Below are 57,671 nucleotides of genomic sequence, written 5' to 3'. Positions count from 1 at the left end.
TTTTTCCTCTTAATACTATGGTAGTGTAGTATATTTGGTTTGATATTATGATAGAAGGGAGCCGATATGTCAGATGCAGAAGCATTTTACTGCCTAATGGTCGGATCCCGTTCCTTTTCTGATTACGAGTTTTTCGTAACGAAATGCGATCACCTCTTAAGGAACTGGAAGAACATCATCATTGTTTCTGGTGGCGCATACGGTACGGATGCCTTGGCAAAACGATATGCAGCGGATCGGCATTATGCCTACAAAGAGTTTCCCGCTGATTGGGACACTTATGGAAAACGTGCAGGTTACATTCGGAACCGTTTGATGCATGAGTATATTTCGAAGCATGTAAATCGCGGTGTCATTGCCTTTTGGGATGGAAAGAGCCGCGGAACGCTTCAAAGCTTTTCACTTGCTGAATCTTATTCCAATCCGTTGAGAATCATCCACGTTCCGGTACCATAGATCAGCGGTTCCATTATCTTCAAGATTATGGTATTATGGTATCATAAGGAGAATGTAGACAATGGATAAAAAACAAATATGTTCGAAGTTTGCGAGGGAGATCTGTACGATTTTGCAGATTGAGATGCCCGCGATCCGCTTTGTGTCAATCGACCGACTACGGACTGATACGCAAATTGCCGCTTTGACACCTGATGGCGTACTGATCAGAAATGACATAGGTGTGACGCCTGAATTGTTCTTCGCGATAGCGCATGAGCTTCGTCATGCGTATCAGCTGGAAAACGATCGGAGTTTGCACGATTACCATACAAGCGATCAGTTGGATATTGACGAGTATAACGCCCAGCCGCTCGAGGTTGATGCAAATGCGTTCGCGGCTGTGATCATGGCGGAGTTTTTCGGAATTTCCCGTCAATTTTTAAATATGCCTGAGAGTGTTCGCCAATTGGTTGGCAAGCGTAAACGGCAGATTCAAAACGAACTAATGGACGGGAAGGATTTCTAAACGTAGTACTACGGTATTATGCTATACTAGTAGCTGTAAGCGATCCACAAGAGAAAGGAAATGTAATGGGATGCTTTATGGGCGGAGAGGGAACTGTCAAGATTGACTGGGCCCGCTACAATGATATTCTTCGGAAACTTGGCTTCGATGGGTCATTTCGGGAGCTGATGTGTAGCCATGGTTTTGAGCCGACTTTTGAGGGCGATAGCCTTGTGGGATTGTATCTGCCATACGAAAAACATCCTCTCGCTACGGAGGATTTGCTTGTAGACCTGAAGCCGTATGTAGAGTCTGGCAGCTGGTTTCGATGGGAGTATGAGGACGGTACGGTTGAAATTGAGGATTTCGACAATCCGGAGCATCTTGCAAGGGCATTTGCCGATGATGCGGTCGAGCCTGCAAATACCAATCCGAGTTTTGTATATGCGACTCTGGAAGCATCGAAAAGGCTGGGCGTTGGTATTGCTCAACCGCTTGACGAATCAGGAAACGCGGCCGATCCGTTGGTCTTTATCGGTCTAACCGATTTCGGGTTTTCTTGGAAAGGCACCTATAGCGAGCTTGCCGATCGTTTAGGAAAAGGCGTTGCCTAGGGTTTTAGAGTATAGGGGAAACCGTCCGAATTGAGCGGTTTCCCCTATTTCGAGGTTTTGAAAAATCCGTATCGGCAAATCCGATACTTTTTAATGAGTCCGCTATCGCGGACAGGGGGCGAGTTTCCGACAAATCCAACAGCGCTACGAGCCTCACCCAGGGACTCTCCGCGCCATTGAAATTGTCGAAAACTCGCCGACTTACTCCGAAAGAGCCCAGCCGACGGCTCACGCTTCGCGTGACCGCGGAATAAAGCAATAGAGACTGGAGGAACATAAAGAAGATCGATCATGGATCGTGTTGCCTATCGAAGCCGCCAAACCCTCTGGTCTCCATTATGGGAAGGGTAAGGCGGTTCCGTTTCTTTCATAGATGGTCATCGAGTTGTTAGCAGACAAGCTGAGCGTCTAATATTTAGAGCAGTAGTACCGTGATATTGTGGTATACTTTAAACACGTTAAGCGCAGAGAAAGGAACTGATATGTTTACCGAAAATACAGTCTGGAAAGCCGTGGAGCGGCTGCTCAACGCCAATGTCGCCCTCGACTGCGACGGATTAAGTCCGTACGTATCCGGTTACGTCAACGGATACAATGATGCTTTAGTCAATTTGCTCAACGCGCTGAATATTGAGCATGATTTTCACCATTTTGATTAGGCTTCTGTTGCGGGACGATCGGAACGGTCGTCCCATTTCTAAGTAAGTGCTGCTGTAATTGGATTTAGCAATCGATGGCCGGTGCTCTTTTTATGGCGCGAGCCGATACTACTGTACTATGGTATACTATACCTACGCGTAAACAAGAAAGGATGTAGTGATGGGAACGAATTTTGCGGTCGCGCCCGGTGAGTATCTACAGGAGTGGATCGATGGCAACGGAATGTCCATTGGGGAGTTTGCGGTAGAGCTGGGCGTTTCTGTTGCCGAGATTGAAGATCTTCTGACGGGAAAGGAAGCCATCGGGAGGGAAATCGCCTGTCAGCTCGAACGGGTCACCTCTATTCCATCTGACAGCTGGATCCGGTTCGAGCTGAAATATCGTGAGGACCTGAAACGGATGTCCGTCGGATCAGAGGAATCCTGCACTTCCTCTATTCATGACGAGCTTGCGAGTCTTTTCAGGCAAGGAGGTCGGTCATGGGTGCCGGTTTATCTACTGATGAGGGACGTGTCGGAAAACGAGCTGTATAAACCGGAATACAGTTCATTTTCCGCTTGGCTTAAAGACGAGGCGGCACGATGCGGCGTAACGGAGACCTTGTTGTGGCAGCGCAAAAGTGCCGGCGATTTCTATCATGAGTGGTCTAGCGGAAAAACAGGTGTACCGAGTCTCGAAGATGGAAAACATCTGTCTGAGCTAAATCTTAACCTCGTGCGCAAGATTGCAAAAATCGATCCTTCCCGTGGCGACGAGTTGATGTATGAAATGATCGAAGCCGGTTTAAGCACGAAGATGCTCCGAAGTGAATGGCGGGCAGTCAGGAGCCATGAGGACGGCAAGGGCATCGTCGATGCTACGAAAACGTGTTATGCCGATGCAGTTGGAAGAAAGATTTCATGCTCCGATTCGGAGACTTTCGAAGAAATCGTTAATATCCTGCGATCCACAGGATATGAGGTTTGCGGCGTTTAGCGAAAGGAAAGGAAGGTTGATATGGCCAATTGGATTAAAGCCATATATTTCGTAGTTATTTTGGCTTGGGTGATTTACGTGTTGAGTGACGATGCGGTGAAGTACAAGTCATTCCCAAGGCGATTCGGTCTGTCTGTCGCCCTGACTGTCATCATAGGATTGGCCGGCTTTGCTTTATGGCATGCAGCTGTTCCTACGAGTATCAAATTGCTCAGCGAAGATTCCGAGGTCGCTGAGAGCCATTCCCTGGCTTCGCTCAAGACCGGATCTCACCTCGACGGCAAGGCGGCGCTCTCCTTCGGCTACCTCACGGAACAGGATGAGTACGTCGTGATGATGAGACAGGATGATGGAGGCTATCGTAGAAAGAGCTACCCTGCCGATGGAACGGTGGTGTATGAGGATGCGGAAGCCGATGATGCGAGAGTCGAAGTAGTCGATCAATATGTGGTCATCCGTGAAACCCACGAGTTTCCTATAGTAGGTGAGTGGACACGTGATCGGCGAAAGTTCTTAAAGTGCGAGATACGTATCCATGTCCCCGCGGGAAGCATCGCACAGGGCGAATATGACATTTCCTAGCTGTTTGCAAATGCAGCAGAGTCCGTAAAATAAAGATTTTGAATGGCGATCGGTGACGGTCGCCATTTTTGTTTAAACTATTTTTTATTCTCGTTGGTCATACTACGGTATTGTGGTACGATAGCCTTACGTTAGGCGGTTTACAGAAAGGGTTATTCCATGTCCGATAAGTGCATTTTTTTGGAAACCATGTTCGATGACTTCACCCCAGATTCCGTGAGTCGTGAGGAGCTGATTTCTATCCTGCTCGACGATCTCATGGTTGTCGCTAGGGATAACCTGTCGATCGAGTATCTTGAGAACGGCGGGGATGCGGAGGAAGCGCTCAAGTTGTTCAGTGTCGAGATGCGCAAAAACCTTGAGGAGCGGATCATCGCGTAATTAGATGTCAAGTGTCCGGCGCTAAAGTATCTGGTGTCTGGCGCTTGATAGATTGGAGTAAAGAGACAGCATGGCACAGAAGACTTTTTTCGCTGTCAAGGATTTAGATGGCGATGGGAAGCACTATTGCGCGGTTGCTTTTGAGAGCAAGTTAGCGCGGGAAGCTTTCTGCGAGCTGAATGGATATGAACCGGTTTTGGTCAAGTGGGCGATCGATAATCTTGCTGTGAGTGTCTACAACGATATCCGACACTACCCGAATATCATCGTAGACAACTCCTTGCGCAAACCGATCGGGTTTGTTCTCGAAGACGGTTCGATTAGCTAGGATGCGGCGCGGTAGGGTGAAGTTGGTGCGTTTCACTACGTACATATTTGACCTAGCTTGTGAAGGGGAAGCAGAAATGCATCCCCTTTTTTTAGAAATCAATCAGCGACCGCAGGGAGCGGATCATAGGTGCCGTCAGGCACCGCATGAATAGCGTATTGTAAGCAAATCGCCGTTCGCATCGCTTGCTCGTGACGTTCAAGGTTTGTTGCGGAGAGTTATCAAGTATGATTTTCAACTTTTTCTGCAATAGTACTAGGATACTATGGTATACTAACCTTACGTTAAGCGAACGGGAGAAAGGAACCCATGATGAACGGTAAGCATCGCGCCCCGAGAACGTATACGCATATTGAGAAGATCCGCATCATGAATGACGTTATCGTATTCATGTTTGGATGCATGACGCTTGTCTGCGAGATCAGAGTGGGTAGTTTCCTGTTTTTCGAGATGAATGTACTTCTACTTCTTCTGGGAACGGCCGAGATCTGCCTTGCATGTTTCATGTACTACCAGGAGTTTATGCTTCCCGAAGTTAAGGCGTGTCGCGAGCGCGAAGCAAAGCGCCGCGCCGAACGCCTTATGCGTCAGGCTGAACGCGACGTCCGTAAAGAGTGGGCCCTCTACGACAAGTAAGGCTCTGAAGAAAGAATCGATTCAAAAAGGAGTTCGGGCGAGCGGGCTCCTTTTTCGTTAACGATATATTGCACTATGGTATATTGGTACTATCCGATTATAGGAAAGGAGCTTTATGTATGGAAAGCGGTTTGTGACCGGTGATCGACAAAAAGCCTGCCTGTTTGAACAAAAGGGTTCATATATGGCGAGCATCAAGGATTCAAATGGGCAATTCAAGACGTTGCAGCTTGGAACCAATCGACCCGTGGCGTTCAAGCAGTTTTTCGCTGCCGCGTCCGCTGCCGGATACGACATGCGGTCCGTTGCCAAGGAGCAGGGAGTAGATCCGGAGGTGAAGCTGAATCGAGAGCAGCGCCGGAAGCTTGAAAAGGAAAACCGCCATATGAGCAATAAGGCAAAGAATCGAAAGCAAAGTGAAAGGCTGCCTGAAAGCGAAATGAGCGGACGGGAGGCACAAAAGCAACCTCCTGCTCCACAGGAATCTGAGGCTCTATGCGTGCTTGAACATGGGCGCTTGACAAGGCACCAGACGTCTCACGGTAGGTTTCTTTTCACCTACGCCCCGGCAGACGGCAGTGACGAGGTTGTCAAGAGTGTACGCGGTCGGCGCTCTGAGATCGTCGCCAGTTTCAATGAGTGGTACGCGGAGCAGGAAAAAGTTCATGAAGAGTCGCCCAAATGCCCCGCAAAAGTCTCATGCGGACATGAGACCGATTCTGTAAGTTCAGATGAGAAAAAGGAGAATTCCGTTATGTCTGGAAAAGAACGCAACGACACGGAAAACAAGATCAACTCGGCAGACGAGACTGTGTTTTCGATTATGGCAAACGGTCCGGAAAGTTCGAAACCGATCATGGCTTTCCGGAGTAGGGAAGATGCAGCTTATTTTCAAGAGTGCCTTCAGCAGGCGGCGGGAATAATGGGAGGGGATACCACCTACAGTATCGTAGATCTCATTTTAAAGAATTGAAGGAATTGGGGGCGGAAAGGGCAACCGCCGCTCACCCTCTGTCCTGGCAAGGCGGAGGCTTCGTATGGAACGGAAAAGAAAGCAACAGCTGTGCTGGAGACAGCCGGATTAGATTCAACCGTCCTTGATGCGGGTATAGCCGCACAGCAGCTTCAGCTGGTAAACGCGATCGTAGATGAGGATAGACAATACGCGACACGCTTGACGATCACCAGAACCGATAATGAAAATGCCAGTGAGTCGGTGATCTCGACTGTCATCTCCTGGCTAATGAAAAAAAAGGTCCTATCGAAAGAGCACTGTGATTCTTTCCGAGAGGGTACCTATTCGACACCTGATGGTTGGAATGGGACAACTGAACTTGAACAGGGAAAGACCGCCCTTGCATCAAAGCGGAACAGTGGCGTCCCGGGCTGTGCCGTGTGGGCGATGGAGCTTGATGAACAGGATCACAGGCTGATCTATGGCCGTTGGCATACGAGGATCGGTATTATCGGAAATGCCGATTCCTGTATCGTCAACATCCAATTGAGCCGTTATATCGTCAGGGGGTTCATTGGGGAGGCTGCGCCGCCGATACCGTCTACGCCGCGGATTGTGAAGATGCTTTTTAGCGATGAGGCGAATGTCGTTCGCGTTGGCTCGACTTTTTTGAACGATAAGCCGATATACCTGACTTCCGAGACATTGACGAGCAAGTTCATACCGGATCTGACCGATCCGAATCGAACTCTTTCCTTGATCTTAATCACCACCGACGAAGAATCGAAACTGCCGGTCAGGAACTTGAAAAATCTGACCAAGCAGCTTTTCGGGATGGCAGATATATATGTCCTTGACTGGCACGACCGTGCCCTTATGAACACTTATCGAGAGGCATTTCTGAAGAACACGCCGGCTTATGATTACGGCATGGAATGCTCAAGCCTGAAGATTTACTGCAAGCCGGTCGATCTCACGGTCCCAGCTGACAATGAAATGGGGATGGCTTATGCCAAGTATCTGATCGATCGATATACGCGGCACGGTGAAAACCGATTCATAAATGTCCTTCGTCAGGGGATCTGCCGTGCGAGCGACAGGGTGGCTGGGGATATCCTGAGTATCGCCGATGTCCGATGGTTAGATGGAATCGATGAGGCCAAACGCCTCAGTTCACGGATTAAGAAGCTGAAGCAGCGGGTGAAAGGCGATTCCGGTGGAAACGAAACGGTCGATTCGCTTCGCGATGAGATAAGCGGTCTTCAAAAGGATATCGCGGACTGGGAGGAAATTGCGAGCGAGCTGGAGACTTCGAATTCGGAGGCGGCTGCAAAAATCGACATGCTCACGCGCGATGCGATGCGACTTGAAAACGAGAAGAGGGCCGTCGAGCGTAAGCTCGAAATGACGGAGCTCGAGCAGCTAAACGCCAATGCGTTGAACGGCATCCGCAAGGCGCTTACGGTAGTGCCTGAAAACCTTACACAGCTGCTTGATTTGGCGAAGGTGCTCTATTCGGACAGAATCGTGATTCTTCCCGATGCCTACAGGAGCGCCAAGAAATTTGACGGCATTTTGACGGAAGAGTGGGAAATCTTGGTTGCCGTCGCGACGACGCTCTGGGATCTATGTTTTAAGGAGACGGTGAACGACAGGCTTGGTTCTGAGTTCAAGAAACGGACCGGATATGAGCTGGCTCGCGGAGAGTCTGGAACGACTTGTGCCATGCCCAACTTGATGAAGCTCCGCAAGCGGATGTACAAAGGCAATGAGATCGATATCTCGCCGCATGTCAAGGGAAGGAACATCAAGGCCGCCTTCCGGCTCCACTTCTATATCGACAGGGATGAGGAGAAGATCGTGATCGGCCACGCGGGGGAGCACATGGATACCGCAGGGACTCCACGTCGATAACCCCCCTTTCACAAGAAGGTGCAATCTGTTAATTGTCCAGATTGTACCTTCTTTTATGTTTCTGCGTAGCATTATGGTATACTAGTACCATGGTTACATGAGCACGAAGGGGATTGAGATGCCGAACGAACTGGAACTGTATCCACATAACGAAAAGGCGTATCGCAAACTACTGGATATGCTGTCTGAGACCAGGCGTGCGTGCATCATTCATCCTACCGGGACAGGCAAGGCGTTTATAGCATACCGTTATGCCTTCGATCATCCGAAGGAGCGAATCCTCTGGATGTCGCCCTCGACTTATATCGAGCAGGAGCAGGAAGCTTCCATCAGGCGCGAGCTGCCGAAGCATGAATTCAAGAACATCGAGCGCATGACGTATCAGACCGCCATGCATCGAGCGCAAAAGGGAAATCTTGATATCCATGCCGATACGGTTATTTTCGATGAGTTCCATCATACGGGGGCACCGCAGTGGTCCCGTGGTGTTGAAGGGGTTATCGAATGCAATCCCGACGCCAATCTGATCGGATTGAGCGCGACTTCGATTCGATACAGCGATAGCGGCCGAGATATGTCCGATGAACTTTTTGATGGTCATATCGCCTCATATATGTCGTTGACGGATTGCTGGGTTCTCGGCATCCTGCCTGTCCCGACGTATGTAACCGCCGGGTACAGCATCAACGGATACATTGAAGACCTCAGCGAGCGCATCGCAAAGGAAGAGAGTGCAGGCAGGCGGGCAGAGTTGCTGGCTGATTTTAACGAGTTGAGAGATTGCGCGAGCAGGGCAGCGAACCTTCCGGCCATTTTTCAAAAGTACTTTGAGGGAATAGAGAAAGTGATTGTTTTTTGCCCGAATGTCTTCGAGCTGAATGAAATCGAGAAGATGTGCCCGCGGTGGTTTTCCCGAGTAAACGGTAACGTTCATACCTATGTTGTCCATAGCTCGAATCCCTTCGGAACGAGTGAATACGATGGGTTCAAAGAGGACGATGATGAGACCGCAATCAAGCTTTTGCTTTGCGTCAACCAGCTTAACGAGGGGGTTCACATCAAGGGCGTGGATGCCGTCATTATGGTACGTCGTACCTCGTCGCCGACGATTTTCTATCAGCAGCTTGGGCGTGCATTGACCGCCGCAGGCAACTTCGAACCGTTGGTTATTGATCTGGTCGATAATTTCGAGATGATCGGGATTGAGCAGATTGTAAACATGATGTCGGAAAGCTACGCACGGCTGTCAGGTGAAAATGATCCGAAAGAGCTCATTCCGCCTTCAGCTTTCAAGGTCATCGACCATGAGAAGGACGCAAGGCATTTGGCAAAAAACCTTGAACGACGGCTCGCATTAAGATCAGAGAAACTGACAATTGATGAGAAGATAGCGCTGTGGAAGGGGCTTTAGCAGATGACTGACGGGAAAAAGGACCAGCTCAAACGGAAAAAGACTCTGGAATATGAGCTTCGCCGCCTTTATCGCGCGGGAGAGCTGACCGAGCAGCAGATTGCCGAGTTGAAGGAAGCCGGGTTTCCATTCGATACCCCTGTTCGCAGAACGGCAAAACCGGTTGTTCGAATCGACGATGGCAAGAAGTGGCCGAGCTGTAGTGCAGCGGAAGAAGAGCTTGGGATCACCCAGGGCTGGATGTCGGATGTGTGCAATATGGCCCAGAACGGCAAATGGGTCGCGATCAAAAATCAGTTCTATTGTTTTGAGTCGATGTATTCGCCGGATATGGATCTGACAGAGATTCGAGGGCTTGCCGGATGGATCGTCATATTGGAAACGGGGGAGATGTTCCCGACTACGGGCGCAGCGGCAAAGGCTGCCGGCACAAGCAGGTCGGTAGTTCTAGACCATGTGAAAAACAAGGTCAAGCCTCAGAATAAGAGGTTTTCGTATGTGAGGGATTGGGACGGGAAAGTAGGAAGAATTGTAGATTTGAATGTGCAGATGATTTGTCTTGAGACGGACACCATCTATCACAGTTATGACGAGATCTGTGCTGCAATATGGTCCGATGGATATGACTGGGCAACGCGAAAAGAGATTGTTCAGAAGGTCGGAGATGCCATACGGCATGGATGCCCTGCCTTTGATATGCATTGGGCAAACGGTGAGAACCTTGAAGAGAGAAAAGAAGCCTACATGGAGGAGAAAAGGCTGTGCGCTCGTCCGGTTATCGAGTTGACAACGATGCGCGAGTACGCAGATGTGCACGACGCACTGAAATTCGGCTCACGTTATGTCGACTGGAAGAAGATCGTTGCAATCTGTGATGCGAAGGGCGAGCCGACCAGCGAGACGACTTGCTGGAGGGGTGAACGATGGTTTTGGAAGGATGATTGGAATAAAAATATCAAACTGAAGTCCGGCGAGCGTATTAAGGACATGCAGCCGGTGATTTGCTATGAGCGTGGAAGGTGCGATTATTCGGTTTTTGATCTAACGAATTATCACGGGTTTGACCATAAGTCTTTGCTGAATTCAGGCAAGAAGGGAATCGTTTTTGACGGTCTGACTTGGAGGCTTTTGCGATACGACGTGGATTTCAAGAAAAGGCTAAAGGAAACGCCTTTAATCTGTCGAGAGACCGGGAAGACATTCGATACATTATCCGATTTGCAGGATTGGCTGGAGAGGGAGCATGAATGTTGTATGTACGATCTTCAGCGTGCGATCGAGGGCGGTTGGGAGTACAAGGGTTTTCACTTCGAATACATGGTTCCACCTTCCGTATCAGGAGAACGTTAATAGTGTTTTGTCTCAACATTAAGTCTCAACATACACCTGTTCGATCTCTCTCCTTCTGTATTCTATCGACGGCCTTACTGGTGGTTTTGAGCATTCGCTCCCTACAAGGAGAGCTGTTCATAACCGATGCGCAGTATATGGTTGCCGCCGGCCGTTGGATTATAGCCAACGGTCATCTGCCGACAACCGATCCGTTATCGATCCATTCGGAATTGACCTATATCTGCCAGCAATATCCTATCTGCATATTAGTTGCAGTTCTCTACGACACTTTTGGAGAGATGTCGGTTCGGCTGTTTTTTGCACTGTTGGACATGGTGGCGGTTCTCTTCATTTGGTACCAAACTTTTCCAAAAGCTGGAAACCGCATTCTTCACTGTGCTGTTTCATGCGTATTCGGAGCGGTAATCGTTTATAGCCTTCGGTCGACACCGCGTGCGCTCGATATCTTGTGCCTGGCTGTTTCCTGGGAGTTGATGGAGAAATATATTGAAAGCCGCGATATTAGATTTCTGTTTGGTTTTCCATTCCTAGGGATTTTTATAGCCAATCTGCACGGTGCGCTTTGGCCCTGCGCAATCATGTTGCCGCTTGCCGCTTTATTAGATAGTAAGCTGGATTCGAATGCGCGGGCCGCATTGGCTGTGACGATCTTACTTACGATCGCTTCCGCAATGTTGAATCCATACGGATTAGACGTGCTGTCGCTTCCGTTTAAGACAATAGGCACGTCGGATGTCGCCACGGTTGCCGTGCCGGAACTGAAACCGATGTTCTCCATCGTTCCGGTTGAGGCAGTGATACTCATTGTTATCTCGGTCATGCCGGTGATCTTCCATGCCAAGTGCTTGGGATTTAAAAAGACGGTATTTTCGTTCGAGACGATGATGATCTCAGGACTGCTCTTTCTATCCCTGATGACATGGCGAAACGAACTTTTGCTGCTTGGCATATTGATGATCGTCTACAGCACGTGGTGCTGGAAGCTTGAGCCAAAATGCAAGGTGAGCTCGAAGATGTTAAGCAGGATAGTCTTATTTTCAATCTCTGTGGTTGCACTTGAGTTAGGAGCGGTTCTGTTTTATAGCACGCTGTCTGCGACCGATCAAAAGTCCATCTCGCTTGAAAGGGCGTTTCAGGCAATGAGAGAGGATGGCGCCGTATCGGGGACGGCAGTCTTGACGGACATCGACCCAGGATGCCGAGCGGAGCTAAACGGGTTCAAGCCGTATCTTGATACCAGAATTGAGGTGTTCAATGGGCAGAACGGGCAGAAGAATGTGCTTGCCGAGGCAGGAAAGGCGCTTTCTTCTGGAAGCCTATCGGCTATTTGCGATGACTATGGAATGGATTACGCTGTACTGAATTACGGCATCAATGATGTCGGTATTCAAGATTTGAAGGAATCGGGATTCAAGCCAGTCTATAGCGACAATCTGACTGTCTGTTTAAAAAGAAGCACTGTCTAGGAAATCTATCAGCGACCACGGGGAGCGGATCATAGGTGCCGTAGGGCACCGCATGAAAAGCGCATCGCCATACGTCCTGCGAGTCGACTCGCCGTCGACTCGCAGGACGACTTGATAGTGCTTCGTAGATTACATGATGCAATATGTTAGTATTATGGTATAATATAAAAAGGGAGAATTCCCTAAATATCGAATTGAAAAGAAGAGGCAGGACTTTATGAATTCAGATAAACAATACGATCGCACTATGGAATTGTGGCGCAGTTACAGTATCGCTACGTCGCTTGAGTTGGCAGCGCACCTGGAAAATTTTGCAATATTATTCTCTTACAACTCAGGGAAAATCGAGAATAGAGAAATCACTTACCATGATACGCACGAGATTTTTAAGAATGGCCGTGTATGCGGTTACACAGGAGACCTGCGGACGCTTTACGAGATTAAAAATCTGAAAGACGCAAGTGAGCTGATGTACCGATGGTTCGACGAGCGTAAACCTATCTCGCTCGATTCCATTCGGGAGATGCAGTTTGAACTGACAAAAGGCACTTACGACGAGCGGCGTTGGGAACTTGGGGAAAGACCGGGGAAATTCAAGAAAAACGATTTATGGGGAGTCGGCATGCACGATGTTGCCGCTCCTGTAGATGAGATCGAGAACGACCTTCAACAGGATCTTGATGAGGTTTCCGAGTTTGGAGATAAAAATCCGCTGGTGGCAGCTGCATTTTGGCACGCGAGGTTTGAGGGCGTTCATGCTTTTGCAGATGGGAACGGCAGGACTGGCAGGGCGATGATGAATTACTATCTGCTGTTGCACAACCATCCGCCGATCGTAATCTTTGATGAAGACCGGAAAGATTATTATGCGGCGCTGGACGGTTTCGACATGACGGGCGATCTGAAACCGCTGATTGGTTTTTTGCGTCGGGAGACATGTAAGACATGGGAGAGTGCAGTGCAGAGGGAAGATCGGTCCCATCAGATGTCGCTCAAAGAGAAGAGAGATACTGTGAGTAGAAGAGTCAGTCTAGATGAGATAAATCATGACTTTAATGCTCGGTAGGCGCAGTAAATTGAGAAGAAAGGCGGATAGGCAATTCCGCTATCGGTGGAAAATTAAATAGCAGAATGACGACGCATTACGCCAACTGAAAATAGGTGGAAGGAGTATAAACAGCTCTTTCTGCCTATTTTTCTTTAAAAAAAATCGTCATTTTCACGCGTAATACTGAAGTGTTGTGGTATCTTAGTATCAGTCAATAACCAAGAGGAGAAAGGACCTCGAACATGTCTATCAACCGCGTCAACATTTCCGGTCATCTTACGCGCGATCCGGAGCTTCGTATGACTCCGAAGGGGACGCAGGTTCTCTCTTTCGGTATTGCCGTCAACGATCGCCGACTCAATCGCGAGACCAACCAGTGGGAGGACTATCCGAATTTCGTCGAGTGCACCATGTTCGGCACGCGTGCCGAGGCCGTGGGCCGTATCGTTCGAAAGGGTATGAAGGTCAGCATTGACGGCAAGCTTCGCTTTAACCAGTGGGAGACGAAGGACGGTCAGAAGCGTTCTCGCCTTACCGTCGTCGTAGATACAATCGACTTCATGAGCCAGGGGAACCAGTCTCAGAATGCTTCCGCTAACAGGCCGGCGGCACAGACTCAGCAGACGCCTGTTGTTCCGGATGTTCCCGCAGTGATGGACGTCTACGATGAGGATATCCCGTTCTAATCCTTTGCATTGCGCGTAAATAACGCGTAATAGATAAAGGAGAGAGGGTGGCGAAAGGAAAAACTTGCAACCGACGCAAGAACAAAAAGGAAAGCGCCGCCACCCTCTCATCACATCGATTATACCAACTTCAAGTTAATTAGACAGGTTTATTGCTGAATGATTGGGCAATAGGATTGTTTTGTGAATACAAGTACTATGTTGTCATCATAGTATACGCATGTTGGTATTATCGTATTGTGGAAGGAGGGATCAACCTGTGAACCAGCTGAAAGAAAATCTGATTTGGATCGCTCTAGGTATTCCGGGAATGGTGTTGATTGGCCTTGTGCTACATAGTCTCGTTCATTTCGAAACGGGCGTTCTTGTTATCACCTCGATGATTCTCGGAACGCTTTTAATGGTATTTTGTGAAGCTTTGTGCAAGGCGGCACATGATGGCGAGTTACTTTCAGAGATGGAAAAGGCTGCAACGAAATCAAATTTTGATCTTGATGGGAAAGGAAAGTTGGGAGAGGAAAATGAAGACGATTGCGATTTGTAATCACAAGGGAGGTGTCGGCAAGACCGCACTGTCCATGGCGATTGCAGAGGGGCTGCATCGTAAGGGCAAGCGCACGCTGCTCGTTGATCTTGATCAGCAGATGAACGCAACGCAACAGGCAAAAATTGACACGACGGATGAAGTGACGGTTTACGATCTTCTCACTTCGTTCGATTACACGGCGAAAGACGGAATCAAACATTTCGACGGTGGCGATATTATTCCCGGCGATGTCCTTGTTTCGAATGCCGAAAGCGATATGGCGAAACTGGATACGCGCCTTACGATGCTTGCCGATGCAATGGAGGGTATCGATGATGACTATGATTACGCAATCATTGATTGCCCGCCGTCACTTGGATTGGTGACGCGCAATGCGATGGTTGCCGCGGATGAGCTGATCGTTCCGGTAATCCCGAACCGTTCATCCCTAAAAGGATTTACCAATATCCAGAAATGCGTCAACTCGGTTCGCCGCAACAAGCGTCTGAATCCGAATCTCCGCATTGCCGGTATTGTCGTCAACATGTTTGATGGTCGCACGAGTCTTTCGCGCGGTGTGGTTAATGAGCTTCCATCGATCGCACGTGCCGCTAACACAAAGATGTTCCACACGATTATTCGAAAGTGCGAGGCTGTAAATAAAGCGCAGTCTGCTAACGTTTCGATTTTCGATTACGATCCGAACTGCAACGCGGTTGCGGACTTTACTGACTTTGTAAATGAGTATCTTGAAGGAGAGGATTACTAGAATGGCTAAGAGCAAGAAAACTTCCGACGCATTCGACATGGCTGATGATATCCGCAAGGAGGTTGCCGCCGAGTCTGTTGCCGATGCGTGCAGCACCTCTGTGCCGGCGATCTACTCTCTCGCAAAGGGAGATAACCCTCGTCGTGCGAAATACGACAAGAATGCAGACGTGATCGGCTACAACCTTCGCCTGCCTGCGAATATTCATCGTCTCTTGAAGCGCCACTGCATGGAGACGAACGAAAGTATGAATAACGTTGTGCTGGTTGCTCTTTATAGGGACATGAAGAATTGGGAGGATCTTGCTCCTTGCCCGCATTGCGGCGCTATTCTTCCTGTCGGTGCGCAGTTCTGCCCGGATTGCGGCAAGGAGATTTAGAAGTCGGGTAGGAAGAAGATGTCCTGACGATTCTGTTGAAAAAAGAGGGGAGTGGATGAAGGGTGCAAAAGCTAAGCGCCTACAATTTGGCACAAAATAATAACTGTGGATTGATTACTTGTTCCATTTGCGGTAGGTCGTATCGGATAACGGAATTCGGAACCGATGCGGATTGTCAGAGTAATAGTCCATCTGCATCGAATCCGAATTTCTGCCCGTATTGCGCATCGCCGTTTGAACGTCCTTTGACGCGAGTTAGAAATCAAGAGATTGAGGACTACATTCTGGATACGATTCGCATCGGAATGAAGTCTGATACAGTGCTTGATCCAGAAACTGTTATCGATTTCCTTTGCAACATAAGCGATGGCGGGTTCGAGCTTTACGATCCAACGTTTGAAATTTATTTCAACAGCGGAATAACTTATGGTGCGGACAATCTTGAATTGCTTCATGTCACAAAACATGAAATCGATCTGACCGTGCAGCGCGGAGGCGTTATCTTTCAAGATGTTTTGAAAGACTGGTCGATTGAACCGGACGCAACGATCCATGTCTGGCGTTTTCCTGAATCAGAAAGTGATGTAATGACTTCCGAATTCAGTCTATTTATGTTGGGGCTTCTTGCAAAAATTAAAGCAGGAACTATTTGGAAGAGTCCTTTATTTATTTTGAGCAGTCTCAGTGATCATCAGGTTTAATTTTCGCAAGCGCTTGCGAAATCCAATAACAGAAAGGATGAACTAATGGAGGAAAACGAGAAGAGGCGCAATGTCGAGCTTGCGTATCTTTCGCTTATGCTTTCAGGAAAGAAGGTCAGCGAGTGCGAGCTTGCATCCGAGGTTTTGAAGATTTCTCGCGCCAAAGGCGAGAAATCCCTTGCGATGCTCGTGCAGTCTTCTATTAAGATTACCGTCAAAGTGCTTAGCGTCGTACTTGAAGAGTCTTCAAAGCGCTATGTCATCACGTTCCGTCAAATTGGCGGAGATTCGGATGAGACGATTCGAAGTGAGCGTACTGACGGTCGACGTGGTAAGGATGTTATGCAGCTCTGGGGACGTGATCTGAAGAATCATATTTGCATTCTCTTCAAGCACAACGAGGAATCAAAGGATCCGAGCAAGAGCGGCGGATTTCGAGTTGCGCCGTTTGTAATCGATCTTGGTTTGGAAAAGAATTAAAAACAGTTTGAAGTTGAAAGAAGGAGATATCATGGCACTTCCGAATGTCACACCTGAGCAGCGTGCAAAGGCGCTTGAGAAGGCAGCGCAGGTACGCAAAGCGCGTAAAGAGCTTAAGGAGAACATTAAGTCCGGCAAAACTGATCCGGCTTCTGTTCTTAAGACTCGTAAGGACGATCCGCTCGTCAGTAAAATGAAGGTTAAGGAATTCCTTCAGACCATTCCCGGCATTGGCGGCGCGAAGGCGGATAAGATTATGCATGACGCCAACATTCCAGGCAATCGTCGTCTTGGCGGACTTGGTATTCGTCAGGTGGAAGCTTTGCTTGAATACCTTAGTTAGGGTATGCCGTTAGATTTAAAATTGATGCCTGGGTACAATTGCATCGGACATCAAAACTGTTTAGGGCTTCTCGAATGAGGAGCCCTTTTTAATCGAGATTTTCCAATGTGACGATCAAAACGATTTCTTGGTAATAGCTGATTTCACTTTATGTTTTAGTTGCTTACTATCTAAGAAATATCTTTATCGATAGTGCCGTAAAGTATGGCGAGTCTTGAAAAGGGATTGAGTAGAAGATCGCGAAGTCGAGTTCGTTTTTTAATTTGCTTGCTTTGATGACAAAAATGGAGCAGCCGGTTTTCGACAAATTCAACAGCGCTACGAATTACTCCCTTCGGATTCTCCGCGCCATTGAAATTATCGAAAACCGGAAACTGTGTTGAAAAGTTTCCAAAACATACTTAAAGACATCTTGCAATTCAAAATGTGATGAATTCAATATCATAGCGCCCAACGGGCGCGATAAATCGACGCCGCAGGCGGCGTGTGAAAATCTATTCGTTGATCGTATCGCTACTCAAATCGCGCCACCTTTCGACAGTCCAACAACGCTACGAGTCTCACTAAAGACTCTTCGCGTCATTGAAATGTCGAAAGCTGTCTATCTCAGCAGAAGCCATCACGAAAAGATCCGACGATGCCGGATGCTCCGGCCAAAACCTTCCGCGATCGGTGAGGCCTCTCACCGATTCGCTCCAGGCCTTGCCCGGAGCCCGCTGCGCGGTACTTCAAATACTCGGCATCCCTCGCATTCGCAGTACCGCTTCGCTCTCGCTACAGCGAACTCTTAACACTCGGCATCCCTCGCGTTAAAAGTTCGCTTTCGCTCACGGTCTTCACGCAGTTACGACGCCGCGAGGCCTCTCGCTTGGAATGAGGCCTCTCATTCCACGTCTACACTGCGTTTCGCCCAATCACCGTTCCGGAGATTGCAAGATGTACGTAAATCATGATAACCGGGCCCGTGGTCCCTGTTATCATGATTTACGAATCTTGCTTTTCTCCTGTCACGGAGAAAAGGGAAAGAGTGAACTGCAGCACGCTTTTTGCGTGTTGGTTTCACTCTTTCTAAGAAATTGAGCAACCATAGCAAGAGGAGACGGATGCCAATCCTCAATTTCTAGCTTACTTTTCCGGAGGCCGCTCCGGAGAAAGGAGAAAAATGGCACGAAATGAATTCGTAAAGGCTCGTGTTTCTCCTGAAGAGAAGGAGATCTATCAACAACTTTGTGAACAAGCCGGCTGTACGGAAGCAGAGTTGATTCGATCTGTGTTGATTCATCGGGAAATCTCACTCGATGATCTTGATGATGAAATGCAAGTTCTCGGTCGGAAGAAAAAGGCTCTCCATAAGCAACAGGAGAATTACAGAAGAGCACAAGCATCGCGTGAAACTGATGAAAGTGGCGAGCCCATTTCTGAAAAAAGGAGTATTCCGTTCCAAGTAATGCTCACTGCTCCAGAAAAGAAGGCAATTGAGCAACGTGCGGAGGCGCTTGGCATCTCTGTAAGCGAACTGGTTCGCCGCAGCGCAATTTACGGAAAGATCGAATCATTCAATTTCGATATCGCTGAAGTTGAAAAGCTTCATCACGAGTTATTGAAGGAAGGAACGAACCTCAATCAGCTGATGTACTTCGTGAACGCCCAAGGGCTTCCCGCGTACAATGAGAAAGCTGTTTTCCGAACGCTTGAAAAGGTTTACCAAAACGCCCGAAAGGTCGACCGGTTTATCGAGGAACTTGAAAAGCGTTATCACGTTGACTATGTTCCCCACGACTATCTGGCAGATGAACCAGACAACAGAAATCTTTAAGACGGAACGCAGCTAGATCAGTTTCGCAATTTTAAAAATGGCTTCTGAAAAAAGAAAGGAATGATTTTATATATCTGAGAACGTTCAGTTATAACTACTGCTTAAAATCGAAAGGAGATGGCAGAAGAGATTGACAGTCATTAAACAGAAAGCAGTCAGCTCGTCGCGGCACGCGAAAAACGTTCGTAAATACATCAACGGAAAAGATGCGCTTGCACGTGGCGGCTGGAATCTTCCATATAACAAATATTGGTACGCAAAAATGGCACGGACGCGAAAATCTTTTGGTCATGATAAACCGGCACGTGCCGGTGCGAAGAACACGATTATGTATCATCAGGTTCTTGCGTTTCTTCCTGAAGAGTGCAGCTGCAACGGAGGCAAGATGACTCCCGATGCATGTATGGCCTACGCGGAGCAATGGCTTGCGAAGCACTATCCGCATCAACAAGTGATTCTCGCGTTGCATGAGGAAAGCGATAAGGAGGGAAAACGATTTGCGGTCCATATGGCGATCAACCGCACGGATCTTCTGACAGGAAAACGTCTTTGGGAGGGAACGGGAGCGCAGGCGAAGCATAAGCGCGCTTCATGGGTTCGTGAAATGGACGAGGCTTGGAATCTTACTCAACTTGAAAAGGGAAAGAAAAATTCAAAGATTCGAGATCGACAGCCGCGCGATATTGAAAAGGAGATTGTCGATCGTGGAGAGTACAGTTATAAAAACAATCTGCGCGAGTTGATCCATATTGCAATCAGCGATTATCACCCGAAGAATATGGAGCAGTTCAAGAAATTACTTGCCTCATGGGGTGTAGATATTTTCATCAAGAACAATCGAGTCTATGCGACAGATCTCGATATCAAAGAGGCCGGCAACCCGAAATGCACTTTCAACCTGACTCGTCTTGACGGGCGCTTCGCGTTGAAGTCATTGCAGACGGCTTTCGAAACAGGAACTACGGAAAGTGAGAAACCGATGACATTCGAACAGCGTCGAGATGTTTATATCCAACGACTTAAGAAAGCTTACTCGGCGTGGGTTGAGCAGGCAAAGGCGAGCAAGGGCGTGGCCTATAACGCATTCCCGAAATTCGTTGCTCCGAAGTGTGACGATGACCTGCTCGAAGATCCCGCTGTACGCGATGAGCTTCTTGCCCGGCGCGGTTACGCAAAAGAGATTCGCAACCGTTATGCCAGTGCCGTGCCAGATTATGGTGAGGACAATGTTCGTGCTGCCGGTCAGGCGGGAACGCACTCTGTTCAGCAGCCGGTTATTGAAAGCGGTCGCACTCGCGAACAGAGCGATAAGAATGTCGAGCATTAAATAAAATGTTAAATTGAAACAGGAGGTAGATGCTTATGGCAAAGCCAGCTTGTGGCGCAAGGAAACCTATTAAGAATCAGGAAGGACAGGGCATGCTGGACATCGACGAGAATTCATCTGTTGAAGACGATATGTTTGAAAACGTGAAGACCGATGAGGATATGGATCACGAGATGGAAGAGGAGGAGGGTGGTTCGGCGTTCGAGGAAGAAATCGACTCTGACGAGAGCGATCAACAGGAGCAGGCAGTTATTCCAAAAAGTCAGACCCCGTTTCTAAGTGATAAAGACACTCCGGAATCTTACGGTGAGCTTATCGGATTCATGGAAAAGTTCATTGAAGATCAGAAAGCCGAGAACGATGCGTTCCGGAAGGAGGTTAAGGACTCACTGTCTTCTACTGCAACAGATTTCAAACAACGTACGGATTTGATTCTCGACGAGATGAAATCAATCCAAAGCGATATGAAGCGAGAGGCGAGCGCCACGCGTCGCGCTCAAAACAGTCTCAGTAAAATGGTTGCCAGTTTCGAGCAGGGTGATAAGTATGCTGAGACCGTGACGAAAGCTGTGACTGACGGCGCAACGCAAGCTGTTGAGGAAACCGTACAGGCGGGGACGAAAGCGATCGATGAGGTTGCAAAGAAAAGCGCCAAGTCAATCGAAAAGCTTGAACAGGCTGCCAATGCGAGAGCGAAGCGTTTCATGCGTATCACAAAGCCGGAAGTGATGGTGAACATCGCGATCTGGATTGCAGTCGCCGTTGCTTCCGCGATTATTTTGTCCTTCTGCTATGAGTTCTTTACGAAATAGCAAAAGCGTCTATAATCGTTATTGCTTCGATATCGACCTGAACTTGTGAAGCAAACGAAAAAGGGGAGACGTAGATCTCCCCTTTTTCATGTCTATATATTGTCGGTTTAGATCAGCGATCCAGACTGCCGGTGCTGTCTGCATTGAAAACTTCAGTCCTGGTTCCATTCTCGTCGAGGACGAGATCGACGATCTGGGAAATATCCCCGCCAGTGATCTTATATTGGGTAAGTACGAGATCCATCGACTGAACTTCACTGTTGCCATTATCGACATAGACGATGAGCGTTCCCTTTTTTTGTTTCACTTTCGCAATCTTGCGATCCGGGATGGAGCTGCCGGAAAGCTGGAGATGAATGTAATCGTCGCATCGTTTCCAGCCGGATCCGGAAAGGGGAGTCGCCTTGCCCTCTGAGATTTCAAAGGCCAGGGGTTTGAGTTTATCGTCTTTCGCCGCGGTCCACTCGGGTTCTTTTTTCTTGCATCCGGGAAGTGCTGTATTAACGGCAACGCAGACGGCGAGACCGATGAATTGGCGTCGGTTGAAATTGGGATTCATTGCGTTTTCCTTTTAGATTCTGTCAGTCAGCGAGCAGGAGAGCGGATCAATAGGCGCCGTAGGGCACCGCATAGGAATCAACCTGTGTATCGTCCTGTTCAGACGAATCGCTATCCGACTCGGGTTCGTCTCGATCGTTCGTCTTCTTACGCGTCTTCTTATGCTTCTTAGCGAACTGTTTGTTGCGCTTCAAAGCATCATCCAGATCCGTTTCAGAAGTCGAGCAGGAGGTTACGATTTCGTCTGCATGCTCGGAAATATACATGGCAAAAAGATCAAGGTCGATACTGGTCCAGTTATCGAACGCATTGACAACCTCTTCACCGATAAGCTCTTTACAGGAGCGAAGACCTTCACGCTTTTTCTGGGCGATTTGCGCTTGCTGCCGTTTTTTCTGTTCCTTCAGGGCGGCGATTTGGCGATCGATGTCTTCGATACTCTTTGGCATGGTACTTTCCTTTCTTTTGGATATTACAGTTCACCGAGTTCATTTTAGCGGATTGGCCCTTACCATTGCTAAAACCAATGGTTTTACAACCGTTTTGGTAAATTATAAGCTGCATAGGACGATAGTATTATGCTATAATAGTAGATATTGAAAAGAAAAGGGAGGAGCAGCATGACGAGAGAGACTAAAAGCTATGAGCTGAAGATCTATGATCAGAGCCTCATGAGATTCGAAGCTGCCTATGACGCATTCGGTAGTTTGAAACTGGAGATTACGGATATCGATTCGGCAAATGCGCATTTGCTTCCATTGAATTTAATTGTAGATCAAGATGAAAAAAGCCTTGCGAGTTGGATGGAAGGTAGAACCATTCCGAAAAACAGGGCATTTGTAGAGCAGATTCTTAGTACGGCAGGATTGACAAGGAATGATATCCTTGGAATTCTTGATGTATCCAAAGGGCTTTCCATTAACGATTCGTATTGGCTTGATGATGGGAAATCAGATGTTACCTTTGATGGAATCAATTTGTTCGACAATCGCTTTGATGAAGTATTGGGACTTGTAGCTTATACCGGGTACACGCCCTCACAAAAGCATAAAGCGGGCGTTTCAAGTGAGTGGACACTGGGAGGGCAATTTCCGAAAGCAGTTCGACGGATTAACGATAGGCTGCTGTTGTTTAAAACAGGTACAAGCGGTGCCAGAAATCTTGGCAAAGAACCTTATTCTGAATACTTTGCAGCACAAGTTGCAAAACGGATGGGAATAGATCATGTTTCCTACGATTTAGAGATGTGGAAAGGGAAACTTGCGTCTGTCTGTGGACTTATGAATGACAAAGAAATTTCTTTTGTTCCATTTTTCGTTGCTGCTGGTGATGCGAGTTTCCCGGCAGCGTTATCGATCTTAAATGAGCTTGATCCAAAGATGGCATCGAAATACAGGACAATGGTTGTTTTTGATGCCTTGATCTGCAATCGGGATCGTCACGGCGGAAATTTTGGTATCTTACGGGAAAACAGAACAGGACGGCTGTTGGGATTAGCCCCGTTGTTTGACCACAATCTGTCCTTGTTTGCGCAAGATGATGAAACAGACTATGCGGATTTCCTTGTTCGTTCAAATCGATATTACCTACCTGCAACAGCGAATATCGCTTTTAATGATATGGCTGGAATTGTTATGGGAGCGGAGCAGCATGAGCTTTTGCGCAGGATGATCGGCTTTGAGTTCCAGAATCATCCAACATATCCGCTTCCACAGGATCGGCTTGGAGCGCTGAACCACTATATTACAGAGAAAGTAAGGGAATTGCTACGGATTCCTATCGTGGATGAACATGCGCTTTGCAAAGCGATGGAAGAGAAATTCAACGAGATCCAAGCAACAACCAAAATACCGATGCTTCTTGATTCCGTTAAGATGATTCACAAGAAAGGTCTTCCACTTAGCGAGAAGGCAGAAGCAGTAAAAAGAGGATCCAAAGTATTTGAAAATACGCTGAACAAGATTATTCCGGAAGAAGACCGTTGTAGGTAAGGTGATATGGATGCCGAAAGCATTACTTTGGTGCTGAACGCTTGGATTTTGGCGTTCCGAAAGCTATTCGAGGATATTGGTCTCGACAGGGTGATTCGCAGGCGCTTGCGAAAAGCCTTGGTATTCAAATATGACAGTTTGAATCAAAATGTTCTATAAAGGGGTTGCTGGAAATATTCCAGCAACCCCTTTTCTATGAGAACCCATTCTTCTTCAGTAAAAATCGCCAAAAAAAATGCCCCATACGGGGCGCCCCAAAGGGCAGTTTGTGGCTTTGAAGCCGTATTTCGACTTACACATACCGTAAACCAAGCGGTAATTCACCACGACAATATAGCACAGCAGGAGAGCAGGCGACGCGGGAATTGAAAGTTTCTGAAGAAATTTTTGGAAGAAATTTTTTGAGCGATAGAGAATCATCAATCACAACTGGAATATTTTGGTACTGTGGTATACTGACACTACAAAAAGAAAGCCGCATACTGCCTATGTGTGGGAAAGGAAATACGCTATGAAAAAGTTGAAGCAGATGAGTGGGCCTTATTCCATCGGGTTCGAGTTAAGTTCGACGGCACATGGATTCGTTGCAACGGATCCGAACGGGAATGTTTTGTACCATGGAAAGTAACCGGTTATGGGAACCCGTGTTTTCAAGGAAGGTCAGCATGCAGCTGAGGCGCGTATGCCGCGAACTTCCCGCCGTGGAATCCAGCGCCGTCGTGGGCGTGAACATGAGATGGAGCGCGTTTTCGCACCGGTGATTTCCTCTATTGATCCGGATTTCTTTATCCGACGCCGGATGTCCTACAAGCTTGGAAAAATTCGGTTCGAGAGTGACCCGATCGGATTCAGCTATAGTCGTCTGTTCCATTCGTTCCCGACGCTTTCCCATCTGGACGTCGCCCTTATGGAATCAGATAGCGCTATGGATCCGCGTCTGATTTTCGAGTCCGTTGCGAATCATGTTGTCCGGCGCGGTCATTTTCTGCTCGAAGACCAAAATGTTTCGTCTACGAACTCTGACATCGATACGCAGGTTGCAAACTACGCGGAAGTTCTTGTGTCCTATTTTGAGGACACTCTTGACGAGCGGATCGAGCCGTCACTGGAAGCTCTTGACATCAATGGAAATGTAACGGCGCGTGAGTTGCAGAAGCGGTTCGCATCTGCCATGTGCGTGTCGGGCGATGATATTCAGAAGAAAACGGAGAAGGCTCAAATTAAAGCCATTGCAGATCTTGTCGCCGGCTATAAGGCAGATCTGACGGCGCTTGTTCCCGATGCTGAGAAACTTCCCAAAGTATCGATTTCCGATGGCGATGCGTTGGAGGAGTTCCTGTCGGATTCTTGTCCGGATTCCCTCGTTTCTGTTCTGATGGCAGCGCAGGCGCTCTACACTTCCTGGAAGCTTCAGGGGATGCTTTCTTACGCACCTGGCAAAAGCCTTTCGCACAATCAGGTTGCCCAGTATGACGTGTATGGGAAGCAGCTTCGCATGCTTAAAAATCTTGCACTCAAGTATGTCGCGAAGCAGGATGCAGACGGTAATATTGACGAGGACGGATTTAAAGATTACGTTCGGTTCTTTGGCGGTCCGAAGTGTGAGGACAGGTACCGTTACGACAAGGTTCAGGTAAAGAAGCAGGATAGCCCGAAAAAAAACATGGGCTATACCGCCTACAACCTGAATGTTCTCGGTTATGAGGAGTTTGCCAAGCGTGTAGAGCTCCTGTTCAAAGATACCGATGCCGTGAACGATCCGCAATACAAGACGATGATGGAGGCATTTGCAAATCATGCTTTCCTGCGCCGTATTCATACGGTCGACAATGCTGCGATTCCCTATCAGTTGCACGCCGAGGTTGTAAATCGAATCATCGACAACCAGGGGCGTTTCTATCCTTGGCTCATTGATGCTCGCGAGCATATTCTGAAGGTTCTGACTTCTCGAATTCCCTATTATGTCGGTCCTCTTGGCAGTACGGACCATGGTAAAGCCGGCGAAAATGGCACGCGTTTTGCATGGGTGAAACGTCTTGCTGGTCATGAGGACGCATTTGTGTCTCCCTGGAATTATGAGGATCATATTGATATCGACACGACAGCCGAGCTTTTCATCCGCCGCATGACAGGAGAGTGCTCCTATCTCGACGGCGAGGATGTTTTGGCGAAGAATTCTCTATTGTATGAGAAATATTGTTTCTTTAATGAGCTTGCGAGCCTCAGCTTTACGGAGGATGGAGATTCCTGGATGCCATTCGATGCTGGAATGCGGAAGGCTATCTATGATGCCGCTTCGGATGGAAAGACGATGACGGTGAAACGCATCGAGTCCGTGCTGCAGCGAGACTTCTTTATCGCACATCCTCATGTTCGTGGTACGTCGAATCCGAAAGCCATGTCTTCCAAGCGGTCCAATTATGCATATTTCTGCAGGCTCTTCGACGTGAAAGCGCTCAGTGCTTCCGACATGAGCATGGCGGAGGACCTGGTTCTGTGGAATACAGTGTTTGAGGATCGCGATATCCTGCGCCGAAAGATCCTGAAAACCTATGGTGACCTGCTCACGGAAAAGGCGGTTGACGATTTCTGCCATAAGCGTCTTTCCGGTTGGGGAAAGCTGTCTGAGAAGCTGCTGACCGGAATCTGGGCAGATACGGCTTCTGGCGATATGTGCGTCATGGATGTCCTTGAGCAGGGCAGGCCTTATGGTCGCTATCGTGGTTCATCTATGAACCTGATGCAGATTCTGAATGACGATGTTCTTGGTTTCAAAATGGAAATCAAGAGGCTTAACGATTCGCATATGCAGATGGCAGAAGGTTTTGATCTGAACGCACTTCCCGGTTCGCCGGCACTTCGTCGAGGCGTGAGTCAGGCGATAAAGGTGTTGGATGACATCGTTTCTGTTGCCGGTAAGGCTCCGAATCGCATTTATCTGAAGGTGACGCGAACCGCCTCGAATAGCCGAAAGGGTAAGCGAACCGCCAAGCGCTCCGATAAGATCAAGCAGGCACTCAAGGCATTGGATGCGGATGCAGCGGCGGACCTTGGTGCGGCGAAGCTGCTTCGTGAGCTTGGCATGTTCGATGAGAAGGAGATTAACGAGCGCATCTACCTGTATTTCCATCAGGCAGGAAAATGCCTTTATACGGGAAAGCCGATCGACATCACTCGGATTGCATCGAATGATTACTATGTCGATCATGTTGTACCGCTTGCTTACCGTAAAGATGAGTCACTGGATAACAAGGTGCTTGTTTATGCAGAGGCCAGTCGTTATAAGAGTGAAACTCTGCTCGTGTCTCCAGCGGTGCAGCGGAAGATGCTGCCATTTTGGAGGATGCTTCGTAACGCCGGACTTATGTCCGAGCGAAAGCTCAACGCGCTGATCCGTACTGAGATTTCCGAAGGCATGCTGAAATCGATTATCGGAAGGCAGTTCACGGAAAACAGCTGGGAGGCAAAACTGTTTACGGCTGCGATTGCGGCAAAGTATCCGGGAACGGTTGTCATTCCCGTTAAGGCTGGGGTTATCGGTGCCGTGCGTAGCCGGATCGGAATTCCAAAAAGCCTTAAAGCGAACCAGTTCTATCACGCACACGACGCTCTGCTTGCAGCCGAGGTCGGGCGCTATATGGAACTTGCGAAGCCAGCGTTCGTCCATAATCGCGTTAAGTATGAGCAGTACATGCGCAAGATCAAGCTGGTTAATGAGGAGAACAAGAAGACTCCGAAGTCACAACTTGATTTCTTTGCCGGCGGTTTCTTCTTTGACCGTGTCGACAAGGACACAGGTGAGGTTTACTGGAACAAGGATGAAGAGGTGGAGCGCATCTATCGTGCATGTGGATGGAAGAACCTTCGTGTCACATATGCCACCTTTGAAGACGGCGGCGCATTTTGGAAACAGACGATTTACTCTCCAAGGGAGAAGTCGAAACTGATTGCCACGAAGTCAGACCGTCCGGCAGAAATTTATGGTGGGTACAGCTCTCAGACGTTTGCCAATTTCTTTGTCTATGAAGTGATGAAGAAAAAGGTGAAACAGCTTCGTTTCGGTGCGGTACCGGCTGCGATCGCATCGAAATCTGATCCGGATACTTACAACGCTATGCTTGAGATGTATGCCCGCGGTTTGGCGAAAACGGCAAAAGAGAAATTCGTTCGCATCGTTCGTGCCCGTGTTCTTAAGAACACGATGATCGAGCTTTATGGCGAGCGCTTCCGGATCGCCGGTGAGAAGCAGGTGTATCCGGTGCGCCAGATGCCATTGGCGATTGATGAGATGTACCTGCTGAAGGGAGTTGAGACGATTGTAGCGGCAGGAAATGCCGGAGCATCCGCAAGGATTGATTTTGAGAAGGCCGCAGAGTCTTTGGTTGGATTCTGGGATCTGCTCCTCGAGAAACTTCCAGTCAATTACCCGAAACTGACGGTTCAGCTGAAGCTTGGTTCGTTGAAGCATCCGAAGGACATCCTTGCAGCAACGAGTGAATCCGAATTCCCAGCTATCGTGTACAAGATTGCAGAGGCTGAAATTCAGGTGATGGAACAGGCAAGCGGACTTCGGAATATGTCGGACACCAAGATTCTCGGCGGCAACACGTTTGGCGGAAGCCTGGTGTTCACCTTTAACAAGGTGCTGAACGATCCGAAGTCAAAGGCTTGTTTTATTGATACTACGCCGGCCGGTCTTCATGAGGTGAAAACGAAGATTTGGTAAAACGGCGTATATCGAGCATGCGCGGAAGATGAGGTACGAGGCGGGGTACATGGTTGTGCGGAATCAGACAACTGAACAACCGGCAAAACTCCGCCTCGATGGATACGGCACGATCCTTCTTGATGCTCACGGTGTTTTCCTGACTGATTATCAAAACCTTCGTAAAGCCCCTGGTTTCAACTACGGGGAGTGTCAGCTGTTGGACAAAGTTGAAATACTGTTCAAATTGGTGTCTTGAAGTACTTTGATACTCTGATACTATGTACATGCTCTTTGAAAAGATAAAATTGATTGGCTTCATGCGCATTAAAAGCATGGAGAAATGTGCACAGCGCATCAGGAGATATTTAAAAATATCCCAGAAAGTAAGCTCAAAACGGTGATCTTTGCAGAGTTTTTTGAAAATCTCGGCTGGTATTTGAGAGATTTTATTCAGCTTGATTTGCGTAGCGATATTCACCATTTTTCCTGTTGAGAACAGGGTTTTCTTTTATCTGTAATTAGTTAAGACCTAATTTAATGGGCACAAAACTACTGCTCGGTTTCGGAGGTACGGTAATCCAGGTAGTAGTTCACCCTTCCCTAAGTTCATCGCACCGAAGTGCGAGTTTCGGAGGTACGGTAATCCAGGTAGTAGTTCACCCTTCCCTAAGTTCATCGCACCGAAGTGCGAGTTTCGGAGGTACGGTAATCCAGGTAGTAGTTCACCCTTCCCTAAGTTCATCGCACCGAAGTGCGAGTTTCGGAGGTACGGTAATCCAGGTAGTAGTTCACCCTTCCCTAAGTTCATCGCACCGAAGTGCGAGTTTCGGAGGTACGGTAATCCAGGTAGTAGTTCACCCTTCCCTAAGTTCATCGCACCGAAGTGCGAGTTTCGGAGGTACGGTAATCCAGGTAGTAGTTCACCCTTCCCTAAGTTCATCGCACCGAAGTGCGAGTTTCGGAGGTACGGTAATCCAGGTAGTAGTTCACCCTTCCCTAAGTTCATCGCACCGAAGTGCGAGTTTCGGAGGTACGGTAATCCAGGTAGTAGTTCACCCTTCCCTAAGTTCATCGCACCGAAGTGCGAGTTTCGGAGGTACGGTAATCCAGGTAGTAGTTCACCCTTCCCTAAGTTCATCGCACCGAAGTGCGAGTTTCGGAGGTACGGTAATCCAGGTAGTAGTTCACCCTTCCCTAAGTTCATCGCACCGAAGTGCGAGTTTCGGAGGTACGGTAATCCAAGCAATAGTTCACCGGATTTGGATGAGCTTGCCGGACTCGCGCAGTTTCGGAAGTACTGTAAATCAAGTAGTAGTTCACCAATTGCTGCGCTTATGACTGGTGTCACCGAGTTTCGGAAGTACGGTAATCCAAGCGGTAGTTCACCCCGTGACTACACAATGCCGTCAGTGGGCAGTTTCGGAGATACCGTAAATCAAGCAGTAGTTCACCCTTGCAGGTAACGCGTCCGTCGGTACCGGTATTTCGGACGTACAGTAATCCAGGCAATAGTTCACCACATCTTCAGCGTCAATGCGAAGTTCACCGGTTTCGGAAGTACCTTAAATCAGGCAGTAGCTCACCCATGTTGCCCTGCCGACAGTGCTTTATTCGTTTCGGGGGTACGGTAATCCAGGTAGTAGTTCACCATCTGACTAGGCATCAGAGCTCTTTCCAATGTTTCGGAGGTACCATAAATCAAGCAGCAGTTCATTCTGACCGAGCAGATGGACATAAAAGCTCGGTTTCGGAAGTACGGTAATCCAAGTAGTAGTTCACCAACGGCGAGGCCGAGGGCGTCGTAGAGCTTGTTTCGGATGTACCGTAATCCAAGCAGTATTTCACCTTTGGATCCTGCAGTTTAAGCACGCGATTTGTTTCGGAAGTACCGTAAATCAAGCGGTAGTTCACCCGAGTTGGGCGTCAGTCGCCCCACTGCTTAGTTTCGGAGGTACCGTAAATTAAACAGTAGTTCACCTCGAGGGGAGGTAGCCGCATGGTCACGGTGTTTCGGGGGTACGGTAAACCAAGCAGTAGTTCACCTTTCTGGAGCGGTCAGCATCACATGAAACGTTTCGGAGGTACCGTAAATCAAGTAGTAGCTCACCTCACAAGCGCGCCGGAGCTCGCCAAGGTCTGTTTCGGAAGTACCGCAAACCAGGTAGTAGTTCACCTGTCCTTGCCGCCGGCTAAGCCGTCGATAAGTTTCGGAGGTACGGTAATCCAGGTAGTAGTTCACCCGAAAGGAGATGGCCGGCGTTGCCTAGTCAGTTTCGGAGGTACGGTAATCCAGGTAGTAGTTCACCAACGGCGAGGCCGAGGGCGTCGTAGAGCTTGTTTCGGAGGTACGGTAATCCAAGCAATAGTTCACCGGATTTGGATGAGCTTGCCGGACTCGCGCAGTTTCGGAAGTACTGTAAATCAAGCAGCAGTTCACCAAGCTACAGTGCCCTTGTACTGCACGCGCGGTTTCAGAGGGGCCGCAACCCAAGCAGTAGCTCACCTGCCGACGCTCTTGCCGGTAAAGGTCGACGGTTTCGGAGGTACGGTAAATCAAGCAGTAGTTCACCTCACAAGTGCGCCGGAGCTCGCCAAGGCCTGTTTCGGAAGTACCGTAATCCAAGTAGTAGTTCACCTCAAGGCCAAGGTTGAGCCCGTTAGGGATGGTTTCGGAGATACCGTAAATCAGTCAGTAGTTCACCAAGCTAGACCGTTTCATCGACGAGCTCGAGTTTCGGAGGTACCATAATCCAAGTAATAGTTCACCCATCAGCGGCACCATCATGCCCGGGCTGTGGTCTCGGAAGTACCGTAAATCAAACAGTAGTTCACCGCCTTCTCGCCGCCAAAGCCAAAGAGCTGGTTTCGGAGGTACGGTAATCCAGGTAGTAGTTCACCCATCGAGTCAAGCTTCTATGCGTACCTCCAGTTTCGGAGGTACCGTAAATCAAGCAATAGTTCACCCGAAGAAATGTCAGTCTTTCTAACCTCTGTGTTTTGGAAGTAACGTAATCCAAGTAGTAGTTCACCTTTCTGGAGCGGTCAGCATCACATGAAACGTTTCGGAGGTACCGCAAATCAAGTAGTAGTTCACCCTTAATCGATAGCGACATGACGAGGTCTGCGTTTCGGAAGTACCGTAAATCAAGTAGTAGCTCACCGGTTACCGACGGGGAGCACGAAGCGATCCGGTTTCGGAGGTACGGTAATCCAAGTAGTAGTTCACCAGCCGAAGGCGACGCGGAGTGAGGCATAGCGTTTCGGAGGTACCATAAACTAAGTAGTAGCTCACCGATGACGTCCTTACCCTTGATGCGGGAGTAGTTTCGGAGGTACGGTAAACCAAGCAGTAGTTCACCATCTACCTTTGCCGTCGCACGTACATTTAGTTTCGGAAGTACCGTAAATCAAGCAGCAGTTCACCAACGAAAAACAGGTGCCCTCCCGCATTTCGGAAATACCGTAGACTAAGTAGTAATTCACCAAGCAAATGTTTAACGAATCTCTTTTCTCCGCTTCTGAGACACCGTAAATCAAGTCGTAATGCAGAAAGAACAACGAAAAGGTCAACGTTCCGCTTGCTTTTGAAGTCCCGGAAGTTTTTGAGTCCGCATGCTACTATATATGGGTATGTAAAATAACTGGTTTTAGCTAATTGCCTGCTGTTCCGCCTCAAAGGTTCGCTTGGCCTCTTTAATACGTTGATTGCATATGTCGATGTAATCAACGGGCCGCTTCTTAAACAAAGCAACATCTTCGTTTTTCTCAATGCCGATGAAAGAACGCCCTTCCAGCACGGCTGCAACACAGAACGATCCGCTTCCGCAAGCGTTGTCGAGAACGATGTCTCCAGGATTTGTGTATGTCCTGATCAAATAACGACCGAGCTCAACCGGCTTTTGAGTAGGGTGGTATACGGCACCCTCGGATTCGGCCGTCTTAAAATAGACGATGTCAGTTGGATAACGGCTGCCGTCGCTCTTTACGTGCTTCGGGGAAAAAGCACCATAGCTTCCAGTGAGCTGATCTTTGCGAACTCCCTTGTCGTAGGCTTCACCTTCGCTCATCTGTGGATTGTAAGTAGGCTGCGCCTTATAGAAAACGCATATGTCTTCGTATTTGCGAAGTGGCTGCTTTTTCGCGTTCAAGAAGTTGGTTGCTTTTGATTTAACCCAAATAATCTTGTATTTATATATCTCAGGGGCGTGAAGCATCAGCTTCGCGGTAAAAAGCCCGCTGCTTGTCAAAACGATAGCGCCGTGCGGTTTGATGATGCGCATGTACTCGGTAAAGAGCAGGTCGAGATCGATAATCGAATCCCATTTATTCTGGGTGGTTCCGTAAGGAAGATCGCAAAGAATCATATCTATAGATTCGCCGGGAATGCCCTTCATCACCTCAAGGCAATCGCCCTCAATAATCCGGTCGCGGAAAGGCTCTAACGACCTCGTGTCCTCTGCTTTAATTACCTTCATCCGCGCTCCTTAAGTTCAGTCTTTCATTATACGTCTAGGCAAAGACGCTTCAATCCATTTGCGGACGTATGGTTAGAAGAACGTGTTCATAGGGGCGCGGGGGATCCACCGCATCGCCGCGCGCAAGTGCGTAGCGGTTACAGGGGTAATGGCGAAACGCGACCGTTTGCAAAGGTCATCCGTTTGGGTGACCTTTTTTCGGCGCCATATTCCGGTATTATGGTATAATAGCCCCATTCACTAAAGCATCAACAGAAAGGAATAGAGATGCTTTTTGACTTGTTTGGTCCTCTGCTTGGACCGCTTCTAATCGTGATCATGGTGATCGTCGTGTTCGAGTCCTGTTGGAGGAAGTGCCCGCCGGACAAGCTGATGATCGTATCTGGATTCGGGCAGACGCGCAGTGTGTCAGGAAAGGGAACGTTCGTTATCCCCGGCCTGCAGCGTGTGGACACGTTGGCGCTCGGTGCTGTGCAGGTTCAGTTGTCGACGGAGAATGAAATCCCGACACAAGATGCGATTCTTATCCATGCTTGCGCCGTCGCAAACTTCCAGATTGGACAGACTCCCGAATTGATCGAGATAGCATCGAAGAATTATCTCAATATGGATAAAGCCGAGATGACCCGTCAGGTCACCGAGGTGATGCTCGGAAAGATGCGCGAGGTTATCGGTCAGATGGACCTGAAGGAACTCATGCGTGATCGTGAGTCCTTTAACCATAAGGTATTCGAGGGGTCGCGTGACGATCTTGCGAATCTCGGTCTTGAGCTTCGCACGTTCAACGTCCAGGATTTCTCAGATTCGCAGGGGATTATCCGCTCGATGGGTGCCGACCAGGCAGCCGAGATCAAGAAGGAGGCGGAGCTTGCCCAGATCAGGGCGGAGCAGGAGGTCGCCGAGCGACAGAACCAGCTTGATTTGAAGAAGGCGGAGCTGAAGAAGACTGCCGACAAGGCTGCAGCTGAGGCAGATATGGTCAAGCAGACCGTGACGGCTGAAAAGCAGCGTGAACTCTATGTCGCACAGCAGGAGGCGCAGATCGCGGCTGAGACCAAGAAGGTCGAACTCGCCGAGCGCCAGGTTGCCGTGAAGGAGCGTGAGCTGGATGCCACGGTCCGTAAGCAGGCTGAGGCTGACCGTTATGCCGCCGAGCAGAAAGCGGATGCCGAGCTCTACACACGTACCAAGAATGCAGAGGCCGCAAAGGTCGAGGCCCAGAATAAGTCTGACGCCGATCTCTATAGTGCCCAGAAGACGGCTGAAGGCGTCTCGGCTAAAGCTAAGGCTGAGGCAGAGGCGACGCGCCTCAAGGGTGAGGCTGACGGCGCCGCTGAGAAGGCACATGGCGAGGGTGTCGCCGCCGGCATCAAGGCCCAGACGGAAGCATACAACGGTATGGAGAACGCCTATCTTCTCGCCAATCGCTACATCGATGTCATGCCGGAGGTCGCCGAGGCTGTCGCAAAGCCGCTGACAGCTGTCGACTCCATTAAGATGTATGGCGATGGCAACGCCACGAAGCTCGTCCGTGATACGACCGGCATGGTCGATCAGGTTACCAGCGGGCTCAAGGATGCAACGGGCATCGATCTTACCGAGCTGCTTAGCTCGTTCCATCAACCATTTCAGCCTCGTGAAGACAACGAGTAGTCAAAGTTAACTGCGTAGCTTTAAGCTGAATTTACCAAGGCGTCTCGTTGGAACACGGGGCGCCTTCTTTTTGACAAAACAGAAGAAGTTCAGGGCGATTGTATCGTGATACCACTATGCTATACTAATATATACGGCATGGCACAACCAAACGAGCTACAAACATCAAGCCATGCTCTTTCCGCGCCCCAGCGAGGAATATTAGATGGATATGAGAGCCACTTTTAAGGCGCTCATATCCATCTTCATTTTTTGACCGACACGATAGACCATATCCCGTTGTCGCAGATGAGAGAGCGTCTAGTCGTTTTTCCATGTCCGACAGCGATGAAAACATCCCGTACGGTCGCAAGTTCGGGTCCGGTTTTCGAGGGACACGGTACGACGGCACCGTAGCTGACGATCTTAAAAACACGCCCATCATTCCAGACGATATGTTCAGGCAAATCGTTTTGATCCATCTCGACATTCACCTCGATCGCGTTAAGATCGAACGGTTCCATTTTTGCCTGCCTTTCATGCACATCGCAAGCGCTTGCGAAAATCAATCGAGCGAACGAAGAGAGCGGATCATAGGCGTGCCTGCACGCCGCACAGATGGCGTTTCGCTAAATCGTCCAGAAATTCTCCCCGTCATACGTCTCGTTTCGTAATCCTATGCTACAATAGTACCGCCTAAAGGAAAGGAAAACAAGGATGAAAAACAGCACGATCAATGGTGAGGAAATCACGGATGAGCTGCGCCGCAAAATTGCAAGCCGGCTTCGTGGGAAAGCGAAAATAGCGACCCCGGACACCGTGGATTCCCTGCTTATGGAAGCGGTTTACGGTGATGATGTCATGGCGGTCTATGCCAAGAGATATCTAACGGATATCGCGGACCTGATTGATCCATTTGGTTTCGATTCCGCAGCATCCACTGAGATGGGAGATTAAATGAGCAAGCTCAATATCGATATGATTCGCGAGATTAAAAACAATCATCCCGCGGTTCCGGAGCCGTTTCTGAATGAAAGCAAACTCCTTGATGTCGAGGAGGACTGCAGGAAAGCATTCCTTTCTTCCCGAACCGGCAGACTCGGTGCCTTTGGCAAGGCTTTTCACAGTTTTATTGAGGCTCCGTCCGGCGATCTCGTCTCCGCATATATCCTGGCAATCGATTCCGAGGACGAGCGCAAGGCGGATGTCCTGCTTCGGTTCTATACGGCTCCAGGAGAAAGGGCGGTTTTGCTATATCGCGATACGATCGCATTCGTGTCTGAGACGATGCCGAAGCCCGGCGATACGGTCACGGTTAAATCCTCACGTGAGTTCAGCAAGGATGTCATGCTGAGCCATCGTTTCCAGATCGGGTAGATATGGCTATTGCAGTTTATTTGTTGGATGCGATGATTAGCATCTACTTGGGTGTCTTAAGGGCAGTTTTCGTTATGCCGATATGGCGGAAATTAGAGATCTCCAGTATCTCACTTCTGTTTTTGTCTCTTTGCCTTTTCTTTTTTGAATTCAGGCGGCGAAAGAGTGAGGCACATGGATAGACCTAAAATCGACGGGATTGTCGACTACATCAAGGCTGCCTACCCGGACAGCTGGCGTGATTACGTCCTGTGCCGCGCTGGAACCGAAGAACCGATAGCGGTTATGTTTCCACATATGGGTCGAATATATTACGCGCCGACTTTGTCTATGTTCGAGAAGGCCGGTCCGCATGGTCGTCACTTTGGAGAATAAGATGTTTTTCATTCCGTTTCGCCTGGGCCAGGCTGAGAACGAGAAAGTTCAAATGGACAGCCCAAAGAAAAAAGCGGTAGGAGAGAAGATCGTGATCGATGCCGAGGATCTTCTTTCTATCGCCCGCGAGCTTGAAAGTAGTTCGAATATCGTCCATATCAACGGCAAGGAATACACCGGTAAGAAGAGTTGGATTGCCAACCGTCTTCGTGAGATCGTCGCTTCTGCGCCGATCAATCGGTAGGGCTGTAAAAATGACCGGATTGATGGTCCTTCTTGATCAACCGAAGAACAGTTTTTCAGCTGGAACGTTTATCAATATGATCCCGTTCGGCAACGATACGGTGCTTCCTTTCATACAGGTTGACTGTCGAGGGTGGGATATATTCGAGAATCGCGCTCGCAATCTCAGGGAAGCTGCAGCCTGCGAGTCCTTGCAGGCATCGCAGGGATATCACAACTCTTGGCTTACCTTGCATGAGGATAAAAAGAACAAATATGATCCCAACGCGATTGAGCTTCTTGTGAGGGGAGAAGCGTTCGGCAATGCCGGTTACATTGCGAAGGAACAAACTGAAGCTGTGCGTAAGCTTGCAGAACTTTGCAGTTGCAAGGTAGGCGATCTTCACGTGACGATTGCGCGTAAAGATTTTGCTCATTTGAAAAACGTCCCACTTGTTGTATATGGGCATCTGATTGTTAAAGATGAATTGGTTAATTTTAGGCAACTTGGAGTTGTATGAAACAACTTATATCTTCCAGAAACATCAAAGTCGTCCTTGCCATAGTATTGGCAATCACTTGCATAAATGGAATCGGGCTGAATCTTAACGATTATCCGATTCAGGTGCCGGATGGGACGTCTTCTTCGCAGTCAAAAACCACTTCGACATCAAGTATTCCGGATTACACCGGGCTTGCGTCAGTTGCCCTTTCAGATGGATCAGGTCTAGACATATCCGATCTTCCTTCGGAGACTGTGCTTTCAGAGCTGGACAGTCTTGGACGATGTGGCACTGTCGAGATGGTTGTAACGCCGGACACGATGCCCGCGGTGAGCGAGCGGCGTGGAAGTATCGGGATGGTGAAGCCTTCCGGCTGGCGTACGGTGCGCGACGACAGCCTTGACGGCAAATACCTTTATAACAGGTGCCACCTTATCGCGTGGTGCCTTTCCGGTATGAATGCGGAGGAGCGGAATCTGATCACCGGTACGAGATATATGAACGTAGAGGGCATGTTGCCCTATGAGACGCAGGTCGCGAGCTACATCGAGCGCACGGGGAATAGCGTTCTCTACAAGGTGACCCCTGATTTCCGCGACAACGAGCTGATGGCTCGCGGCGTTCGCATCCAGGCGCAGTCAGTAGACAGTCAGGATGATGAGCTTTCATTCGATGTCTATTGCTATAACGTTCAGCCCGGATATGCCCTCGACTATCTGACCGGGGCGGCCTCTAAAGGCTAAACGGTAGGAAGGTAACTGCAAAGAAAGGAAAGCAGATGCAGAAATTCGTATGTTCGATTAGCCGCAAAGACTTACAGGGGCTTTCTGACCTGGCGATGCAGGTCTATAGGAACCCAGATGAGCTTCCATTCACATATTTTCGTCCGATTAGAGATCGTCTGTACTCTTGGGGGTTCGACGCCATCAAGGACGCACAGGCAGTGATGTATCTCGGACGTGGCGACTACGATTCATATCAAATTGCCCGTAATGACCTTGAAGACAGCGGTTGGCTTTCACCTGAGATTGAGATCAACAGCCTCGATAAGATTCCGCTTGGAGAATATCTTCAAGCCGGGATTTCGAAGATGAAATCAACTGATTGGGCTTAACTGAATCGCGAAGACCTCAAGAAACTCGTCAATCTTTCCGTCTTTTCCAGAGTTGTTTGCAGTTTGATGGGGAAGTTCGTGGTAATGGGAGAGGGGATGGCATTCCGAGTCCAAAATTCGGTACTGTGGTATGATGGTGCTATCCTAACAGAAAGGCGAAATGCATGACGACCGGTATTACTTCAATCCTGAAAAATATTCTGAAATTCATAACGTTCATCGGCGCTGTCGTGGCGGCGGTCTTCCTCTTGCGGGCGTTTGTGATCGAACCGTTTGTCGTGCCGACGGGATCGATGGAATCGACGATTGAGGTGGGTGACTGCATACTTGCGCAGAAGATTACCCTTGAGACGGGAAGTGATTTGAAGCCAGGCGACATCGTCGTATTCAAGAATCCGAGGCCGAGGAACGGAGTTGACATCCTTGTCAAACGTGTCATCGCGACGTCCGGTCAGACCGTCGACCTGAAAGACGGCAAGGTTTATGTCGATGGCAGGCGCCTAGATGAATCCTATGCGATGGGGGAAAGCAAGCCACTGGATGCACATCTGTCATTAGCACCCGATTCCTATCCTTATACAATCCCCGACGGATGCATTTGGGTAATGGGAGACAACCGTGAGGATTCAGCAGATTCACGCTATTTCGGACCGGTGGAGGAGGATAGCGTGATCGGTATCGTATTCGCACGCTATTTCCCATTTGACAGAATCGGTTCTGTATCATAAGCCAGAGTCCTACGACACATGAAACGTGCCGTAGGACTTTTTTTAATGCCCTCTAAGCTGAACCTAGGTTTTGAAGAATTCGGTTCCATCAAGTTTTCGCGTCTGTAGTATCTTCCTACTGTGGTATGATGGTATTGCATTAAAGGAAAGAGTTGATGATTTTGAAGCCAAAGGAGTCCGGATGACGCGTAAATACAGGCTGGAGCGGACGGCCTTCATCGGATGCCGGAACACCGCCTATATGGACGTAGACGATGCCGAGCCGTGTCCATTTTGCGGTAGCAGGCAGGTGACTATCTATCCCTACGGGCAGGGAACCACCTCGTATGTCGAGGGCGTACCTACGCTCTACCTTTCATCTGCCACCTGCAAATGTCGAGGTTGCACCGCCGAGATAGACGGTCCCCAGCGCAAATCGATTATCGAGGGCGAGGATGAATACAACGCCTGTATCGCAGCCCTCAAGACTTGGAATACACGCCATGCGGATAAGGAGGCATAAAATGGGACAGCGTGAAGAGACGACAGAGGAGCTGTCCGAGCGCGTTTTGGCTCGGTTGCGCCGCGAGTATTCCCTGGTCTCGTCTGAGGTGTGGGTGGACGATGTCCATCGCGTCGATTTCGTCGGTTTCAGGCCCGCGCGGAACTCACCGTTCCCATCATCCATCGAGCGGGGTGAATTCGTCTTCGTCGAGGTCAAATCGTGTATGAATGACTTCAAGAGCGGACACGGCCTGACGTTCCGGGGCGATGCGAACTGGCTCGTCTGCCCGCCCGATCTCGCCCAGACGCTCTACGAGACTCGGCAGCTCCCCAAGAACGCGGCGGTCTTCTGCCCGGACGCGCATGGGCGGCTACTAAAAAAATTCGACCTCGGGATCGGCTCGGGGAGCAGCCGGATTGCATCCGTCTCCGAGCTCCTGTTCCGAATGGTGAACCACAGCGCATACTCCTACCGTACATCGCGCGGGGTCTTTTCGAACGGCTATTGCCCGTGGTGCAGCCCGTACCGCGCCAAGCTCCTCAACGATATCGATGATGTCTGCGGGGATATGGACCTGATTGAGGGGATAGAGCTCGCACTCGAGGTCAATGACCCGCAAGGGGTGCATTTGAGCATGTCCCACGACAACGGCATCGACTGCGCTTATATTCCCATCAGCTATTGCCCGATATGCGGGCGCAGACTAAAGGAGATTTGATTATGACCGTTATTGAGTATTGCCTCGAGAAGACCGATGTGCGCGAACTCGTGATTATCCGTAGCGGCGGGTATGAGCGGTGCGTCGCCTATATCGACTGCGAGGATTTATTTCGCCTACCGCCCGATTATGCCCATGCGGACGTCATCGATTTCTCCTACGGCCATATCAATGTTTTGGACCATCAAGGCGCATATGTAAGCGTTCCGTGTACCTATCTGGATATCAAATAGGTACGTGCGCTGGGTGGATCAAGACGAGATTTGTCCACACATAAGGTATTTGCTGGCAAAGGATTTGGTACAGAAAGGAAGTTCTAGATGGCTTGTGAATATCGCGAAGGCGATCGGAACATGCTTGCCGCCACATCATTGTACACTGGCGCGACTGCCGACGAGATCATTATCATCGACCGTGTCGGCGAGTATACCGGTCCCTGCATTGAACATCTCATCGAGATATATATGGCGGCTGAGAGAAAGGAACCCGAACCGATCACCTACTGTCCGTTCTGTGGGCATGCTGTAGATGAATAGGCTGGACGGAATGCAGATTGATCCCAAAGATCGACACGGGATCGACGTAACATATGACATCGACCCGAGAACCCTGCTTACGTCGGACAGGGCGAGGCGGTCCGCGGCAAACCGTTTGCTGGAAGTCTATGGCTACTCGAATGAGATCGGCGAGGCGGATCTTCATGATTTCCTGGCCGCTGTGCTGTTTGGACCCGGAATCAAGATTACTGGTAATAGACCGATTATCGGTAGGTTGTTTGAGCTGATAAACCGCCCGGTTTGTGTTGTCAGGACACTTGAGACCGATGAAGGGGAAATCGTTCCCGTATGTTCCAATTGCGGCGAACCGATTTCCCTGACCGATTCCTTCTGCCCGCATTGCTCTGCGGAAGTAGTCGGCAATGAGTTCGATTGCTGAGTCACGTCACCACTTTTAGGTTGCAATCCGGCTGGAATATGCTGACAGGCTTCGTCTCAACTACGGAAGCCATGTGGCGTTCGGTTTAGAGCATGGCATTAAAGGATGCGGCTTGCAGACGGCGAGTTCGAATAGGAAAGGAGTTCAACTGATGATTCCGCTGACGACAAGGGATGCTGCCGATTGGAGCATGATCTGTGCGTACCTTCGACTTGATGATGAGGGAAGAAAACGCGTCATCGATGAGATTGAATGGCAGACATCGAGAATGATGAAAGAGCGTGAAGAGGAAAGACGTGCATGGCTTTCTAAAGATATTTAGGGCGGAAAAAAAATGAGAAGGTCGTTCCCTGTATTTCTCATAAAATAAGATGATTTGAAGAGCAGTTGTGTGGCCCGGTGTCCGATAAGGAGCCGGGTCATTTTTCTGTCCTAGTAAGTAGCACCGTTGTATTGTGGTATCATCGTATCAGCAAATGCAAAAAAGGAGGAACGAATGGGCTTAAATGGGCTTTCGAAAGAATATATCCTGATGTCAATCAAGCCGCATTATGCCGACCTGATATATACCGAAAGGAAGCGCTTCGAATACCGCAAGAGGGCTCCAAAGCTGGTTGACTTGCCGATCCTCCTATATGAGACGGCGCCGGTCCAGAAAGTGACAGGTATTATCGCCGATTGGTCGATACTACAGGCGTCTCCGGAGGCCGTGTGGACGTATTCGAAGACCCATAGCGGCTTGACGGCTGACAGGTTCTTTGGATATTACGAAGGGTGCGATAAGGCCGTTGCCATCCGTATCTATTCAGTTGTTCCGTTCAAGGATTCGCTTGAGCTGCAAACCTTGAATCCTGAACTGAAACGGCCGCCCCAATCGTTTTGCTATGTACAATCCGAACTCGACTTGCCGATGAAAGGATGAGCTATGGTTTCTGATGATGATCTTCGCGCTTCAGTCAGTGGATTTCAAAAAGAACAGGCACGGAAGAAAAAGGTCTGCAGCCTGTGTGCACATTGCATACAGAACCCCCATGTTCGCGACAAACGTCATAGACCGGAGGACACCCAGATTCAATATCTGTGCGTCAGGCGCGGAGAGGAACATGCCTTTGAAACCGGACATGGCAATACATGCAGCTATTGGAAGGAACGGCCGTGAGCGATATCGACATCTACGCAGGGCTTGGAGGCGGTAAGAAGCGGGTCCGTCGCGATGACGGGAAGATTTTCGACAGTATCGCCGCGGCGAGTATGTCTGCCTACGGATATGCGGGGAGTGGGATCAAACGGGCGATTACCACCGGACGCAAGGCGAAAGGGCATCATTGGTACTGGGCAGACGAAATTTCAGAAGATTCTCAGAGGTAGTACTCTAGTACCGTGGTATACTGATACACGTCAAGAAAACAGGGCGTTACTAAACGAAATTGGCTGTCATCCGCTATAGTTGACAGCACGTTTCGCAGAAAGGACAAAAGATTCATGTACGAGAAGAAGCACGCACTGCCAAGCAAAAAGATTCACACTCCGAAGGGGATCGCGCGTCTGACCGTCACCGCGGCGACCATGGCCGCCATGACCGGATCGAGCCTCATCTCACCGTTCACGGCATTCGCCCAGACCGGCGACGGGACCACGCAGCACCCCGCCGTGATGTCGCCGATCGCCGCCCATGCCGGCGCGGCATCCGATACCGGCGCGAAATCCGCCGCACAGACCATCGCGGACCTGCAGAAGGCGGTCGACGAGGCGAAGGCGAAGGAAGACGCCGCCAAGGCATCCTACGATGAGGTCGCCGGCCCCTACAACGAGGTTGCTTCCGCCCGCGACCAGGCCAAGGCATCCTACGATTCGGCAGTCAGCGCCGGCACGGCAGCCGACCGAGCGGCAATGGACGAGTACGCCCGTCAGGTCGCGGAGGGCAAGGACGCCGCCGATGCCGCTGGCAAGGACCTCGAGCAGGCGAAGGCGGGTCTCGCAGACGCTAAGGCGGATGCGTCCGAGAAGGACGAAGCGTACCAGTCCGCCCTCAAGGCGGCTCAGGATGCCAAGGATGCCCTCGATAAAGCCAAGGCAGATGCTGTAAGCGCCACCCCGGAGGCAATCAGTGCCGCCGAGCAGGCCGTGCGCGATGCCCAGGCTGCCGTGGACAGGGCACAGGCCGAACTGGACAACGCCAACGCGACGCTTGCCGATGCCCAGTCCAAGCTGGTTGCGGCCCAGTCTGCAAAGGATTCCGCCGATTCTGTCCTCGCTGCAGCCAGGCAGAACAAGGACGCGGCGGATGCGAAGGCCGCAGCAGCCAGCGCCGCCTATGAGCAGGCGAAAGCCGACCTCGCCGCAGCGGAGGCAGGCGCCAGCGGTCCGGAGTACGATGCGGCAAAACAGAAGGTCACGGACGCAGAGGCAGCCCTCGCCGCCGCACGAGCGGCACAGTCCCAGTGCGAGTCCGAGCTCGAGCAGGCACAGTCCGCTGCGGCAACGGCACAGGCCGACCTGAATGATGCCCAGGCGTCCCTCTCCGTAAAGCAGCAGGCCGCGGCCGATGCCGAATCCGGTGTGAACGCCGCCCAGTCCGCACTCGATGCCGCGAACGCCGACCTCGATGCCGCCAAGCAGGCGAACGTCGACGCCATCTCCAAGCTGGATGCCGCGAAGCAGGCTGTCAAGGACGCTGAGTCCGCCAAGGCGGCCGCCGACGTAGAGCTCGCGAACGCCGAGGCGGCGAAGGATACCGCAGACGCTGCCGTGACCGCCGCCCAGCAGAAGGTCGACGAGGCACAAACGAAGGTGGATCTCGCAGACGCGCAGCTCAAGCAGGGAGCCATCGGTTTCTTCAAGGCCATGGGTGCCGATTCAGCCATCGAGATCATCCAGAACTGCACGTACAAAGACTACACCGAGATCGGAAACAGTCTCGACGCAACGGGCCTTGAAAACATGCTTTCGTCCATCACGGTCATGAAGAACGTGAACGCCTACCGTAAGTCCGTCGGCCTTTCCGAGCTTGAGGTAAGCTATAAGCTCATTGCGGCAGCGATTGCAGATGCAAACTATTCGACGAAAAATGTAGAGCATGCCCAGCAGTTCGATGTCGGTGAAAACCTTGCCTGGAGCTATCGCGACCCCTGCAAGGCCTGGATCTATCAGGAAAAGGATCTGTTTGACAAGACTGCAGCATCCCTTGGTGCGACGAATCTTTCCGGAAAGGACGCCTACGACTTCTGGTACGCCAACCAGGACAAGTTCGATTACTACCGTATCGGTCATTACATGAACATCATCAACCCTGACTATGCTGTCATGGGATGCGGTCTGAACGATGACACCCGTTTGACGTTCTCGCTCACGCTGCAATACGGCGGTTGGGCAGGCTCCGGTTGGAACATGAACCCCATGTCCGTCGACGAGTACGAGCAGAAGCTGATCTCCTACATCGACGGTCTCAAGAACGCCAGGAGCGCACTCGACGCAGCCAAGACCGATCTCGCATCCAAGCAGCAGGCAGCCGCCGGCGCCGCCGCAACCGTCCAGCAGAAGCAGGTCGCGGTGGATTCCGCACAGGCAGGTGTCGATGTCGCGAAGCAGGACGTCACCGATGCCCAGCGTGCCGTCGATGCAGCCAAGGCTGATGTCGCATCCAAGCAGCAGGGCGTCACGGATGCCCAGACCGAGCTTGATGCGGCAAAATCGGACCTCGAAGCTGCCAACGCGGCAGTCGATACGGCAAAGTCGACCGTCCAGCAGAAGCAGGTCGCCTTTGATGCCGCCCACGCAGCCGTAACGACCGCACAGTCTAAGTTGGATTCCGCCAAGGCGGACACCGAGGCCAAGCAGCAGGACGTCATGGATGCGAACGCCGACCTCGCGAAGTTCTTCCAGGACGTCGCCGACGCCAAGAAGGCGGTCGATACCGCAAAGAGCGCCCACGACGCGGCGGTAGCCGACCAGGCCGAGAAGGCGGCGGTTCTCGCAGCCGCCAAGCAAAAGGCGGATACCACCGCAAGCGCCCTCGCGGATGCCCAGCGTGCCGTCGATGCCGCAAAGGCCGACACCGGCGTTGCCGCCGAGAGGCTTACCGGCTCCCAGACCGATCTCGAGAACGCACAATCAAACCTCGACATCCTCACCGGTCTTGCCGCGAAGCTCGCAGAGGCACAGCAGCGCGAGCAGGATGCAGTAAAGGCCGTCAATGACACCAAGGCCGAACTCGATGCCGCGAAGGCTGACGCCGTCGCCGCCGAGTCCCTTGTCTCCGCTGCCGAACAGGCAAAGGCGCAGACAGACGCCAAGCTGGCGAAGCTGAACTCCATCAATGCCGACGCGGCGATTGCTTCCGGCCATGACGCGAACGCAGATGACGCCCTCAACGCGCTTTTCGCCGCAGCAGTCGAGGCACGTGCCAAGGTCGCGCCCGCCAAAGTCATCCTGGACGAAAAGCAGGCTGTGGTGGACGGGCTCAAGCCCGGCTATGATACGGCGCTCGCCGCCTACGAGCAGGCGAAGTCCGACCGCATCGCGGCGGAGCAGGAGCTTTCCGATGAGATCGCACGACAGGAGGCAGAGGAGGCCGCAAAGCAACAGGTGGCATACAGCCCGAAGCATCTCGCCGGCACGGAGACCGCCCAGCCCGGCAGCCTCGCCCAGACCGGTGACCGCGCGGGCCTCATCGGCGAGACGTTCGCCATCGGCGGTACCGTCCTTGTGGCAGCCGGCGTCTTCCTCGACCGGAAGAAACGCCACGGGCAGATGTAGGGCAAATCGCATAACGACTCGGAAAGGGGAGTTCCGCAAACGGGGCTCCCCTTTTTTCGTCTCGCAAGCCACGGTTTGCGTCTTGACCGTCCATTTCCCAGCTTCCGCAGCGCCCTTAAAATCATACGGTTTACCTGTGTCGTTGGGACAATTGACGATGATTCATTGGGACGATTGACGTTAATCTGTGGTGACGATTTTCCATGTTCCGCAGAGGTACGAAGCTGTCCAATAAAATATCGAAAATGAGGGTCTATGGGTTCTTTCAACCCATAGGCCAAACCGCCATTCCGGGCTTGAACTTCGCTTTTTCTAGCATACAGACGAACGAGGCTTTCGTTCTGGTTATCGAGGTTCCGGTGGCGGTGCAGGGCTTTTTTAAATGCAAACAGTATGGTACAATAGTACTAGAGGTAGCACGGAGGTACGAAATGCAAAACAAAATCAAACTGGTCATGGATGATGAGAAAATCATCCGTGATGGAATTTACGATTTAGACTCGATTCATTCGATCATCGACGACCTATTGATCAAGAGGAAGGGGCTGCGCAAGGACGATAATTTTTACATTGACGACAATCCGAGTGACAGCGCCGGAGTAGGTATGGCTTGTATATTTATACTTGCCGGTAAAAAATGGTTTCGGGAAAACGTGAAAGAGCTTTTCTGGTATCGGGATATCAGCCATTACAAGCTTGATCATAGATACAACGTTGAAAATGCCAAGGAAATAGTAATCGATACTTGGGAAGAGGAGCGCAAGGCAAACGGTCTTTCGATTGATCGGTAGGACGGCAGATGGATACGGACGGGTTTCGCAAGGCTCTGTTAGACCAAGGCGAAAGAAGCATCGAAGAGGTTGGATAGGAAGTTTAATAGCGGGCATGATGATATAGAGCGCTGACACACCTTATAGGTGAAACCATGGTTTAACGACGGTTTCGCTAAAACTGGATAACTGTTTTTTGGGAGTTCCGTAAAAAGGAACTCCCTCTTTACGTTTCGCCTGCATTTCGCTCCGCGAATCGATCCATTCGCGCATGACAAATCGAAACACCCCCTGTCTATTCGACAATCGATATATTCGGAAGAATACTGTCGATTGAAAGGTGTGGGCGGGAGAGAAAGATCTCGAAGTTCACAGGGCGCTGGATCACCGAGCAAGGTGCCGGAACCGTCGAGTACGTCATCGTCGTCCTCGTTGCGATCGTGATCGGCGCAGGGCTTCTTGCCTTCGGCAATCAGGTCTCCGGGCAGGTCACGAAGACCGGTGGCAGCATCAGCTCGTGGTTTTCCAAGGCAAACGGCACCGGTGGGACCGGAGGCGGAAATGCCGGCGGTGGAGGCGGTGGGACCGACAGCCGGATCGAGGAGCTGAAGGAAAAGGATCCAGCCGACTGGACGCTCGATGACCAGAAGGCCGTGGCCGAGGACATCGGGAAAAAGGGCAACTCGAGCGAGCTCTACGCCAAGGCGAAGGCAGCCATGGATGCGGGTACCGAGTGGTCGATAACGCTCACAGACGGCAAGACCATGACCTACCGCATCATCGGCATCAACCATGACGACCTCGCGGACGGCTCCGGCAAGGCGGGTCTGACGTTCCTTAATTCCTCAGCTATCCGTTATTACAATGACCTCAGCTATAAACCCAACGGTCTGTTTAACCGGATGAACGCCACCAATACGACCGCCGGCGGATGGGAGGCCTCGGAGTTGCGCCAGAAGATGAACTCCGGTGAGATCTGGAACCTGATGCCCTCCGATTTCCAGTCCAAGGTGGAGACAGTCAAGAAGCTCACGAACAACGTTGGTGACGATTATGACGCCCCGGTGACCGCAACGGCCGACAGGCTGTTCCTGCTCAGCTACTCAGAAATCGTTGAGACTCCCTATAGCGAATGGCTTGATTGGTCTTGGATCGGCAACGAAGGAACCCAGTACGAGGCTTTCAAGGGCAAGGTGACGGAAAACAATTCGGGCAACGACTGCCTGAAGAGTAACGTCTGTCTGTGGGAGCGGACGGTGTTTCCAATCGACTCTACGGCATTCCTTTTTGTCTACATTGACGGTGATCCGACGTACTCTTGCGATCCGGCGCAGTTGCACTTCGTTTGTCCCGCCTTCTGCTTCTAACCATACCTGTTTCCTTTCAGCCCCGCCCGAAAAGCGGGGCTTTTTCACATCAAAACGCATGGTATTGTGGTATAATCCTACTACATCAAAAAGACCGACGTACAAAAGGGGAAAGTGATACCGATGTTCGAGTATGAGCAGGAGACCTACGGCAGCAAGAGCCGTGAGAGGATTCGGGCGGCGGCGATGGCCCATACGGGAAAGAAGGGGAAGGTCTTTCTTCCTCCGACGCGCCGCCAGAAGGCTGAAGGTCTCGATAAGGTTGAGGTTGATGTCTGCTTCGAGTCGGCGAGCAGTAATTTTCTGGTCTGTTCGACGTTGCCGACGCGTAGGAACAAGCAGCATCGCATCACCGTGACGTATGCGCAGATCGCTAGTGGGGAAGTGGAAGTGAAATGGTAATCGATGAGACTGAGCTGGAGGGTCTGACCGAAGACCAGCAGGACGCCTACATTGCCCTGAAGGAGGGGCGTAACGTCTTCCTTTCCGGTAACGCCGGCACGGGCAAGAGCTATGTGCTCAACCGGTTCATCGATGACCTTGAGGCCCGTAGCGTTCCCTACACGGCGATGGCGCCGACGGGTATCGCGGCGCTCAACATGCACAATGGCTCGACCATCCACCGTACTCTTCAGGTGAGCGCCGGTGTATGCAACCCGTCCGAGAAGATTCGTCCCCGCAAGGTCCTGACGGTCGCGGAGGTCATCATCATCGATGAGATCTCGATGTGCCGCATCGACCTTTTCGATTACGTCATGCGCATGATCTCTGATGCCCAGGTCTCGTCCGGGCGAAAGCAGGTCGTGCTCGTCGGTGATTTCTTCCAGCTTCCCCCGGTCATCACGGAAGATGACCGTGCAATCCTCATGAAGCTGTACCCCGGCAATTTCGAGGGCTGGGCGTTTGAATCCGATTACTGGGATGGGTTCGACTTCGAGCCGCACATCCTGAAGAAGGTCGTGCGCCAGGACGATCCGGAGTACATCGGGAACCTGAATCTCGCGCGTAACGGCGACGAGTCATGCATCCCGTATTTCAACGAGCATTCCGTATCGGATCGCAAATACGCGCCCAAGGATGCCCTGTTCCTATGCTCGAACAACAGGCTTGCATCGAATATCAATACGGAGAGCGTGTCGGAGCTGAGCGGGAAGAAATACACCTATCAAGCCAGCGCGACGGGAAAGGTGAACAAGGGGGATCGCGCGGCCGACGATAAGATCACCCTATGCACCGGTGCCCGCGTCATGTCTCTCGTCAACGACCACGAGGGTAAATATGTCAACGGCTCGCAGGGCACGGTCGTGAAATGCACCAAGACAAGCGTGACGGTCGCCTTTGATGCCAACCCTGACGAGCCGGTGAAGATTGAGGCTCACACGTGGAAGATCCTCAAATCGGTTGTCGAGGAGTTCGTTGACCCGAAGGGCAAAACGAAAAACAAGGTGACTTCCGACACGGTAGGCGAGTTCACGCAGATCCCCCTCAAGCTCGCTTACGCCATCACCATCCATAAATCCCAGGGCCTTACCTTCGATCGCTGCACCGTCCACACGAAGACCTTTGCCGCCGGGCAACTCTACGTAGGTCTGTCCCGCTGCTCCAACATCGAGGGGCTTACCATCTTCCCGAAGATGGAGAAGAACCGACTCCATGCGAGTCGCGAAGTCATTGACTTCTATGCGCGTATGGAGAAGAAGGCGAGTGAGGGTACAGTCCAACTGGAGTGCCCACAGCGGTTCAGCGAGCAGGTCAAGGCCTACATCGCCGACCTTCTGGAGAAGGAGAAGGCTGCCGAGAAGCAGGCCGCACCTGCCTGCTCATCTGCCGGGGAGGCTCTTCCATGGGAGCGCGAAGACGCACCCGGCAGGGGCTATCAATCCACGTGGAATCAGTTTTAGGGAAAGGTATTTCAATGCAAATCGAGACTGTCGCAAAAGAGGGGTTCCTGCCCGTCCGTGTTCACCCGACGGACGCCGGCGCCGATCTACGCGCCGATATTCCGGAGCCGGTGACGCTCCAGCCGCGTGAATCGACCTTTTTCAATACCGGAATCGAGGTCGCCATCCCTGAGGGCTATTTCGGTGCGTTGGCGATCCGCTCGAGCCTTGCCTGCAAGCACGGGCTGATGCTTGCGAACTCTCTTGGAATTATCGATTCGTGCTATCGGGGTCCCGTAAAGGCGAAGTTGGTGAACATCGGAAGGCGCCCATACACGATCAACCCCGGGGATCGTATCGCTCAATTGCTCATTATCCCATGCGTCCATGCAACGTTTGTCCAGGTTGATGAACTTCCTGAAAGCGATCGTGGGGCAGGCGGATTCGGCAGTACGGGCGCCCAGTAGGCAAATGGTTGAAATGACGGGCTTCTTTCAAGGAGCCCGTTTTGCTTGGCGAGAGGTGGATAGGTATATGGTGTTGAATCGAGTGAATACCGAGAAATCGGACAGTGGGGATAGCACACGCCCGTTGCGCATGCTTTCATACATCACTGCGGCAATGGTATCGATTTTCGTTGCGTGGTTTACGGGATATATCCGTACAGACGGGACGTTGGACACAGATGGTTGGTTCCTGTTGGCATCGGGACGTGAGATCGTACACAACGGGATTCCCTTCGAGAACCCGTGGTCGCTGGATCCCGGGCAGGGCATTATTGTCCAGCAATGGCTGCACGATGTATGGCTTTATGGCTGGTATTCCCTTGCGGGCTATACCGGTGTCGCCACATCGGTGGTGGTGCCGCTGGCGATAGCGGCCATCGCCTATTATTTTTTAATTGAAAGGCTGACGAGAGGTTGCCGGCACCAAGGGATCACTTGGCTGCTGTATACGGTCGGTTTCTTTCAGATGTTTACCTACATCTCGATACGGCCTACCTTGTGGTCTGCCGGCTGCCTGTTCGTGACGTTGAATATCCTCTTTGCATGGCGCGAGGACGGTAACGTTCGGGCACTTTGGCTTCTTCCGGCAGTCACCTTGCTTCAGGTGAATCTTCAGGCGGCGATGTGGCCCCTATGTTTAGCGGCGTGCCTGTCTTTCCTTTTACCGGAAATAGGGGAACTGCATATCAAGACGTTTAAGACCGATATTGTCGCCTGGTACACCTATCGGATTCCTCTAGTGAGGGCATGTCTCTTGATGTGCATCGCCTCGCTTCTCAATCCCTACGGGTTCGGCGGGGCGCTCTACACAGTGCTTTCTATGGAAGCCGCGTCCTACGGCAATGTCATTAGCGAGATGCGTCCATTTATCTCAAGTCCGAATGATTCCTATGGCATCGTCTGCACGATGGTGTGTATCGTCATTCCCGTTGCCATCGCAATCATTAAAGGAAAGATTCCGAACATCGGCGTGCTTGCATTTTGGATTGCAGCGGTGGTGATGGGCGTTCTGAAAATCCGGTGTTTTTGGATTGCCTGGACGGTTTCGTTCGCCGTTTGCGCCTATCTATGCGGCATCGACAGAACCGGCATCGAACGCGAAGAAGAGGACATCGCGATACGGCTGATGCCCGTCCTGTTTATCGGAGTGCTGTTGGCGACCTCGGTTTTAAATGCCTCGAAAGAGGCCTGTTCTTCGGTTGGCACGACGGCGTCTGGGTGGTCGGCATTCGATCAAGAAATGGCACCGATTGTCGATGCACTAAAGGGTACGGATGCACGCATTTTCTCCAGCGACGATACCTTGATGAATTATTTTGAGTGGGAAGACATAAAGGTAAGCTACGATATGCGCCCCGAAATCTGGGCTAAGGCAATTGCCGGCGAGCGTACCCATGATGATTACAAGCGCTATGTCGATGTCGTGAATGCAAAAAGCTTCAAGACGCTTAATGATGGATATTGGGATGTGGCTATCATTCGAAAGGATGAGCAGCGACTATTTGAAAAAGAAGTTAGGGGAAGCGAGAAGATTGTAAGTACTTCCCGGTATTGTCTATACAGGCTGAAATGAGATCTGGGTTTGATTGCATTATATGGTAGTACCGTGGTATGATTGATTTTGTCAATCATACATAATGCAAAAGGGAGGTAGGGAAATATGATCTGGTTTACTAGCGATACCCATTTCGGGCATGAGAACGTGCTGAAGTTCACCGACCGCCCGTGGGAGACGATTTGGCAGATGAACGACGCCATCGTCGACAACATCAACGGCAGGGTTGCCGTGGACGACGAACTCTACATCCTGGGGGATTTCTCATTCAAGATGACCGCTCAGGACGCCTATGCCCTGCGCAAGCGGATCGCCTGCAGACGCATCCACCTCGTCCCGGGAAACCACGACAAGGACTGGACCCAGCCGGCGGTCGCTGGCGCCTTCACCGTGGAGCCGCCGATCTGCGTGCTCAAGATCGACGGGCAGAAGATCGTCCTGTGCCATTACCCCATGGCCGACTGGCAGGGCATGAGCCATGGATCGTGGCACCTCCACGGACACATCCACAGCAGCGGCGGCGCGTACAACGAGTTCAACCGCAAGCAGGGCCTTCTGCGCTACGACGTCGGTTGCGATGCCAACGGGCACTCCCCGGTGAGCCTCGACGAGCTGAGGAAATGGTTCGCCGGAGTCGACGAGCCGTGCGGCCGGGTGAAATGGCCGTGGTGGGTCAACGAGACCGGCGACAGGCAGGTCGAGCGCGAGCTGGCGGCGTACAAGAGGAAAGAGCAATCGTAATAGACAGAAAGAAGCCCCGGTAGACAACCGGGGCTTTGTCAAAGGATGCCGCTGCGCGGGTTACATCATGTAATGTGAGGGGGTATTTGCGATAAACCAAATTCCGCAGCGGTGAAAAAATGTCTGTACAGAATGCCAGACCCATTACAGATCGGAATGAAAAAGAGAAGAAATTTACCGATCTCACAAACAAACACGATCTGGATAAGAGATATGCAAAGAATTGCCGTGGCTCTTTTTTAAATTGTGTACTTTTAGGGGTATCGGCAGGGTGATTCGCAAGCGCTTGCGAATTTAGAGAGGGGAGAACGGTGGCGAGCGTAAAGGAAAGTGCTCTCGATTGTCTGTTGAAATTGATGGTCAAGATCAAGCTAATTGAACGGCATGGTGGTGATGCGAGCACAGAACGCCGGTGGTTGCGCTACCAAATCGTTGAAAGCTGTCAGGCGAATTGCTGCACGAGAGACGAGTTGATGAAACAGGTTCGGGATACATATGACATGCGTTACCCGGATGGACTTTTTGTCAGCCGCACAACCCAATAGGTACACGAAAACAAGCCTTAAAGTTTTTCAGCAAGAGTCGGATCAAGTTTGTTCTTGGTACAGGTGATTGACAGATCGTATTTACCGTTCAGATGCGAAACAACAGGCAGCGACATCAGATGTGGAACTTTCACTCCGCCGATGCATGCGGCCTGTAGTTTCTGAAAACGGTTTCGAATTCAACCATTAGACACCATTCCTTTAATCCTGGTCTTCTGATTACATCTTGTTTTCGAACGCCTTGATGAACTTTTCGATGTCATCAGGTGAGACAGACGAATCGACATGAGCGTTCCGCGGCGGTGAGGAGTGCCCGAAGAAAAGCACCTTGAGGCCGTGGAAGACTGCCATGATCCCACGGATGATGAGCATGATGATGCAGCCGACGAGCCCGAGCACACAGCAGATCAAATCGAAGATCGCACCGACGAAGCCCGGACCGTACCGAACGATGAAGATCAAGATCCTTAAGATCAGAGTGAGAATCGGCGGACCGAGTATAAAAAGTAAAAGCCATTCCATTTGAATTCCTCCAATACAATTAAGTCTAATTCTATATACTTATATTATAGCACTTTGGTATTAGAAAAGAAAGTCAACCAGAAATTCAAAGATCATACAGAAAGGAATAGGCGGCCTACGCGAAACCGCGCAAGCCGCCTATTCCCTGTGCTGCAAAACGTTCTGGATAGGGAAGGAACGTAGAATAAATTATAGCACTCTTCTACAGGAGAGGTGTGCCTAGTCGTCTTGCTCGCTGACCTGATCGTTGCGCAATTGGTCGCGTTTCATGGTCTCAAGGACGGTCGGAGGCAGACCCATCCAGCCGGCAATGATCTCATCGGGCAGCTCCGGATTGGCATTCTTGATGAATTGGCTGATCTTGCAGGCACGCTCCGTGATTGACGCGCTGCGTCCGTTGCTGAAATACAGCAGCTCTTGGCTGAAGAACTTGACGCCGTTGACGAGCTCGCCGCCCTGGCGCCATTCGACAAGCTCGCCGTCAAGGGTGATTTTTGCCACGTCCTCGAGTTCCCTCTTGGAAATCAGACGGATGCGGGTGCTCGCCTTGAGGAGTGCGTTGTTGAGCGTGGCGTTCTTCTTCTCGTCGAGCGATGTCACGGCATTGTCCTTGTCATGGATCTTCGCATCGTACCAATAGACGTCGACGACAAGGCCCTCATTCGAGTTCTTGTCTTCAAGCAGGTCGAAGCGGATTGCGAATTCCGTGATCAGGTTCATACCGTCCCTCTTGAAGGGATCGGTCGCCGTGAAGGTGGCGGTGTCGAATACATCGATCTTGCCGGTCTGATAATAGGTTATAAGTTTCATAGGTCACTTTCCTTTCTTCGATAGCGTAAATCATTATAAATCAGTAAGTTGATCATAGGCGTGCTTGCACGCCGCACAAAAAGCGGTCTGCCATCCGAATGGAACGGCAGACCGCATGTCTGATTGCACTAAATCGATGACACCCTAATGCTCAAGATTGTCCTTGGCGGGCGCGACCTGGCTTTGACCGTCCAGCTTCTCGGACGCATCGCGGGCAGATGCGGCTTTTGCACTGAGACCCTTGCCCTGTTCGCGCTCGGCATCCTTGCGCTCGAAGAAAGCCTCGCGGGCGGCCTTGTTCGCCTTGGACGCGGCGAAGGGGTTTACTTGAATGGTATGGGCTTCCTTAGATTCGTGGTTGTAGAAATTGACCTCGAGCTTGCCGTCCTTGAGCTGAGTGCTCGGAAGCCCGACATTGATCTGCTCACCGTTAGCTTTCTGCTCAGCAGCCTTGAAATACTGCTTCTCGGTGAGGAACACGGTCATATGGCCGGAGATGCCGTTCTGATCGCCGAGATCGATGCCGTTTGCGACAGAACCCGGCATGAAGCGGCAATCTGCCAGATACATCTGACGGTCGTCCTTCTCGATGACCTTGAGTTTGACCTGATTATTGAAGAACTTGAAGTTCGTCCAGGTCGTCTCTTCCTTGACATTGGTGTTCTTATTCTCGTTGGACATAGTAAGACTCCTTTCATTAGTCATGTCCTTGTTTACATCATCGGGAAACATCAGTTCATGGATCGGGACTCCAAGCTGGTCCTCGATGTCATGCCAGATGTCTTCCCGAAATGTCCCGATAGGGTAGCCGTAGAATTCCGAATCGATACATTCATTATCGTCTATGCAGGCATCGCCGAGTTCATTCCAAATCCTTTTTGCGGCGATTTCCTTTGTATCCGGTCCGTTCGCATCCGTGATGACGTAGCAGTTGTTGAAATTGACGATTTCGCCTTCAGCGAGGTCTTCGGCTGCGCAGGCATACGGGCCGAACCCTTCTCGAAATCCGCCGTTGCACTGGTCGACGAGACGTGAGGCGTATTCGATATTACCGTGTGCCGCCTGGTAGAAATCGCGCCAGCAAAGTGTTTCATATTCATCATGCGTATATTCGACGCGCAGGTAATCTGGATCGATTGCTCCGCTGTGGAGCTGGGATGCATAGCTAATCGCTGTGCGGAGCGAATCGAATTCGACATCGTCATGGGGACAGGCTCCATCGCCGTAACTGTAGACGATGAAAGGATGATCCCTATGGCTTGGTTGGCTTTGGATGACCATTGCGACGCCATTGGGAAGTTCAAAGCCGTAATAGTCGGTTGCCGTTTGAGTCGGGTCCGCCTCACCAATATCGATGACATGCTCGAAATTCATCCACCTGGGTAGATCATGACCGTATTCATCATGCTTGCCATCATAAGCGTTCGATATGGTTGAGTTTTCGTTCATGTTTAGTTCCTGCTTTCGTGTGCTTCTGGAAGTCCATGTTCATATGCTTCCTTCGTTTTGAAACGATAGGATCGGTCTTGATAGGAGGATACCCGGTTTCCTTTTCCCTGCCTACACCCGCTGACGGAACGTGCTTTCTGCACCTTCGGCAGGCTTTCTTCGAGTTTCTTTGGAGAATAGTTATGGGTGGACTGTTCACCTTCGAACTGGACTGGAATTACGCCACCCTTTATATATTTAAGCTTCATCCCGATATGGATAGGGGAGTTCTGGTTTTGGGCCTTGACGGCCTTATCGTACTGCCATTTTGCGAGATGCAGGGTAAATGAGCAGTTTCGCCCGGCGATTTCGGATGTCACATCGGCACGATAGTCCGTTCTCGCCGTGTCTGGGTCGATGGATTTTGAAAGGTCGACCAGGTCCGGGAAGAAGTGAAAATTCACCCATTCGTTCCCGTTAAAGGATTGTTCCGTGGCACCGCGATACTCCTCGGGACTTTTGGATGGTGGGTCGGTTTTACTGCTATCGGTTTTTTGGGCATTGATATCGGCAATGAGGTCATCAAGTGCGACCATCTCGCCGTCGATTTCGACCCCATCTGGGTACCTGGCGGTTTTCAGGCCGAGACTGACCGGTTTACCGGTCTTTTTTTGAGCAACGGCGCGTGCGTACTGCCTCTCACTCAGCAGGATTTTAAATTTGCCACCTGGCTTGATTGAAGATTCCTCTCCGAGAGCGCAATCGGCACGATACCATGGCCTGTCGGTTTTCCTTGAGATACCTGTGAGGAGCCTTACGTTGTCGGGAGGAACTTCAAGGTTCGTCCAGACCGACTTCTCCGGTTGTGTGAGATGGCTTTTGGGCTCTCGAATGGAAGAGACTTCCATCTCGGTGACGGTAGGCTTTTCCTTGGAAACGTCTACATTTTGTTCTATCTCGATACGCTCTGGTTCTTCGGGAGCATCAATCCTGTCCAGATGGCAATTTTCGACTTTGCCTACGTTGTCGATCGCCGCACTGATATCTTCCAGGCTCGTACCGAGAGGGAAACCGTGGAAATACCCGGTGATATGCCCATTTCCGTCAGTCGGGACGCTATCGAGTTCGAAGCGCAAGATCTCCGCGCTGTTCAGACGGTTCTTCTGGCCGGCATCTCCGGTCATGATGTACTCGCTGCCGAACTCGGCAATGACTCCGTTGACTAGGTCTTCCCTTGCGCATCGGCGCGGGTTCATGCCGTCGCGGTCACCGGCTTGGCAATCGAAAAGGAGCTTGTTGGCATATTCCAGGTTGCCGTGAGCCGCATAGAATAGATCGCTCCATCCGGCGAAGCCGCCACCCGGCATGGCTTTAAATCCCGGCTCTTTGTACATGATGAAACTCGAATGCAGCTGGATGTCGGAGATGAAACCGGAACGGACGTCCTCACAGTAGCGCAGTGCCTCGTCGAGATCATCGAATAGGATATTCGATCTCCATTCCGTCTCGTAGTCGCTGAAAAAAGAATGGATGTTGTCGACCTCGCCGACAACAAGGAGATCTTCACGACGGGCGGACTGCTTGAGAAACATCTCCTTTTTTGTTTTCGGCACGGTGAAGCCGTACCAATCTACCAATTGCATTCCCGGTGCTTGGGTTTTCCGTTTGATGGCTTCATGCGGCTCAAGCCATGGATGGGATGCTGCTGTGTCCTGAAGCTTTTCCTGCCACATATTCCCTCCTTAGTAGAGTAGAAAACAATCCATCAGCGAGCGTTGCGAGCGGATCATAGGTGCCGAAGGCGCCGCATTTAACGCTCTTCGTAAGTCTTCTCGTTATTCGTCTCGCAATCGCCTCGCGCTACGG

General features: G+C 50.6%; 63 protein-coding genes (1 of these 63 only partly in view). 53 read left to right on the top strand and 10 right to left on the bottom strand.

What is annotated here, in order from left to right; all coding sequences use genetic code 11:
- Positions 1-66: 66 nt before the first annotated feature.
- The 25 genes from DW037_RS02460 to DW037_RS02350 all read left to right on the top strand — a co-directional run bounded on the left by DW037_RS02460 (position 67) and on the right by DW037_RS02350 (position 21,105).
- Entirely contained in the window at positions 67-456 is a 390-nt protein-coding gene (locus DW037_RS02460) for a DUF2493 domain-containing protein (RefSeq protein ID WP_118218855.1), read from the top strand.
- Between the two features lie 61 nt (positions 457-517).
- Positions 518-964, top strand: a complete 447-nt coding sequence (locus DW037_RS02455; protein WP_118218852.1) for a hypothetical protein — start codon at positions 518-520, stop codon at positions 962-964.
- A gap of 65 nt (positions 965-1,029) precedes the next feature.
- A complete protein-coding gene (locus DW037_RS02450) occupies positions 1,030-1,557 on the top strand; it encodes a hypothetical protein (protein ID WP_118372776.1) in 528 nt (175 codons plus the stop codon).
- 482 nt (positions 1,558-2,039) lie between these two features.
- Positions 2,040-2,216 carry a hypothetical protein gene (locus tag DW037_RS10580; RefSeq protein WP_158571920.1) on the top strand — a complete coding sequence of 59 codons (177 nt, stop codon included), beginning with the start codon at positions 2,040-2,042 and terminating at the stop codon, positions 2,214-2,216.
- 160 nt (positions 2,217-2,376) lie between these two features.
- Positions 2,377-3,192: a hypothetical protein gene (locus tag DW037_RS02445; protein ID WP_118372775.1), complete on the top strand. Its 816-nt coding sequence runs from the start codon at positions 2,377-2,379 to the stop codon at positions 3,190-3,192.
- Between the two features lie 21 nt (positions 3,193-3,213).
- A complete protein-coding gene (locus DW037_RS02440) occupies positions 3,214-3,774 on the top strand; it encodes a hypothetical protein (protein ID WP_118372774.1) in 561 nt (186 codons plus the stop codon).
- A 159-nt stretch (positions 3,775-3,933) separates the two neighbouring features.
- Entirely contained in the window at positions 3,934-4,155 is a 222-nt protein-coding gene (locus DW037_RS02435; protein ID WP_118372773.1) for a hypothetical protein, read from the top strand.
- A 70-nt stretch (positions 4,156-4,225) separates the two neighbouring features.
- Positions 4,226-4,483 carry a hypothetical protein gene (locus DW037_RS02430; protein ID WP_118372772.1) on the top strand — a complete coding sequence of 86 codons (258 nt, stop codon included), beginning with the start codon at positions 4,226-4,228 and terminating at the stop codon, positions 4,481-4,483.
- A 312-nt stretch (positions 4,484-4,795) separates the two neighbouring features.
- Positions 4,796-5,119 carry a hypothetical protein gene (locus DW037_RS02425; protein WP_118372771.1) on the top strand — a complete coding sequence of 108 codons (324 nt, stop codon included), beginning with the start codon at positions 4,796-4,798 and terminating at the stop codon, positions 5,117-5,119.
- A gap of 115 nt (positions 5,120-5,234) precedes the next feature.
- Positions 5,235-6,092, top strand: a complete 858-nt coding sequence (locus DW037_RS02420) for a hypothetical protein (RefSeq protein WP_118372770.1) — start codon at positions 5,235-5,237, stop codon at positions 6,090-6,092.
- A gap of 90 nt (positions 6,093-6,182) precedes the next feature.
- Complete coding sequence (locus DW037_RS02415; RefSeq protein ID WP_118372769.1) at positions 6,183-7,988, top strand: hypothetical protein; 1,806 nt, start codon at positions 6,183-6,185, stop codon at positions 7,986-7,988.
- A 118-nt stretch (positions 7,989-8,106) separates the two neighbouring features.
- Complete coding sequence (locus DW037_RS02410; RefSeq protein WP_158571918.1) at positions 8,107-9,399, top strand: DEAD/DEAH box helicase; 1,293 nt, start codon at positions 8,107-8,109, stop codon at positions 9,397-9,399.
- Positions 9,400-9,402: 3 nt separating this feature from the next.
- Positions 9,403-10,749 carry a hypothetical protein gene (locus DW037_RS02405; protein ID WP_118372767.1) on the top strand — a complete coding sequence of 449 codons (1,347 nt, stop codon included), beginning with the start codon at positions 9,403-9,405 and terminating at the stop codon, positions 10,747-10,749.
- A gap of 80 nt (positions 10,750-10,829) precedes the next feature.
- A complete protein-coding gene (locus tag DW037_RS02400) occupies positions 10,830-12,218 on the top strand; it encodes a hypothetical protein (protein ID WP_147352003.1) in 1,389 nt (462 codons plus the stop codon).
- A 217-nt stretch (positions 12,219-12,435) separates the two neighbouring features.
- The gene (locus DW037_RS02395; RefSeq protein WP_118372765.1) at positions 12,436-13,284 is read left to right on the top strand and encodes a Fic family protein; all 849 of its coding nucleotides are present in this window, start codon (positions 12,436-12,438) and stop codon (positions 13,282-13,284) included.
- Positions 13,285-13,508: 224 nt separating this feature from the next.
- On the top strand, positions 13,509-13,952 hold the full coding sequence (locus tag DW037_RS02390) for a single-stranded DNA-binding protein (protein WP_008370749.1): 444 nt from the start codon (positions 13,509-13,511) through the stop codon (positions 13,950-13,952).
- Positions 13,953-14,211: 259 nt separating this feature from the next.
- Positions 14,212-14,496, top strand: a complete 285-nt coding sequence (locus DW037_RS10575; protein WP_158571916.1) for a hypothetical protein — start codon at positions 14,212-14,214, stop codon at positions 14,494-14,496.
- Positions 14,474-15,247 carry a ParA family protein gene (locus tag DW037_RS02385; protein WP_158571914.1) on the top strand — a complete coding sequence of 258 codons (774 nt, stop codon included), beginning with the start codon at positions 14,474-14,476 and terminating at the stop codon, positions 15,245-15,247. Before DW037_RS10575 ends, DW037_RS02385 begins: the two co-directional genes overlap by 23 nt.
- Before the next feature lies 1 nt (position 15,248).
- Positions 15,249-15,626, top strand: a complete 378-nt coding sequence (locus tag DW037_RS02380; protein WP_044998682.1) for a zinc ribbon domain-containing protein — start codon at positions 15,249-15,251, stop codon at positions 15,624-15,626.
- A gap of 62 nt (positions 15,627-15,688) precedes the next feature.
- Entirely contained in the window at positions 15,689-16,327 is a 639-nt protein-coding gene (locus DW037_RS10480) for a hypothetical protein (RefSeq protein WP_147352002.1), read from the top strand.
- 45 nt (positions 16,328-16,372) lie between these two features.
- On the top strand, positions 16,373-16,807 hold the full coding sequence (locus DW037_RS02370; protein ID WP_118218788.1) for a hypothetical protein: 435 nt from the start codon (positions 16,373-16,375) through the stop codon (positions 16,805-16,807).
- A gap of 31 nt (positions 16,808-16,838) precedes the next feature.
- Positions 16,839-17,150: an integration host factor, actinobacterial type gene (gene mihF / locus DW037_RS02365; protein ID WP_118372762.1), complete on the top strand. Its 312-nt coding sequence runs from the start codon at positions 16,839-16,841 to the stop codon at positions 17,148-17,150.
- Between the two features lie 1,162 nt (positions 17,151-18,312).
- Positions 18,313-18,966 (top strand): ribbon-helix-helix protein, CopG family, encoded by a 654-nt coding sequence (locus DW037_RS02360; protein ID WP_118218784.1) that lies wholly within the window; start codon positions 18,313-18,315, stop codon positions 18,964-18,966.
- Positions 18,967-19,096: 130 nt separating this feature from the next.
- Positions 19,097-20,293, top strand: coding sequence for a relaxase/mobilization nuclease domain-containing protein (locus DW037_RS02355; RefSeq protein ID WP_158571912.1), 1,197 nt, complete (start codon positions 19,097-19,099; stop codon positions 20,291-20,293).
- Positions 20,294-20,328: 35 nt separating this feature from the next.
- Positions 20,329-21,105 carry a hypothetical protein gene (locus DW037_RS02350; RefSeq protein WP_118218781.1) on the top strand — a complete coding sequence of 259 codons (777 nt, stop codon included), beginning with the start codon at positions 20,329-20,331 and terminating at the stop codon, positions 21,103-21,105.
- A gap of 112 nt (positions 21,106-21,217) precedes the next feature.
- Here DW037_RS02350 and DW037_RS02345 read toward each other — a convergent pair whose 3' ends face one another.
- Both DW037_RS02345 and DW037_RS02340 read right to left on the bottom strand, forming a co-directional pair.
- Positions 21,218-21,664 carry a hypothetical protein gene (locus DW037_RS02345; protein ID WP_118372759.1) on the bottom strand — a complete coding sequence of 149 codons (447 nt, stop codon included), beginning with the start codon at positions 21,662-21,664 and terminating at the stop codon, positions 21,218-21,220.
- A gap of 46 nt (positions 21,665-21,710) precedes the next feature.
- Positions 21,711-22,112 (bottom strand): hypothetical protein, encoded by a 402-nt coding sequence (locus tag DW037_RS02340; protein WP_118199927.1) that lies wholly within the window; start codon positions 22,110-22,112, stop codon positions 21,711-21,713.
- Between the two features lie 171 nt (positions 22,113-22,283).
- Here DW037_RS02340 and DW037_RS02335 point away from each other — a divergent pair, with 171 nt between their 5' ends.
- Both DW037_RS02335 and cas9 read left to right on the top strand, forming a co-directional pair.
- Positions 22,284-23,654, top strand: coding sequence for a HipA domain-containing protein (locus tag DW037_RS02335; protein ID WP_118372758.1), 1,371 nt, complete (start codon positions 22,284-22,286; stop codon positions 23,652-23,654).
- A gap of 634 nt (positions 23,655-24,288) precedes the next feature.
- Positions 24,289-28,380, top strand: coding sequence for a type II CRISPR RNA-guided endonuclease Cas9 (cas9, locus tag DW037_RS02330; protein WP_118372757.1), 4,092 nt, complete (start codon positions 24,289-24,291; stop codon positions 28,378-28,380).
- Here the strand turns inward: cas9 and DW037_RS02325 are convergent.
- Complete coding sequence (locus DW037_RS02325; protein WP_147352001.1) at positions 28,337-28,840, bottom strand: hypothetical protein; 504 nt, start codon at positions 28,838-28,840, stop codon at positions 28,337-28,339. The genes cas9 and DW037_RS02325 overlap by 44 nt on opposite strands.
- 3,169 nt (positions 28,841-32,009) lie before the next feature.
- A complete protein-coding gene (locus tag DW037_RS02320) occupies positions 32,010-32,837 on the bottom strand; it encodes a site-specific DNA-methyltransferase (RefSeq protein WP_118372755.1) in 828 nt (275 codons plus the stop codon).
- Between the two features lie 267 nt (positions 32,838-33,104).
- On the opposite strand from DW037_RS02320, the gene DW037_RS02315 reads away from it, so the two are divergent.
- Positions 33,105-34,490 (top strand): flotillin family protein, encoded by a 1,386-nt coding sequence (locus DW037_RS02315; protein ID WP_118372754.1) that lies wholly within the window; start codon positions 33,105-33,107, stop codon positions 34,488-34,490.
- Positions 34,491-34,735: 245 nt separating this feature from the next.
- On the opposite strand, the gene DW037_RS10570 is transcribed toward DW037_RS02315, so the two are convergent.
- Positions 34,736-34,993: a hypothetical protein gene (locus tag DW037_RS10570; protein WP_118199895.1), complete on the bottom strand. Its 258-nt coding sequence runs from the start codon at positions 34,991-34,993 to the stop codon at positions 34,736-34,738.
- A gap of 193 nt (positions 34,994-35,186) precedes the next feature.
- On the opposite strand from DW037_RS10570, the gene DW037_RS02305 reads away from it, so the two are divergent.
- The 25 genes from DW037_RS02305 (at position 35,187) to DW037_RS02185 (ending at position 53,045) form a co-directional block, all read left to right on the top strand.
- Positions 35,187-35,426 carry a hypothetical protein gene (locus tag DW037_RS02305; protein WP_118372753.1) on the top strand — a complete coding sequence of 80 codons (240 nt, stop codon included), beginning with the start codon at positions 35,187-35,189 and terminating at the stop codon, positions 35,424-35,426.
- Complete coding sequence (locus DW037_RS02300; protein WP_118372752.1) at positions 35,427-35,846, top strand: hypothetical protein; 420 nt, start codon at positions 35,427-35,429, stop codon at positions 35,844-35,846.
- Positions 35,847-36,222: 376 nt separating this feature from the next.
- Positions 36,223-36,465 (top strand): hypothetical protein, encoded by a 243-nt coding sequence (locus DW037_RS02285; protein WP_118372750.1) that lies wholly within the window; start codon positions 36,223-36,225, stop codon positions 36,463-36,465.
- A gap of 10 nt (positions 36,466-36,475) precedes the next feature.
- Positions 36,476-36,964, top strand: coding sequence for a hypothetical protein (locus DW037_RS02280; protein WP_118372749.1), 489 nt, complete (start codon positions 36,476-36,478; stop codon positions 36,962-36,964).
- The gene (locus tag DW037_RS02275) at positions 36,961-37,689 is read left to right on the top strand and encodes a DNA/RNA non-specific endonuclease (protein ID WP_118372748.1); all 729 of its coding nucleotides are present in this window, start codon (positions 36,961-36,963) and stop codon (positions 37,687-37,689) included. The genes DW037_RS02280 and DW037_RS02275 overlap by 4 nt, the downstream gene beginning before the upstream one ends.
- 35 nt (positions 37,690-37,724) lie before the next feature.
- Complete coding sequence (locus DW037_RS02270; RefSeq protein WP_118218749.1) at positions 37,725-38,060, top strand: DUF3775 domain-containing protein; 336 nt, start codon at positions 37,725-37,727, stop codon at positions 38,058-38,060.
- Positions 38,061-38,224: 164 nt separating this feature from the next.
- A complete protein-coding gene (gene lepB, locus DW037_RS02265) occupies positions 38,225-38,788 on the top strand; it encodes a signal peptidase I (RefSeq protein ID WP_118218748.1) in 564 nt (187 codons plus the stop codon).
- Between the two features lie 181 nt (positions 38,789-38,969).
- Positions 38,970-39,290: a Lar family restriction alleviation protein gene (locus tag DW037_RS02260; RefSeq protein ID WP_118372747.1), complete on the top strand. Its 321-nt coding sequence runs from the start codon at positions 38,970-38,972 to the stop codon at positions 39,288-39,290.
- Between the two features lies 1 nt (position 39,291).
- Positions 39,292-39,990: a hypothetical protein gene (locus DW037_RS02255; protein ID WP_118372746.1), complete on the top strand. Its 699-nt coding sequence runs from the start codon at positions 39,292-39,294 to the stop codon at positions 39,988-39,990.
- Positions 39,991-39,992: 2 nt separating this feature from the next.
- The gene (locus DW037_RS02250; RefSeq protein ID WP_118372745.1) at positions 39,993-40,223 is read left to right on the top strand and encodes a hypothetical protein; all 231 of its coding nucleotides are present in this window, start codon (positions 39,993-39,995) and stop codon (positions 40,221-40,223) included.
- A gap of 87 nt (positions 40,224-40,310) precedes the next feature.
- A complete protein-coding gene (locus tag DW037_RS02245) occupies positions 40,311-40,526 on the top strand; it encodes a hypothetical protein (protein ID WP_118372744.1) in 216 nt (71 codons plus the stop codon).
- A gap of 10 nt (positions 40,527-40,536) precedes the next feature.
- A complete protein-coding gene (locus DW037_RS02240; protein ID WP_158571910.1) occupies positions 40,537-40,926 on the top strand; it encodes a zinc-ribbon domain-containing protein in 390 nt (129 codons plus the stop codon).
- A gap of 151 nt (positions 40,927-41,077) precedes the next feature.
- On the top strand, positions 41,078-41,248 hold the full coding sequence (locus DW037_RS10565; RefSeq protein WP_158571908.1) for a hypothetical protein: 171 nt from the start codon (positions 41,078-41,080) through the stop codon (positions 41,246-41,248).
- A gap of 174 nt (positions 41,249-41,422) precedes the next feature.
- Complete coding sequence (locus tag DW037_RS02235) at positions 41,423-41,848, top strand: hypothetical protein (protein ID WP_118199891.1); 426 nt, start codon at positions 41,423-41,425, stop codon at positions 41,846-41,848.
- A gap of 3 nt (positions 41,849-41,851) precedes the next feature.
- A complete protein-coding gene (locus DW037_RS10470; RefSeq protein WP_147351999.1) occupies positions 41,852-42,085 on the top strand; it encodes a hypothetical protein in 234 nt (77 codons plus the stop codon).
- The gene (locus tag DW037_RS02230) at positions 42,082-42,294 is read left to right on the top strand and encodes a hypothetical protein (RefSeq protein ID WP_044998675.1); all 213 of its coding nucleotides are present in this window, start codon (positions 42,082-42,084) and stop codon (positions 42,292-42,294) included. The genes DW037_RS10470 and DW037_RS02230 overlap by 4 nt, the downstream gene beginning before the upstream one ends.
- A 114-nt stretch (positions 42,295-42,408) precedes the next feature.
- Positions 42,409-45,681, top strand: coding sequence for a CAP domain-containing protein (locus DW037_RS02225; RefSeq protein WP_118372742.1), 3,273 nt, complete (start codon positions 42,409-42,411; stop codon positions 45,679-45,681).
- 431 nt (positions 45,682-46,112) lie between these two features.
- Complete coding sequence (locus DW037_RS10465) at positions 46,113-46,472, top strand: hypothetical protein (RefSeq protein ID WP_147351998.1); 360 nt, start codon at positions 46,113-46,115, stop codon at positions 46,470-46,472.
- A gap of 419 nt (positions 46,473-46,891) precedes the next feature.
- On the top strand, positions 46,892-47,818 hold the full coding sequence (locus DW037_RS02215) for a DUF6273 domain-containing protein (protein ID WP_118372740.1): 927 nt from the start codon (positions 46,892-46,894) through the stop codon (positions 47,816-47,818).
- A gap of 123 nt (positions 47,819-47,941) precedes the next feature.
- Positions 47,942-48,220 (top strand): hypothetical protein, encoded by a 279-nt coding sequence (locus DW037_RS02210; protein ID WP_118199931.1) that lies wholly within the window; start codon positions 47,942-47,944, stop codon positions 48,218-48,220.
- On the top strand, positions 48,214-49,719 hold the full coding sequence (locus tag DW037_RS02205) for an ATP-dependent RecD-like DNA helicase (protein ID WP_118372739.1): 1,506 nt from the start codon (positions 48,214-48,216) through the stop codon (positions 49,717-49,719). The genes DW037_RS02210 and DW037_RS02205 overlap by 7 nt, the downstream gene beginning before the upstream one ends.
- Before the next feature lie 14 nt (positions 49,720-49,733).
- Complete coding sequence (gene dut, locus DW037_RS02200; protein WP_118219603.1) at positions 49,734-50,165, top strand: dUTP diphosphatase; 432 nt, start codon at positions 49,734-49,736, stop codon at positions 50,163-50,165.
- 67 nt (positions 50,166-50,232) lie between these two features.
- Positions 50,233-51,777 (top strand): hypothetical protein, encoded by a 1,545-nt coding sequence (locus DW037_RS02195; RefSeq protein ID WP_118372738.1) that lies wholly within the window; start codon positions 50,233-50,235, stop codon positions 51,775-51,777.
- Between the two features lie 87 nt (positions 51,778-51,864).
- The gene (locus tag DW037_RS02190) at positions 51,865-52,500 is read left to right on the top strand and encodes a metallophosphoesterase (RefSeq protein WP_118372737.1); all 636 of its coding nucleotides are present in this window, start codon (positions 51,865-51,867) and stop codon (positions 52,498-52,500) included.
- A gap of 311 nt (positions 52,501-52,811) precedes the next feature.
- Positions 52,812-53,045, top strand: a complete 234-nt coding sequence (locus DW037_RS02185) for a hypothetical protein (RefSeq protein ID WP_118372736.1) — start codon at positions 52,812-52,814, stop codon at positions 53,043-53,045.
- Between the two features lie 219 nt (positions 53,046-53,264).
- Here DW037_RS02185 and DW037_RS02180 read toward each other — a convergent pair whose 3' ends face one another.
- From DW037_RS02180 to DW037_RS02150, 5 genes are all read right to left on the bottom strand, one after another.
- A complete protein-coding gene (locus tag DW037_RS02180; RefSeq protein WP_118372735.1) occupies positions 53,265-53,567 on the bottom strand; it encodes a hypothetical protein in 303 nt (100 codons plus the stop codon).
- 219 nt (positions 53,568-53,786) lie between these two features.
- Complete coding sequence (locus tag DW037_RS02175) at positions 53,787-54,377, bottom strand: hypothetical protein (protein WP_008370702.1); 591 nt, start codon at positions 54,375-54,377, stop codon at positions 53,787-53,789.
- Positions 54,378-54,521: 144 nt separating this feature from the next.
- On the bottom strand, positions 54,522-55,826 hold the full coding sequence (locus DW037_RS10460) for a hypothetical protein (protein ID WP_147351996.1): 1,305 nt from the start codon (positions 55,824-55,826) through the stop codon (positions 54,522-54,524).
- Between the two features lie 2 nt (positions 55,827-55,828).
- Entirely contained in the window at positions 55,829-57,538 is a 1,710-nt protein-coding gene (locus DW037_RS02155; protein WP_118372731.1) for a hypothetical protein, read from the bottom strand.
- A 77-nt stretch (positions 57,539-57,615) separates the two neighbouring features.
- Positions 57,616-57,671, bottom strand: partial view of a hypothetical protein gene (locus DW037_RS02150; RefSeq protein ID WP_118219615.1) — the final stretch only. Its footprint extends 292 nt past the window's final position; only the last 56 of its 348 coding nucleotides appear in the window; its start codon lies off the right edge, out of view; it ends in the stop codon at positions 57,616-57,618.

Source organism: Collinsella sp. AF39-11AT (assembly GCF_003474585.1).
Lineage (GTDB): Bacteria > Actinomycetota > Coriobacteriia > Coriobacteriales > Coriobacteriaceae > Collinsella.
Note: the sequence above shows the minus strand (reverse complement) of the source record. Positions and strands in the feature narration are given on the sequence as shown.

Bases quoted from the DNA above. Each gene is read 5' to 3' on its own strand.
- DW037_RS02445 (WP_118372775.1), top strand. From the start codon at position 2,377: ATGGGAACGAATTTTGCGGTCGCGCCCGGTGAGTATCTACAGGAGTGG.
- DW037_RS02255 (WP_118372746.1), top strand. From the start codon at position 39,292: ATGGGACAGCGTGAAGAGACGACAGAGGAGCTGTCCGAGCGCGTTTTG.
- DW037_RS02435 (WP_118372773.1), top strand. From the start codon at position 3,934: ATGTCCGATAAGTGCATTTTTTTGGAAACCATGTTCGATGACTTCACC.
- DW037_RS10580 (WP_158571920.1), top strand. From the start codon at position 2,040: ATGTTTACCGAAAATACAGTCTGGAAAGCCGTGGAGCGGCTGCTCAAC.
- DW037_RS02320 (WP_118372755.1), bottom strand. From the start codon at position 32,837: ATGAAGGTAATTAAAGCAGAGGACACGAGGTCGTTAGAGCCTTTCCGC.
- DW037_RS10565 (WP_158571908.1), top strand. From the start codon at position 41,078: ATGATTCCGCTGACGACAAGGGATGCTGCCGATTGGAGCATGATCTGT.
- DW037_RS02440 (WP_118372774.1), top strand. From the start codon at position 3,214: ATGGCCAATTGGATTAAAGCCATATATTTCGTAGTTATTTTGGCTTGG.
- lepB (WP_118218748.1), top strand. From the start codon at position 38,225: ATGACGACCGGTATTACTTCAATCCTGAAAAATATTCTGAAATTCATA.
- DW037_RS02305 (WP_118372753.1), top strand. From the start codon at position 35,187: ATGAAAAACAGCACGATCAATGGTGAGGAAATCACGGATGAGCTGCGC.
- DW037_RS02390 (WP_008370749.1), top strand. From the start codon at position 13,509: ATGTCTATCAACCGCGTCAACATTTCCGGTCATCTTACGCGCGATCCG.
- DW037_RS02360 (WP_118218784.1), top strand. From the start codon at position 18,313: ATGGCACGAAATGAATTCGTAAAGGCTCGTGTTTCTCCTGAAGAGAAG.
- DW037_RS02460 (WP_118218855.1), top strand. From the start codon at position 67: ATGTCAGATGCAGAAGCATTTTACTGCCTAATGGTCGGATCCCGTTCC.
- DW037_RS02240 (WP_158571910.1), top strand. From the start codon at position 40,537: ATGCAGATTGATCCCAAAGATCGACACGGGATCGACGTAACATATGAC.
- DW037_RS02425 (WP_118372771.1), top strand. From the start codon at position 4,796: ATGAACGGTAAGCATCGCGCCCCGAGAACGTATACGCATATTGAGAAG.
- DW037_RS02450 (WP_118372776.1), top strand. From the start codon at position 1,030: ATGGGATGCTTTATGGGCGGAGAGGGAACTGTCAAGATTGACTGGGCC.
- DW037_RS02285 (WP_118372750.1), top strand. From the start codon at position 36,223: ATGTTTTTCATTCCGTTTCGCCTGGGCCAGGCTGAGAACGAGAAAGTT.
- DW037_RS02245 (WP_118372744.1), top strand. From the start codon at position 40,311: ATGGCTTGTGAATATCGCGAAGGCGATCGGAACATGCTTGCCGCCACA.
- DW037_RS02345 (WP_118372759.1), bottom strand. From the start codon at position 21,664: ATGAATCCCAATTTCAACCGACGCCAATTCATCGGTCTCGCCGTCTGC.
- DW037_RS02275 (WP_118372748.1), top strand. From the start codon at position 36,961: ATGAAACAACTTATATCTTCCAGAAACATCAAAGTCGTCCTTGCCATA.
- DW037_RS10470 (WP_147351999.1), top strand. From the start codon at position 41,852: ATGGTTTCTGATGATGATCTTCGCGCTTCAGTCAGTGGATTTCAAAAA.
- DW037_RS02190 (WP_118372737.1), top strand. From the start codon at position 51,865: ATGATCTGGTTTACTAGCGATACCCATTTCGGGCATGAGAACGTGCTG.
- DW037_RS02455 (WP_118218852.1), top strand. From the start codon at position 518: ATGGATAAAAAACAAATATGTTCGAAGTTTGCGAGGGAGATCTGTACG.
- DW037_RS02405 (WP_118372767.1), top strand. From the start codon at position 9,403: ATGACTGACGGGAAAAAGGACCAGCTCAAACGGAAAAAGACTCTGGAA.
- DW037_RS02395 (WP_118372765.1), top strand. From the start codon at position 12,436: ATGAATTCAGATAAACAATACGATCGCACTATGGAATTGTGGCGCAGT.
- DW037_RS02370 (WP_118218788.1), top strand. From the start codon at position 16,373: ATGGAGGAAAACGAGAAGAGGCGCAATGTCGAGCTTGCGTATCTTTCG.
- dut (WP_118219603.1), top strand. From the start codon at position 49,734: ATGCAAATCGAGACTGTCGCAAAAGAGGGGTTCCTGCCCGTCCGTGTT.
- DW037_RS02385 (WP_158571914.1), top strand. From the start codon at position 14,474: ATGAAGACGATTGCGATTTGTAATCACAAGGGAGGTGTCGGCAAGACC.
- DW037_RS02335 (WP_118372758.1), top strand. From the start codon at position 22,284: ATGACGAGAGAGACTAAAAGCTATGAGCTGAAGATCTATGATCAGAGC.
- DW037_RS02195 (WP_118372738.1), top strand. From the start codon at position 50,233: ATGGTGTTGAATCGAGTGAATACCGAGAAATCGGACAGTGGGGATAGC.
- DW037_RS02225 (WP_118372742.1), top strand. From the start codon at position 42,409: ATGTACGAGAAGAAGCACGCACTGCCAAGCAAAAAGATTCACACTCCG.
- DW037_RS02300 (WP_118372752.1), top strand. From the start codon at position 35,427: ATGAGCAAGCTCAATATCGATATGATTCGCGAGATTAAAAACAATCAT.
- DW037_RS02270 (WP_118218749.1), top strand. From the start codon at position 37,725: ATGCAGAAATTCGTATGTTCGATTAGCCGCAAAGACTTACAGGGGCTT.
- DW037_RS10570 (WP_118199895.1), bottom strand. From the start codon at position 34,993: ATGGAACCGTTCGATCTTAACGCGATCGAGGTGAATGTCGAGATGGAT.
- DW037_RS02350 (WP_118218781.1), top strand. From the start codon at position 20,329: ATGGCAAAGCCAGCTTGTGGCGCAAGGAAACCTATTAAGAATCAGGAA.
- DW037_RS02410 (WP_158571918.1), top strand. From the start codon at position 8,107: ATGCCGAACGAACTGGAACTGTATCCACATAACGAAAAGGCGTATCGC.
- DW037_RS02250 (WP_118372745.1), top strand. From the start codon at position 39,993: ATGACCGTTATTGAGTATTGCCTCGAGAAGACCGATGTGCGCGAACTC.
- DW037_RS10465 (WP_147351998.1), top strand. From the start codon at position 46,113: ATGCAAAACAAAATCAAACTGGTCATGGATGATGAGAAAATCATCCGT.
- DW037_RS02280 (WP_118372749.1), top strand. From the start codon at position 36,476: ATGACCGGATTGATGGTCCTTCTTGATCAACCGAAGAACAGTTTTTCA.
- DW037_RS02340 (WP_118199927.1), bottom strand. From the start codon at position 22,112: ATGCCAAAGAGTATCGAAGACATCGATCGCCAAATCGCCGCCCTGAAG.
- mihF (WP_118372762.1), top strand. From the start codon at position 16,839: ATGGCACTTCCGAATGTCACACCTGAGCAGCGTGCAAAGGCGCTTGAG.
- DW037_RS02210 (WP_118199931.1), top strand. From the start codon at position 47,942: ATGTTCGAGTATGAGCAGGAGACCTACGGCAGCAAGAGCCGTGAGAGG.
- DW037_RS02235 (WP_118199891.1), top strand. From the start codon at position 41,423: ATGGGCTTAAATGGGCTTTCGAAAGAATATATCCTGATGTCAATCAAG.
- DW037_RS02175 (WP_008370702.1), bottom strand. From the start codon at position 54,377: ATGAAACTTATAACCTATTATCAGACCGGCAAGATCGATGTATTCGAC.
- DW037_RS02155 (WP_118372731.1), bottom strand. From the start codon at position 57,538: ATGTGGCAGGAAAAGCTTCAGGACACAGCAGCATCCCATCCATGGCTT.
- DW037_RS02430 (WP_118372772.1), top strand. From the start codon at position 4,226: ATGGCACAGAAGACTTTTTTCGCTGTCAAGGATTTAGATGGCGATGGG.
- cas9 (WP_118372757.1), top strand. From the start codon at position 24,289: ATGGGAACCCGTGTTTTCAAGGAAGGTCAGCATGCAGCTGAGGCGCGT.
- DW037_RS02380 (WP_044998682.1), top strand. From the start codon at position 15,249: ATGGCTAAGAGCAAGAAAACTTCCGACGCATTCGACATGGCTGATGAT.
- DW037_RS02180 (WP_118372735.1), bottom strand. From the start codon at position 53,567: ATGGAATGGCTTTTACTTTTTATACTCGGTCCGCCGATTCTCACTCTG.
- DW037_RS02205 (WP_118372739.1), top strand. From the start codon at position 48,214: ATGGTAATCGATGAGACTGAGCTGGAGGGTCTGACCGAAGACCAGCAG.
- DW037_RS02260 (WP_118372747.1), top strand. From the start codon at position 38,970: ATGACGCGTAAATACAGGCTGGAGCGGACGGCCTTCATCGGATGCCGG.
- DW037_RS10460 (WP_147351996.1), bottom strand. From the start codon at position 55,826: ATGAACGAAAACTCAACCATATCGAACGCTTATGATGGCAAGCATGAT.
- DW037_RS02315 (WP_118372754.1), top strand. From the start codon at position 33,105: ATGCTTTTTGACTTGTTTGGTCCTCTGCTTGGACCGCTTCTAATCGTG.
- DW037_RS02420 (WP_118372770.1), top strand. From the start codon at position 5,235: ATGTATGGAAAGCGGTTTGTGACCGGTGATCGACAAAAAGCCTGCCTG.